The sequence below is a fragment of the Planococcus sp. TJ-201 genome (assembly GCF_058268495.1).
Genome location: NZ_JBZDOG010000008.1, coordinates 1 through 57,671 on the forward strand (window position 1 = coordinate 1; position 57,671 = coordinate 57,671).

Consider the following 57,671-nt stretch of genomic DNA (forward strand, 5'->3'; position numbering starts at 1 on the left):
TCATTCTCGCACAGGTAGATATTTCTACTTTTCTACTTTTGTTAGAATAAGCATCATTCTCGCACAGGTAGATATTTCTACTTTTCTACTTTTGCATATATAAAATAAATATTATTTTAAGGAAAATGGATTAAAACACTCATTTAGCAGTCTGAGAATATGCTATATCTTTTCAAAGTTTCTAACAAAAGTAGAAATATCTACTTTTGTTAGAATGAATATCATTCTCGCACAGGTAGATATTTCTACTTTTCTACTTTTGTTAGAATAAGCATCATTCTCGCATAGGTAGATATTTCTACTTTTCTACTTTTGTTAGAATGAATATTATTCTCGCACAGGTAGATATTTCTACTTTTCTACTTTTGTTAGAATGAATATCATTCTCGCACAGGTAGATATTTCTACTTTTCTACCTGTGTAGGGAACAACCTTCAAATATTACATTTATATTACATTTTATTTTTCATTCTCACAAACTTCTACCTGTGTTATTATCAGAACTATACAGAAGTAGAAGTTTGCTAGGTAGAAGTTTGTAGTAATAAAAAATTTTAGGAGGAATAGTAATGGCAGCTAAAACAATCGTTGTAGGAAATTTTAAAGGGGGAGTGGGTAAAACCAAGGTCTCGGTCATGGTAAGTTGGGAATACGCCACTATACATAATAAGAAGGTTCTTCTCGTCGATATGGATCCACAAGGGAATGCAAGCACTTTAATTGCTCGTTCAGCAGGAATTGAAGAAATTGATCAAACCATTTTCGATGGTTTTAAGAACAAAAATCTCCAAGATGTTGTTGTGAACGTTTCTGAAAATCTTGATTTGATTCCAGCAGCCGTATCATTTAAAAACTTTTCAAAGTTTCTATACCAAAACTATCAGAATGATTTAGATCAAATCACTTTATTGAAAACGCTTTTGGAGCCTCTAAAAGCAAACTACGACTACATTTTTATTGATGTGCCACCGACAATCAGTGACTACTCAGACAATGCTATGATGGCTTCTGATTATGTTCTTATAATATTGCAAGCCCAAGAGCTTTCATTGGAAGGTGCAGAAACCTATGTATCCTATTTGCAGTTTATGGCAGATGAATATGAAGCCGATATTCAGGTTCTAGGCGTATTGCCAGTTCTTTTGCGAGCTGGGGGACGTGTTGACATAAGTACTGTTGAACGGGCAACTGAACTTTTTGGTGAAGACAATGTCTTTAAGAATGTTATTAAACACTTAGAACGTTTAAAAGCTTGGGATATGACCGGAATAAAAAACGAAGATCACCATGACAGAAAAGCACATCAAACCTTTTTAGATGTCGTCGATGAAATAGAGGAAAAACTTGAGAGGCTAGAGGAGGAAAATGTGGATGTCTGAAATCTCAAAGAAAGGCCCATTAATTAAGAAAAAGACAAGAGCTAATACGCTTGATAGACCAAAACCAGTAGTAATAAATAGCCAAAACGATTTTAAATTCAATAATGCACCATCAACTCCAACCGAACCAGTGGACAAAGAATCAACCACTAAACAAAACATTATATCGGCTCCGTCAATTGAGAATAAGTCGATAATCCCTGTTCCCGAAACAATAGCAAAACGGCCCCGTAAAACAAAGTCCAGTGTTGGAAAAAATAATAACGTAAAATCCATTAAAGTTCCACATGATCTTCACATTCAAATTGGAGTACTTGGAAAGTTTATGGACGAAAATAAAACCTATGCTATTATTTCAGAACTAGTCGAGTATTATACAAAAAATGAGTTAACTGATCGACAGCAAAAGCAGTTTGAATACATGACAGGATTCTTTAATGAAAATGAAGAGTAATATTAATTAGCACAAAGAGTTATTCACACATTCTTTCTAACAAATATCTACCTAACAAAAGTAGAAATTTCCACTTTTGTTAGGTAGATATTTCTACTTATGTTAGATAATCTTTTCAATTGATTAATCTAAAGTATGCTAGCATGCTAGTATACTCGTATATATCTGCGGAATAGTAGAATATCTAAATTTGAACTATAAATGCTAAACGGTTTCAGAAGCAAATTTATTTTAGTACTCGAGATAAATTTTTTAATATCACTAAGTGATCTATTACTCCGGACTAAAATGAAAAAAATAGAATGAACTTCAAATAAGTTAAATATTTATAGAACAAACCAAAAGGGCTGAGAATCACTTCTCAGCCCTTTTTATATTTTCTTATATTAAGACTAAAATTTTTTCTTGCTTGGTAACAAACTTAATCTTCAAACATCTTATGGTTAAAAAACTCCGATAATGTCATTCCAAAACCATGGGATATCTTTTTAATCGTACTAATCCGTGGAAACTTAGATCTACCAGCCATGATTTCAGATATGGTTGATTGCTTAACGCCAGAGCGTTTAATCAATTCATTGGTTGTCCATCCTCTTTCAGTCAGTAACTGCTGGATACGAGTGGTTACGGCCTCATCAATTTGCATACAATACCTCATCTCATTCACATTCTAATCAATATCTCGAATTTTCAGACGCGACAGGATTCGCATGTCATTCAGAAATCTTTAATCCAAGATATTTTACCATCAAACGAGAAGTGCTAACAATGGTATTCGACCCTTTTACAGAAAAAAGATCAAAAGTGAAAAATGATCAGATGGTCATTGCTGTAGGTGTGTATCTGCCTAGCGCATGTATTTGAGAACTTGCTATTTAAATAAACATGATACTTTACACTCTCTTATCCGATGATTTCCCTTGCTAAGTTTGATAAACAGATTCTTCTGAAAAGCCTAGTATTAAGGCTTACCCATACTTTAGTATCAGTATACCGATTTTATTAACAGTATACTGTTGTAAAAATATCGGTATACTGTTAAGCTCTGACTAATCAACTAATCCCACAGAACTCAGTAGAAGGGAGGAGAGTAGATGCCTATATGGTTTGGCGACTGGATCAAGGAACAACGGACGGCACTCAGCATTTCTCAGTCCGAGTTATCTGACAGGACGGGCAAACAGATTCCGCAAAGTACGATCAGTATGTGGGAACAGCGGAAGAATGAAAATCCGTCCGCTCAAAACGTGCGGCTGGTGGTGGAGTCATTGGGAATTCCGATGCGAAATTTCCCTTGGGAATCTATCCTCTTTAAGGATAAGAACACGGAAGCGAGGGGTCACGAGATGGCAGAACGATTTTATCTATACGATTTAGCATCCGCATCCAGTTTAAAAACATTCGAAGGGAAAACGTATGTATTGAAGGGGGCAGTAGGTGTGGAGAAAGAATCCGGAGACGTTCGCCATATCACGGATCTCTATTATCGAACACGCTCCGTGATTTCAGACAAACGGCTGCTGGCCAAACGAAAGAATCAGCACGATGAACTAATGAAAATAGAGGGCATCAAAAAGATTAAGTAAATGAGTCAGTAGCACACCCTTAAGAACAGTAAGCAAGACCCCAACAACTTCATAGTACGTGTCCGTCGCAGATGGCAACCTGTGGTATGGATATACGACGAAATGGTTTGGCCAAAGTCGCCTAAAATTGGCTGTTGTTCCGTTGCCAGATTGTAGTTCTCGGTTACCTAAAAACCTTGTGCGCTGCAGCTATAGGCTGCAGAGAGTTAGCGAATGAACCTGCTATAAATTCGCCGAACATTACTGTTCTTAAGGGTGTGCTACTACCCACCAAATCGAAAGGCGGTTTTAGAAATGGCAGCAACAAAAGAGCAAAAAGAACTGAAGACCAATGCCGAACATCTCCTGGCCTATAACGGCAAAGATTATGACGATTGGTTAGAGGAGAAGCACCAGGAAGTGATTTCCGAAAATATTCCGTTGCTCATGAACCTCTTGAAGAAGGAACGGAAAGCCACAAGTCCGAACGCGGCTTCACAAAACTAAAAGACAACTGGCAAAGGAGGGGTTTAAATGGATGGATTAATTGAAACGGGTTTAAGTATATTGGAATGGGCGCAGCGATTAGGCTTAATTGCTGCAGCTATCGCTTTTTGTATCGGAGGGTTCACGTTGATGCTGGGCGGAGACCGTGGACGTGCGAAAGCCATCGGCTGGTTCATCGGTGCAGCCGTCGGACTGGTCATCGTGATGGGGGCTTATGGGCTTGCCGAAGGCATCGACAGCAACATCAAATTTTAATTAAAAAAAGGAAGAGCCGCTCCGGAATGAGTGGCTTTTTTCTATTTACCGACGAAAGGAGAACTGCTAGATGTTGAAGATATTATTTGTGGGCGCACCCGCGGACTCAATTCCCAATCATGAAAAGATAGAGTTTGGCCAGGCGGTAGCCTTAACACACGAATTGGAATTGATGTACCGCAATGAACAGCGGGAAGCCGAAGCGGAGTTTTTTGTGATTGGCAAAGACGGCCTGGACCTCTATAAAGGCGTGTTCCACTTCGGTTCCTATGCTTACCCGAACATTTATCATCAAATCAAAGACAAGGCCATGAAGATCCGCGTCGATAAAGAAAAGCAGGGTGACAAGCTCTTTTTGCTCGAACAGCTTGAAAAGCTGACACCGGAAGAATTTAAGAAAGAAGAAAAAATCGATCGGGCGTTGATCAACGTGGATAAAGACCGTATTTCCCGCTTGAAGAAGTGGCAGCGGATCACGGTGTATTCCCTGGCTGCCATTTTAGGAGCGGGACTGCTGTTCCTGGGGGTTTTATACTTTCTCCAGCAAGGACAGTACGAGGAAGCCCTAGAGGAAGGGCGCAGCATAGTCAGTCAGCAAGAAGAAACCATTGAAACCTATGAGTACGGTTTGTTAGGAGAAGAAGAGACGTTCTTGACATCCCTTGAGGCAAAAGAGGAATTAACCGAAAGCCAACGACGGATCTTGGCCACACTGTATTTAGAGAAGGGCGAATTTGAGAAAGCCGTTCAAATCATGGAGGATACGGTCTATGTGGAAACGCTCATCTTGAAGAATCCGCAATTGGACCAAGAGGAAAAGACCGAGAAAATCACTGAATTCAACCAACTGTACCCGACAAACGAAGCTCGATTCGATTTGGCTTACTTTGACGGAGATTATGAACTAATGATGAACCTTCCTTCTATTAATATGACAGTGGAACGTTCTGAAATGAAAACCTATGGACTCCTGAAGCTTGGCAAGCTCGAGGAAGCAAAAGTGGAACTGAATAATAATAATAGCGAAAAATTGAAACAGAAAATCGATTTGTACGAAGTGCTGACAGCCGAGATCACCACGCTTGAGACAAACTTAGCGGATGCAAAAAAAGCCGCAAAGAAGGATGACAAGGCGATAAAAGACATCAACACTGAACTGAAAAAGAAAAAAGACGAACTCGCTGCACTTTAACTGAAGAGGGGAGGCATATCGAGCATGCTCAATGACCGTTTCACCTATACCTTGAAGAAAGTTGGAGTTCCATTGCTGATACTGGCTATGTCGTTCGCACTCTTTTTTCTTACACTGAACTTCCTGGTGAATGTGGTAGTGGAAGTGTTCCGAAAAACACTCGGCACCGGCAATCTGCTCCAACCAGAACCGATCCACCTAACCGCCTCCATGATTTACAGCTTGCCTTACGTGGATACAGCATTTGTCGTTTATGGCGTACTGTTCCTGCCTTCATTTGGAGCGGCTGCAGTGATGGTCTTCAAATACCTCACGAACTATGGCCAACTCAAGAAAGAGCAGAAAGGCAGCGCCCGCTTCACGACGTTCAAGGAAATCCAACAGCAATACCGCGACGTTCCCGAAAAAGGGGAGACGTTTAACGGAAGCGGCGGGGTGCCGGTAGGCCGCTACAAAAAAAGACTCTTTATCGATGACAGTCCGGTCAACAACATGGTGATTGGGACGACACGAAGCGGGAAGGGCGAAACGTTTGTCTTTTCGGCCATCGATATCTACAGCCGTGCGGAGCAGCAAGCCAGCATGATCTTAAACGATCCGAAAGGGGAGCTGTACGCCGCCTCCAAAGAAACGCTAGAAGGGCTCGGCTATCATGTGGAAGTGTTGAATCTCATGAATCCGATTCAAAGCATGTCCTACAATCTACTGCAGCTCACGATTGATGCATTCATGGAAGGCAATTTTTCGTTATCTCAACAATACGCGCGCTCCGTGGCTTTCATGCTCTACCATGACCCAAAAGCAAAAGATCCATTCTGGGCGAACTCAGCGACGGATTTGTGTACCGCGCTGATCTTAGCTTTGTGCGAGCAATGCAAGCAGGAGCGGGAGAAAATCAATATGTATAACGTGGCACTGATGCTCTCGGATTTGGGCACACGGATGGTGGAGAATGAAGACGGGGAGGAAGTCAGCGCCCTGGATGATTTCTTTTCCAAGTTTCCGGAAAATCATCCGGCTAAAATGCAGTACGCCACCATCAACTTCTCCAGCGGGCAAACCCGAGCCAGCATCTTGGCCAACGCCAATGCCAAACTCGGTGTTTTTACGCTGGATGGCACGGCGAAACTGACGTCCCAAAATTCGTTCGACATGTCGAAGATCGGGTTTTCGCGCTGGATCAAGGGAAAGGCCGCACCCGATACCCGGATTCACGTGACATTTTCTACTAATCAAACAGCAACGATTCGAACGGATGCAGATGGCATGTTCACCCTGTTCCACAAGAACCCGTTGCAGGTTGGGGACTCCTTTACCATAATGGCTGGAAAAGAAGAGACCGTGGTGAACATCACCGGATTGATCGAGCGGGAGCGGAAAGATGGCCAGAAAATTTACGAGGGATTTCTGGAACATGAAGTGAACAATACGAGTTTTGAAATCATGGCCATCATGGAATTCGACAAGCCCACAGCGGTGTTCATGATCGTGCCCGATTACGATGCCACGTTAAATGTCATTGCTTCGCTCTACGTGAAGCAAGTCTATACCAACTTAGCCCGAATCGCTTCGAATTCAGAAGGGGGCAAGTGCCATAGGGAAGTCATCTTTATCTTGGACGAATTCGGGAATATGCCAGCGATTGAAGGCATGGCCAATATCGTGACCGTCTGTCTTGGCCGAAATATTCGTTTCAACCTGGTGATCCAGGCGTATGCCCAGCTGGAAAACCTGTATGGTGACGATTGGAAGACCATCGACGGGAACTGCGGGAACACGCTCTATCTATTAACTGCAGATGAATCAACGGCCGAATTAATTTCCAAGAAGCTGGGGGAGGAAACCATCCTCACCAAGTCCCGCTCCGGCCAGACGCTTTCCATGAGCAAATCCAAAACAGAAAGCGTGGATTCCAGGAGGCTGATGACGGCCACGGAAGTCATGGGACTGAAAGAAGGGGAGATGATCGTCATTCGCATCATCAAACGGCAAGATAAAGACCGGAACCGGATTAAGTCCTATCCGATTTTCTTGACTGGCAAAACCGCATTAAAATACCGCTGGGAATACCTGTCGGAGTACTACAATACCGATAAATCCATTAACGATATCGATATTCCGTGCGAACATTCCATGACGGACCTGAATCAGCTGCGTGCCTCGTTCGTTACCAATAACTTTGCCGATAACCTGCAGAAGGTCAATGAAGGCAAAGAAAGTGAACGGGTAGATCAAGCAGAACAAAAGTCGTTGCTAGAAAAACAAAAAATGGTTGAAGGTAGTGTTGCTGTGACCAAACAGAACAGCAGCTCTTTGAAGCACCAGAAACGAAAAGTTGAAATGAATAAAGAAGAAGAATTTAATGATTACGTGAATCAGCACTACAAAGTGGAGCAGCTCTTCAACAGCACCTTCCTTCGGAATGTGGATGCCGAAAATCCAGAACACTACCTGGAAATGGGCATCGTCGACTTTCGGGAATTCGTTTTGGCCAATAATCACCAAATCGAAGACAAGTTCTGTTCCGTCATTTTAACGAAGATAAACGGCGTCTTAGCAAAACTAAAAGAAGAACAGGAGGTTGTAACCGTATGAATGAAAAACTGGAGCTACTGGACCGCTATTTGCTGTCCCGTGAAAATCGGCTCGACGCAGGGGACGTGTTAACTGTTAAACTGGTAGATGGAATGTTGACGGTCTATAAAGAAGAGGATCTCGAAAGCGGACAGAAGAGGCATGTGACATTGGTTGAAAAGTTCGATGATCAATTGGACATGATGATCGAGGACTTACTTGTGAATCAAGTATAGGTAGCGATGCATTATCATAACTAATATATAGGAGTGTTTTCTATGAAAAAAATAGTGATTTTACTGGCTGTCATTCTGATATTAGCCGGTTGTGGGGAAAAAGAATACTTCAAGCAAATTTATCTTGAAGACGTTAAAGAATACATGGAAGAAGATAAGGCTGGCTTTATGCTGATTGTTACAGACAACGATGAACCCTTTCAGAGCTATGTAAAAGATATAGCAGAGAGCGAGGAAGTTGAAATCGTTATGTACAACGTTTACCAATCTGAAAAAGGAACCGAAGATCAGCGTCCAGTATTTCCTTACGATGAGGTTGAGCGATTTAGTGAGCTCTACTATATAGAGGATAATAAAGTGCAAGGAGCTCTTCCGGTAAAAGATTATGAGGATATGAAACTGACTGAAGAGGTTGAGCACTTCGTGAACCTTCATGAATAATGCTTTTTTCGGGTGATAAGGAGTGATGTTCCATGAAAGATACAGAAATTGTAGAAAAGATTGAAGAATTCAGCGAGTTTTTGAGCATTGGTACCGCAATAAGCGACATGGTTCGCTGGTTGGGGTGGGTGTTCGTCAAAGGGCTTGCTTTTATAGTAGATGGGCTCGAAAATGTGACAGACGATGTATTACTCGTTAAACAATTCTTTCAGAATCCAGAAATTGCGGCGTTCGTTGATACGATACGTCCTTTTTTGTACATTCTTTTAGCGTTCAGCCTGCTTTATACAGGTTATTTATTGATATTCCAGAAGAAATTTGATCGCGAAGGCATGGCCATGAACTTGTTTATTGCGCTGGCCATCATTGTGGCGCTGTCTCAAGGAATGGGTAAAGTCAACGATTTTACGGATGAGGCTATCAACGCTATCAATACGACCGAGTTATACGATGAGGGTGAAGGGTCTTTATCTGACAACATCATTTCACGGCAGCTCACGGATTTATTGGAGTTCGATAAAAAGGGCTGGGAAACAACCGAATTGGATCCTTCGAACACATTACCACTCTCTATGATCGGACACCTATCCGTTACGGAAAAGATGAACGTTGATCGAAAAGAGTTAGAACTAACGCCTGAAGGCAAAGATATTATTTCACATAAACTAACATGGTCCATTTCTGAAAAAGAATTGATAGAGCTGGAAAACAGCACATTGTTGCCTTGGACAAACGAATTCTATTATCGCTACGACATCAACTGGCTCACGCTACTGACCACGTTGACCGTCATGGCATTCACGCTATTCTCAATCGCATACAAACTGGCCAGGCTGTCTTTTGAATTAACGTTCAACTACATTCTGGCCTTACTTGTGGCTCCAACCGATATACACGATGGCCAAAAAACAAAGAAAATCATGCAATCCATCTTGAATACCTTTCTCGTCATCATCTTGATTTTTCTCTCAATGAAGATTTATATGATTGGTACGGCCTACGTCGCGGCAGAATTGGAAGGGTTAGCGTATTTGATTGCCTTAATCGCCTTTTCGGTCGCTGTTATAGACGGACCGAACATTGTGGAACGATTATTCGGCATTGATGCCGGTCTTAAAAACGGCTGGGGCGTCTTGGCTGGGGCTTATGCCAGCGGCAAGTTAATTTCTGGTGCCGGTGGAGCGGTAATGAACACCATGAACCGCTCCGGTGGTTCCAGTAGTTCTGACGGTTCCGAAAAAGACAATGGCCAGGACGAGAAACCGGCGGGTCGTCAGAATAAGAATGGAGCGGCTACTGAAAATGCCGTATCGCCAAATGATGGTGAAGCAAAAGAAAAAGCACAAACCGGACTGTCCGCCGGCGGAATTGCAGCTGATTCAGCCATTGTTGCTGGTAAGGTCGGCCAAAAAGGAAGCAATACAGGGACGGATAAAAATAAAGGCATCGAGAAAAACGGACAAGCTCCTTCACCGAATGAGGACATTGAGCTTTCAAAAGAAAATCCGAAGGGAAGTTCGAATTTGAGCGGAGCAGCTGGAAACAGCAATACCGCTACTGCAAACACCAATTCTGAAAAAGCCAGTTTGCCAGGCAATGAAAAAGGGCCCCAGGAGACTTCACAAGGCACGGGAGCAGCTGGAGGACATATCTCTTCACCTAACGTTTTAGAAGGCGACGATTCTAGCGCTTCTGGAGTCCATGCAAGATCGGTTGGTTTAAGTGGTTCTGCTCCTTCACCGAATGATGCTGATCGTACAAGTGGTGGGTTATCAGAGGGATTAGCTGCTACCAACATTCAGAACGAGCACATGGAACAACAACCGATGGGCCAAACAGTGGAAGAAGGCGAGAGCATCCATGAACAGGCGGGTGGCAATTCCCAAAATCGTGGCAGCTCAACAGGAAATTCCGGTCCTCGTGCTGCAGCCAGTTCGAATTCTGACATCACGGCGACACCATCTTCCATGGCAGGACAAAGCCAGAATGATGCTGCCAAGATTCCTTCTGGAGGTCCGCAAAGCACTACCAGCGTCAATCGCTCCGATGGTGATCAAGCCATCGATGAAGAGGTCACCGCGAATGAAACCCAAGGTACTGCAATACAGGGAGCCAGTAACGTGAGTACCAATATGAGTGGCACTTCTGGTATGGGCGCCGCTCCAGCCTCTAATACCAGCAACCCGGCTGCCCCTTCTTCCGCAGAAGGACAAAGCCGCCATGAAACCAGCAGTGCTCCTTCTGGGCGTCAGCAAAACACGACCACCATCACCCGCTCCGGCGGTGATCAAACGATGGATGAAGATGTTCGGGTTAACGAAACTCAAAGTACCACGACACAAGGTGCCAGAAACGTGACCTCGAATACGAGTGTTGCTTCTGGATCGGGTGGGTTCAAGTCCGAAGCACCTGCTGCGCCAGGCTCGTCATCTACATCAAGCACTGGATCCAGCCGAACGATCAATCAAGACAGTGGTTCCCGCGAAAGCATCGTGAATGAAACAACGGTCAATCGGAATCATCTGCAAGATACGCAACAAACGGACCAAACCAACGCGAACGATATCCGCAGATCGCGTACGCATCACTTAAATCAAGAAAGCTCAAACACGCTGGACCGCATCAAGAATTACCGGAGAGGGAGATAGCTGCTTGCAGCTGTCTCTTTTTTCGTTCCCAAAGGAGCTGAGATTAATGAGAATCTACCAAATCCCGAACGAAATCACGACTGAATTAAAAATCAACAAAGCGCTGTACCTGTTCGATTTGTTTTTGATCATCGGCTTGATTGTTTTCCGGATGATCGCTTTGCCATTCGTTCATTCATCGCTGGTCTGGCCGTTTACCGGATTCCTGGTTTTGTTTGGACTCTTTTTGATTATCCGGCCTACCACGAATCCACAAAAACGAATGAACCAAGCGATTCTGTATGCGATGGTCCGAAAAAAAGATACGTACAGCGCAATTGACTACGAGGAGGGCAACTAAAGATGGCTTTATTTGATGAAACGACGAAACGCACGAAATCCAAAAGCCGGACCGCCTTGCTCGACGAGCGGGACATTGCCGCTGAACGGAAAGCGCACAGCACAAAAAAGAAAGTCCTGTCATCATTTGCTGACATTTCGCCAATCGTCGACATCACCGATTCCGAGTTTTTTGAAATGCGAAACGGTGAATTCATGGAAATCATTCAAATCACCAGCAAGGACATCTATTCGCTGAACGAAACCGACAAAGACAACGACATCTATTCTCTTGCACACTTTTTTCAGGCGTATTTGCCTTCTGTCAAAGTCATCCCGCTCAATACACCAGTCAATTTGGAGATTCCCAAGAGGCATGTCATGCGGGACATCCGGCGAAACCAGAATCCGTATTACCTGCCGCACTTGGAAAAGAAATTGCGGGACTTGGAGTTTCTCGAGAACAACCGGACAGATCGCGAGTTTTTTCTGTTCATCTACGCAAACGATGAAAAGGCCCTGTTGGAGAACAAAGTCCATGCGCGAAAGCTGATGGCTAGAAGCAACCCGCTCCGTGAACTATCGCTGGAAAAGAAGTTGAGCATCCTGTATCAATTGGCCAACTTGAATTCCAAACCACTATCCGACGTCTAGGAGGACCTGACATGCTGAACTTTTTAAGCACCATATTGAAACCGAAGAATGACGACGAAGTGAAAGCGGAAAAGGGATACAACCCTTATCTGCTGTCGAAGATCCAACCACAAGGCGGCATCAAATTCGAGAGCGGCTACGTGAAGACAGGGGATGGCTATGTCTCCTGCATCCATGTCTACAAATACCAATCCCTGGTCGGTGACTTCTGGCTCGAAGAATTGATGCGGATTGACCATGCCGTCGTCACACTGGATGTTGCCACGGCGGATCGGAAAGAGATCATCGAATCCATCAACAAATCTATGGCGGAACAAAATACCCGCTACCAAACGGCCAAAGACAACGTGGACCGCATCGATGCCCGAGCCAGTTACGAAGAGCTCGATGGAGTCTATAAGCAGATTACCAAAGGCGAGATTATGAAACGAATTCATCTTCGGGCATACGTGAAGGCCAAGACGTTCGAAGAGCTGGAGCAGCGGGTGCGGCATGTGTTGGATGAACTGGAGAGTCTGAACTTCCGAGGCTCGGTCTTACTGAACGAGCAGGATTATCTGTGGTCTGGCATTTTTGCCAGTTACGATAACCAGTTGCAATTCATCAACAAACGAAGAGGCAAGGAGATTCAAGCACTGTCGGTTGCTGGTGGCTACCCGTTCCATTACACCAGCCTGACAGACGAGCATGGCACCTATTACGGCACCACCGAAACCAATGGCAGTGTCGTCTTTGACCTCTTCCACAAAGACAAAAACCGCAAGTCCTATAATGCGTTGATGATCGGGAAGATGGGTTCCGGAAAATCCACGCTGTTGAAAAAGACCGTGATGGACCAAGCGAGCAAAGGCAACAAAGTCCGCATCCTGGACGTGACCGGCGAATTCAGAAGTTTGGTGGAGGAGATGGGCGGCAAAGAAATTGCCTTGGACGGATCCCGGGGCATCATCAACCCGCTCCAGGTATTCAAGACGGTGACGAATGAAGAAGATGGCTCCACAAACGAAACGCAATCCTTTACGCAGCACCTGTCGAAAATGAGCGTCTTCTACAACTTTATCAACCCGCAGGCCAATGCAACCGAGAGTACCGAGTTTGAAATTCTGCTTCGCAAACTCTATGTCGAACGGAAATTGTGGTCTAGAGATCCGGAAGAAATCATTTCGGTTACCAAATTCAAAGCGGAGGAGTATCCGATATTCTCAGACCTCCTGTTTCTAGTAAGAAAGGAACTGTACAAAGACTTCGATCAGCAAATCCGGCATGAGAATCTAGCACAGGAGCGGGAGCTGCGCCTGTCGAATATCGAGTTGTCGTTGACGAACCTGGTCGACAACTATGGCAGCATCTTCGATGGCACGTCTTCCATCGAAAGTTTCGACGATGAAGGCATTGTCTCGTTCCCGCTGCGGAATCTGACCAACTTGAAATCGGAAATCTACCAGGCGCAGATCTTCAGCATTCTGAACATGCTATGGGACAGCATGATTTCAGAAGGGGCACCGCAGTTCAATGCGTATAACAAAGGAAAGCTGGCGTTTGAGGACGCATCGAAGTTCTTGGTCCTGATCGATGAAGGACATCACCTCATCAATACGCGTGAAGTTTCCCAGCCAGCGGTACTGTACCTGAACAAATTCATGCGGGAAGCCCGGAAGTATTTCGGCGGGCTTTTCTTTGCGTCGCATCTCATTTCCGACTTCGTTCCGGACGGTTCTAACAATGAGTATGCGGAAAACGTCAAAGCGCTGTTCGACTTAACGCAATACAAATTCATCGGCCAGCAGGATGCCCAATCCTTGTCTGCTATCCAGAATGTATTCAAAGGCCAGCTGACCGAATCGGAGACGCGGGTCATTCCGCACCTTGAAACTGGGAAGGTGGTACTCTCGATTTCTGGAGATAAAAACATTGTCTTTTCAGTCGATGTATCGAAACGAGAACTGGCGATGTTTGGTGGGGGTGCGTAAAATGCCGCAGCCACGTTCAAAGGCTCAACTGGCTAAGACCGCAATCAAGCTAGCCTTGCTGAAATACAACCCCATCGGCATGCAAGTCAAACTGATCATTGCCGGATCTGCTCTGGCAATTGGTATTCTACTAATCTTCACAGCCGGGCTCTTCTCCATGTTCTCCAGTTCCGACGACAGCTCTTCGGGCGTGGGGGTAAGTACGGGACCGGCATCGGTTTCCTCAGAAGTGGCCCAATACCGGGAGCCCATTTCGAATGAGCTGGCCAAGCACAACATGGAAGGCCAGACCGAATTATTGCTGGCGTTGATGATGCAGGAATCCGGAGGGAAAGGAAACGATCCGATGCAAGCCAGTGAATCGAAATGCGGGTCGATTGGCTGCATCACCAATCCCGATGAAAGCATTGCGTACGGCGTAAAGCATTTTGTCTCCGTCTTTGAAAGAGCTGGGGAAGACATGAAGCTGACGCTGCAGAGCTACAACTTCGGGAGCGGCTTCATCGATTATGTATTGAAGAATGGCGGTGCCTATACCAAAGAGCTGGCCATCTCCTTTTCACAATTGCAGTACCAGAAATTGAAGCACACCGGCATCTATACCTGTCACCGGCCGGAAGCCATTCAGCACAATGCGTGTTATGGAGACATCGGGTATGTGGACGCCGTCCTGAAGTATTTGCCGTCTGCCAGCATGGGGAATTCGGACATGATTGCTGGAGATTTTGCATCGCCTGTCAGCAATGCCATGCGCGTCACTTCCAACTACGGATGGCGGAACATTGGAGCAGGACCGGAACATCACGACGGCATCGACTTAGGCTGCAGTGAGGCTGATTCCATCCACTCGGTGAAAGATGGCACCATCGTCTATGCCGGCACGTATGGCGGATATGGGAATGTCGTCACCATTCAACACGCAACTAATTCCTTCTCTACCTATGCTCATCTAAGCCGTATCAGTGTTCAATTAAACCAAAAGGTCGAGGGTGGCAATCAAGTCGGAATGTGTGGCAATACCGGACGTTCCTTCGGCTCGCATCTACACTTTGAAATCAAAACCCAGATGTGGGGCGGCTATATGGATCCCGCTCCTTTCTTATTTAAGGAGGCGTAACGAATGCAATTTACAACAAAATCATTACTCATTGTCATCTCTTTTCTTCTAGCCATCTCATTGGCCGCTAATGTCTATAGTTTCAATTTAGATGAATCTGTAGACCGAGGAGCCATCGATACATCAAAGAAGACGGAAGCAGAATACAAAAGTGAGTTAGTAGAAAAAGAGAATACTACTGCATCACTCCAGGAAGAACTGGACGCAAAAGAAGTCGCCGCTCCAGCTGAGAGCGAAGAAGTGGAACTAACAAATTCAGAAGCCGGAACGGAACCGGATGAACTCGTCAATACCGCACAGCGGTTTGTCGAATATGCTTTTGAAACCGATTCGGAGACGTATATCGCACGCAAAAAACTGGCGCAGAACTACATGACCGAGAGTCTTTACGAAACCTTATACGCTTCAGATGGCATGGCTGGAGAGCAACAAGAAATAGCGGTGACCATCAACGAAGTCACGGTTTTTTCAGCTGCCCATGACGAACAGGAAGCCATCGTCTTTTACACCTACGAAGAAGAAATCCGTTCTTCCGGATACAAAGAGCAAAAGAAAAGGTACGTAAAACTATTCCTTACGGTAGAAGGAAATCAATTAAAAGTAGCGGCAATCGAACCGCTCGAAAATGACTACGGAGGGATCTAGATGGCCAAAAAGAAAAAGAAGAACCTGAAGCTGAACATGTCGACTCTCTACATCACGCTGGCCTTCCTGTTCATTCTGGGCTTCGGTTTTTTCGGAACTTCGAAGCTCTTTATGGCCGAAGACATTCCACTTAACCAAACCAAATTGAACGAAGAGTTTGATTTGCAGGCGAACGGGACGTTCACGGTAAAAGAATGGACCTACGACAAAGAAGAACAACTGATGGAAGTCACACTGGTCACGAACGGCATAGATGATTACCTGAACAAGCTCGACTTCTCTGCCGTCAGCCGGGAAAATCTCTCTACAGAACTGCCGACAGAAATCGTCTATGACGAAAGCGATATCTACATCATCCACATCAACGAAGTACCCAAAGACTTCAACCAGATGGCACTTCGGTTCAACAAAAGCGAAAAAAGTTACGACGAAATGTTTGCGGAAGTTGAAGGAGAAGAAGAGCAAGACAACGTCATTTCCACCATCTACACGGACGAGCGGGTGGTCAAAGAAGAACCGATACCTGACCGGAACTTTACGGAGTATGCACAGGAAATCACCGGCGAATTAATTACAGAAGCGGAGCAGGACATCGAATCCCTAGAAGACAAGAGCCGCATGGCAGACGATGTGATTGCGGATATTCGCAAAGAGATTGAGCAGCTGCAAGCGGACCTTCTGTATCAAACCGTTGATGAACAAGTCGAAACAAACAACGAGGTTTTCCAACTGGAGAAGCGTATTGAAGATTACGAGCGGGACAAGCAAACGATCAGCGACGATGCCCGAACAATTCGCGCAAAAGTGGAACGCTTGAAACAAAAACAATACGATTTGAACATTTAACGGTAATTTTACGTGTCTCCACGTGGAGACAAATGGGTGTTTTACGTGCCTCCACGTGGAGGCATATCGCACTTTTTCGTGATATCACCTCAAACCCAGGCTCCGCCTGGTCTAGCACGGAAAGTGATAGCAGATTTCCCTTATGCTCTTTCTCTTCCCACCACCCAGTTTCTCTTCCCACCACCCAGTTTTAGGCTATATCCGTATTCAGGTATGTACTTACCAAAGGAGGTGTTGACATGGATCTTATCATTCGGGATGTGGATCCCCACGCAGTCAAAAAAATTGATGAATGGGCCCAAAAAAAGAAGATGTCCCGTCAAGTTTACCTAAAAGAATTTATTGAAAAGGCAACGATGTTGGAAATGATTTCGAATGCGGACGATAGTTTTGAGAAGCAGCTCCAAGTCAATACGCTATTCATGGAGAAGACTGCCGACAGTCTCGATAACTTGGTCGGTGTTCTTCGGGAGTTGATGGCCGATGACGAGTAGGCCAGCTGTTGTCATCAAGTCAAAATTTATTGCCGGAAGCTATGGAGGCACATCGTTTAAGGATTACTTGAATTACATGGACCGGGCAGAAACGCACGACAAGGTAAATGCGTTTGAGAAGTATCAGGACTACATGAGCAATGAAGAGAAGTCGACTGGGCTCTTCACGTCTAGCAAGGATAGCCTTAACGATAAAGACAAGGAATATTTCAAGGAAGAATTCAGAAAGGCGCAGAAGAGCGGCAGCATCTTGTGGCAGGACGTCATCTCGTTTGATAACGATTGGTTGAAAGAGAGCGGTGTTTTGGAGAAGAAGAACATCGACACTAAACAAATTCAAGACGCAACCTGCTCCGCTGTCCAGGACATGTTGAAGAAAGAAGGGATGATCGATTCAGCCATCTGGACAGGCGCCATCCATTACAACACGGATAACATTCACGTCCACGTCGCCATCGTGCAGACGAAGGACTTCAAGGAGCGGGGCAAACGAAAACAGGGTTCCATTGATTCGATGAAATCGAAAGTGGCCAACAAGATAACGGACCGCTCCAAGCATAATGAAAAGCTCAATGAATTTATCCGAGAGCGCGTGATTGATTCAAAGCGAGATGATCCGCTCACTAGCTTAAAGAACCAAGTTATGAATCGCGAATTGGTCCGGCAGTTTAAGAAAATCAACAAGCAGCTGCCGGATGACAAACGGATGTGGCGCTACAACATGAACGCCATTCAAGAAGTCCGGCCGGAGATAGACAAGCTTACTACTCTATACATCGAAAAGAATTTCAAAGAAGAATTCAAAGACTTCCAGAAGCAGCTGGACAAAGAAGTGGACGTTCATAAACGGATGTATGGCAACTCGGCCAATTCAGAGCGGTACCGTGAAACGAAGATGACGGATTTGTATACACGCATGGGCAACACCATCCTCAAAGAAGTGAGCGAATACGATTGGAAACAAAAAGAGTCTATTAGAAAAAACGGCAAGAAGCCGAGCAAGTTTATTGTTCAGCGCGATCTCAACAAGGCCGTCTATTTGGTCAATCGTTTTGCCAAAGATGATTTGGAAACAAGCAAAAACCAAAAGGCTTTCGAAGAATTGCAGCAAGAGAAGGAATACGAAAGGTGATTATCCGTACTGAAAAATAGAAAGAAGGTAAAAGTATGGTAGCGCCCTATACACACAATAAAAAACAGTTCCGCTATCGAATTGATACGGACTCAGATCAATACCTTAAAGATTACGCAGCTGCACATAATTTGCCGTTGGAAAGTGCTTCACTGGCATTAGAACTGATCATTAGAGAGCACAAACAACTTACGTCTGAAAAAGCAAATATGAACTTAATGTCGCAAGCCATCTCTCATAATGTGACGACTTCTGTTCAAGAAATGATTGAAGCTGGCGTGGCAAAAGAAGTAAACAAGATTCGTTTAGGCACCAACAATATGGATCGCAACACACAGAAACTCATTGAACTGGTCCAGGGACTTCTGCAGCTCCAGAACATCGATCACATCATGACGACGGATATGAACGCGCCTCCGTTCTTGAAACAGGTGGATGAGTTGATTGAGTCACGGATCACCGAACAGAAGCAGCGGAAAGACAATCAATAGAAAAAAGGAGCGGATAAGGATGGCAGTATTCAGTCACAATTACACACTGGGTTTGATTAAGGAAGTCGGGGAAGAAGATGTATTGGTTTCGGTGAATGGAGAAGAGATTGAAATTGAATTGAAGAAATCGGATCGTGAAGTGCTGCTCAACATGGTGACAGAGAACGTCTTCTTAGTTCCAGTGGATTCGGACACAAATGAACTCATTTTAAACATGGAAGAGTCCGTCATACAGGAAGAGTTTCCAGAAATGGATTTAACAGAATTGATTGGAGCGGTTGAAGAATTCGATGAAGAATAAATCCTAAAGAAAATCTTTTTTCTAGTAATCAGAAGGAGTGATGAAGGTGGGTGATCGCGTGGACAGAGAAGAAGTTCGAAAAGCCAATGAGGTACACGTTCTGGATTATTTGCATGCAAAAGGCGAGAGCTTGGAGCGACAGGGACATTATTACCGACATCCGGAACATGATTCGCTGGTCATCAAAGAAAGTGGGCATTGGTACTGGAACAGCCGAAGCAAGGGCGGCTATGGTGCCATCAGCTTTGCCCGTGAGTATAACGACATGACATTCCAGGATGCAGTTCGGGATGTGAACGCGCAAGATTCTTCCCAGACTTTTTCTAGAGAATCAGAACGGCACACATCAAAAGAATTTGAATATCCGCTCCATCACGAAGTTGAAAATCAGGAGAATATTTCAACGTATTTAATCAATGAGCGGAAGCTGGATCCGAAAATTGTCTCCGCTCTGATACGCAATGATTTATTGGCTGAAGATAAATTAAAGAATGGCATTTTTAAATGGAGAGACTCCGAAGGGAAAATTGTAGGGGGCGACAAACAGGGAACCCTGAAGATGGATAACAAGCGCGGGACCTTCAAGCAAATCATGGCCAACAGCAAACCAGATGGCGGCTTCCGGGTAGACATTGGCTCGCCGAACAAGATTGCGATATTTGAAAGCCCAATCGACGCGCTCAGTTATTTCGAGCTGAAGCGGCCGGAAAATATCCGCTTGCTGTCCATGTCCGGGCTGAAAGACCAAACCGCAACCACTGGCATTCGAGACTTGATCAAGGATTGCAAGGAACGTGGAGCGGTTGTGGAACAAGTGATTTTTGCTGTCGATAAGGATACAGCCGGGGAACAGTTTGTGGATCGCTGGTCAAATTATCTAACTAATTTCAAAGTCGAGAAGCCGAAGAATAAAGACTGGAACATGGATTTAGTCGAAGCGAAAACATTCACAAAAGAGAAGGCAGTCGAAATAGAAAGGTGATGGTCTGAATGGCATTCAAAGGCAAAACGAAAACTCCGGAAGAAAAGATGAAAGAGATTGAAGAGCTGACATCCGGTATGGATCAGCAGATTGACTCCTATTTTGTTTCTGAGAAAGCGATGCGGGAACACCTGGCCTTCATGGCCAACTTCCATAACTACTCGCAGCGCAATATGACATTAATCGATAAGCAATTCATGGGAGCCCAAGCTGTGGGCTCCTTTAATTTTTGGAAAAGCAAGGGCGCGGCTGTTCAAAAAGGCGAGAAGGGTATCAAAATACTCGTCCCTACGCCGGTCCAGTTTTATAAGAAGAACGGCATTGATGTGCCGGTCTCTTCCGCCAGTAAACAGGATCGTGAACTGATTGATAAAAAGCAACTGGAGACAACCAAAAAAACGTTCTTTAAAATCGGACATGTTTTCGAATACACGCAGACCAATGCGCGTGAATTGAATTTGTCAGTCTCCGAGATATTCGGGAAATATCATCGTGATGGCAGTCTTGAAAGCAGCAAAGAAATGATGGCTGCATTAAATAAAATCGCCCACAAACTGGATTTCACTATCGTGGACGAATCGCCATTCGAACTCGGGACAGCCAAAGGGGCTGCTGCTCCAAATGAAAAAATCATTGCATTGAATCCCCGCAATATGGAATTCGAGAATGTTTCGGTGTTGATCCATGAACTGGCGCACGCGAAGATGCACACGCCGGAGAGAGCCAAGGAATTGTCGACAAACGAAAAGGAATTCCAGGCGGAAATGGTTTCCTATGTAGTGGCCAACCGGTACGGCATCGATACGGAAGAGTTTACGCTTTCCTATTTGGCCAACTGGACACAGGGTGCCGAATTAAAAGACAAAGAGCAGTTGCTGAAGGAGGTCCAGAACACGGCCAGCGAGTTTATCGACGAAATTGAATCGCACTTTGACCAATTGAAAGAGAAGGAGCTGCAGCAAAGTAAGGCGGATGATATCGCCTACAATCTCACGGACCAAGCATTGAAGGCCCACGCGTCTCATTCTGGAGAGGAATTGGATAACAAAAAGCCCGCTATGTTTATCCATGGCATCAGCAACGACTTCCAACCATTTGGGGAAGTGAACAACCTCGACTTCGATCACTACAAGCAAGAGCAGACAGCCTATACCGTAGCCATTCCACAAGACACCGGCCTTACGCTCGTCATCAGTTCCCAATATGAAAAAGGGAAATACATTCACCCGCTCCATCAATTAGATAAAGAGCAGTTGGTGAACAAGGAAACGTACACGACATTGGAAAACGGGTATCATGATGTCCTGCTGAAACAAGATGAGGATTACATTCAATCGTTCGCGGCTCGGTTGAGGACGGAAATCTATCAAGAAAAGGCTCCGGCAGCAGAAAAGAAAAAGCAGCATCCCAAAACAAATACAGTTGAAATCGAAAGGTGAGATCAAAAAAAAACAAGAAGGTAATTGTCAGAGCCACCAGCAGAAAAATGACTAATCAAATTGAAAGTTAAAAGTTGTATGAAAACAAACAAGAAGAGGAGGAGAGAGGGTAATATAATTATTGATGCTTTTTAGGAACAGGTAAGAGCACCAACATAGAATAAGCTGTAAGAAAAAGACTGAGCCTCTATGCTGTCCTTCTTCTTCGGTAGTTAATTCCCTGACTTTATAAAAGAACAACTATTTAGGTAGAAATGACGGGTACACCCAAAGTGGAAGTGTCACCTTTAGCCGATAAGTGAACGAACAATCTTAATGACAACTCTCATCCTCATCTGAATGAGGGTGTTTTTTATTTGTCGAAAAAGATTGGATGGCTTAATTCAGTGGTATATTAAGAACGTATGTTCTTATAAAATTAGGAGGTGATCAACATGAAGGGAAATAAACACCTGAAAGTGCAAGACGAAATCAAAGACCGGGGAGTGATCAAGTGGCAGGGAATGATGTTGACCGAACATGTTGAACTGATTCGTGCTTGGTACGAAGAGGACAAACACGATGCAAAACCAGACTTGGATGAATCTGACCTGCATCTATTGCATGAAGAGCTTGTATTGGCTGCGCAACGGAAGTGCCATGTGAAAATGAAATCGTGGAAAGAAAAGAAGTTCCATTACCACATCGGGGTCATTCAGGAATTAAATGAACATAGCCGTTCCATCATCTATCAAGATCCTTCAGACTTACACCGGCTCCCGATGGAAGAATTAGTGAGCGTCTGGTTAATTGAATGAAAAATGATTTTTTGAGCAGGTGCATAAATTGGAACGAGGTTCAGTCTTGCTCCGGTCCAAATAGTCCAATAAGAGGGGGTGCTATCGCTAATGTAGAAGAAGGGCCGCAGTTATTTAGATAACTACGGCTCTTTTGTTCGTAAAAGTGCACTTTTACGAACGCTTTTTATTATAAATAAGTTAATCTACAAATCTATTATTAAAATTTTAGAATGGTAAAATAAGTATATGAATTAATAAGTAAAAGCAAACAAACGAAAAGAGGGTTAAATTCAGCACCCCCGTACTTTTGAGAGGAAGAGGAAATATGAAGAAGATAAATACTGGAACTTCTTACATCTACATGATAATTGCCTCAATAGGCATGGTCATACTGGCTTTTGGACTTCTGGAATACCTAGTACTTACAGGAAATGCGAGTACATCCCATTTTTTATTAACTTTTGCTAGCTTTTTCATACTAGTCCACTACATATACCATCTAGAAAAAAAGACCGGTGTTAGTAATAAGGTAATTTGGGTGAAATCTGTTCTGCTGGCCTTCTCCTTACTTATTCTCATATATACCTTTCACTAGAAACTGAATGTAACTCAGTTAAAATATTAAAAAATATTGTTTAGACAAGAATGAAATATAAGGAGTTTGGGATGAAAAAAAATACAAGTACTATAATCGTGATTTTGGCATTGATCGGCTTTTTAGTTGCAACGTTTTTTCTTCAGTATGAATTTTTATTTCTAACTCGTATTGCTTCACTTATCTTCGCAATCGTTTATTTAGTAATTGAAGTAAAGCAAGAATATTTCTCAATACATAAGCCGTTATTTATTTTCTTTAGTCTCATCAGCATATTAGCTATAACGGTATGCATTATACTTGATGAGACTTCAGCGACTGATGGATTCCATGCTAGAAGTTTTATGCTTCTGGTATTTGTTTTCATTCTTCTGGTCGTTAGCTATAAAAATTTATACAACAAAAACGATGCTGCAAAGTAATTTCAATTCAATTTTAGTTTTATAAGTTCTTTGATTTGAATGTAACTTAATGGTTATTAAGTTACATTCAAATTAGATGAAAAAGTAGGGTAGGAACTTTTGTTGAACTATGGGAGGGGATAGTGAGGTGGTCTGGGTAAAATTTATTGGATTTTTTTTATTCGTAGTTCTTATAATTTCTCTCGTTAATCTAGTGTTAAGAAAAATATTTAAGATCAAGAGTGAAGGAAACGGGCTCTTTTCATTCAATTACGTAAATAAATTGCATCTGAAAATTGATTTATCTATCAATGTAATAGCAGCTATTGCCTACATAATTTGCTTTTATCTTTTAGTTTCTAAAGGATACTCGGTGAACGTTTTTTTAGTTTCGGTAATTATATTTACGATATTGGATCACTCGGTACAGACAGTTTTTGAATGGAAATACTCACAGAATCCGAAAAAAATCATCTTAACCATCAGTGAAATGTCTTTAATCGTAATAGCTTTAATCTTAACGATTCAATTTGATTTATTTAATTCCCTAATATCTTAAAAACGAGTGTAACTTAATTTGAATTAAGTTACATTCAAAAGGCCAGAAAAGGGAGTATCCCTTGCCTGGCCTTTATCATTATTCTGTATTACTTTTAAATTCTACTTTCTTCAGAGCGTACTTTTTTACTAGGATTCTTTATTCTCCAAAGGTAAAAAACTGTTAGTAAGATATAGAATGCTGTAGCAAAAATAATAAAGATTTTATCTCGGGGATAGGAAAAGACGCCATTCGTAAAGATTAGAAAGTAAATAATCCAAATAAGGATAATCTTAATCAGCTGATTCGTGAGATTAGATTTAAACATGTCATCGTCCCTTTCACTAGAAACCTTTTTATAATTTAATTGATAGTATATATACCATTTTTCTCCAGTAAAGGTTTCATTTTTTAAAATAGAAATTTTACATATTGTGAATGTAACTTAATAGCAAGTAAGTTACATTCGCTTCTGAGGTTTAGTGGTAACTCTAGCATGTAAATAATCGTCCGAGAAGTGGGGTGAGAATATGGTTGATGAGGAATTACAAAAAAAGATCACCACATTGGTGATTGAAGGGAAAATGGATACAGCTGAACGGCTATTGATCGACTACGTCGAGCAGAATCCCCATGATGTCGAGGGATGGAATCGATTGATCATGCTGGAAGCGTTAGCTCCACTTGAGGATTATGAACAGGCAGCTGACTTTGCCCGGGGTGCTTTGTACTACCACCAAAACAATTTGTTTTTCTTTATCTTAATTCTGTCTTTCACCCCGTGGTTCCAAGGAGACCTGGACGACGAACTGGCGGATCAAGCCGAAGAGGTACAAAGCGTGGCGGACCCGGAAATGGCATCCGTCATTTCGCTGCTGCTTGCCGATCACTATCGTGGTAAGGACAAGGACAGGTACGAATTCTTATTAAAACGGTCAATCGAATATTCCCCTTATATTGTTAGGAACTACACAGATTTAGGGGAGCATTATATGGGATATGGACGAAAAGATCTGGGGAAGACATTGATTAAAAAAGGCTTAGCCAATGTGAAGTTTGTCTACATAGAAGGTGAAGAGAACGGCCATGATGAATTGGATATTATCCGGTACATCAATGAAATGGTATCGGGCGTCTTTATCACAGAAGTTAATTATCGCGACTTGGAGAAGTTGCTGCGCCAGTAAGCTAAACGTATTTGAAATTTTTTCTCAGCTTGAATGTAACTTAAGTGTAAGTAAGTTACATTCAGAACTCACCTTCAATTAATCTCACCAAAACTCTCGACACAATTGAGGTTACTAGAAAAAATGATACATTCAAGGGATAGCTTGATAAGGCTTTAAAGCTGGAAGTTCACATATGGTTTGGCTATTGGAAGGGAAGAAGCTCAAATAGGGCTTCTTCTTTTTCGGTCGAGAAATTGTACTTTTGCGAACGGTTTTTAGCGAGGAATAATTTAGCGACTTCTAGTTATAAAACTCAAGAATGTTAAAATAAGTATTACAGAGACGAGACACATAAACGACAGTGAAGGTGAATAGTAGAATGACACATCCATATGAAAAATATGAAAATACCGAGCTGTGGAAAAAAGTAGATCAGGTAATAGATGAGTTAGTTGAAAATCAGGACATAGAAGAATTAACAAAGAGAGAATACATCGTCGGATATATCTGCAAGAAGCTCGCTGAAACAGAAGAAGCAAAATAATGCAGAATATTAAGGAAGTGAATGCAACTTAAGTGCAGTTAAGTTACATTCACATTCGGATTTTAATGTGTTTTCAACTAAAGTTTCGAAATGGAGGGGACAATAGTGAGATTAAGTGGGCAAGCTGTTGAAGAGAAATTAATGGCAACGAACTATATTGATACAGAGTTAAAGGAATTATATTATGACAACAGCAAGCACTTAGTGACAATGAAGTATATGGGCTCAAGAGATGATGAAGTAGAAGATAGAGAATATACCGTTCTGTTTAAGGAATGTTTTCCGCCATCTTCAATACCTGGTTGGAAGGGGCAGAGGGAGATATTCCACAATCGCCCAACGACGTGGCTTTCTATTTTCATGACATTTCGATTAAAGAAATTGTCGTGGAAGGTGTTCCTCTTTATCAAGTTAAAATGGTTATTCCCATGATGGATTGTCAGATTATCTGTAAATCGATTGAGATAGTTAGATGCGGAGTCTAAATGTAACTTAATTCACATTAAGTTACATTCGAAAGACTTTAAATTATAAAGATCGAATAAGCAAAATAGGATGGGAGGGAATCAGTATGAAGAAGGAAATGGAAGAACTTATTGTGAAATCTTTCTTCGAAAAAAACGTTCAGGAAAGAGTGCTCCACGAATTGTTTACACCAAAGAAAAGAGATCATGCTTTGAATCGGCTCTGTCATGAATATCAGAGGATGTTGAAGGGGAAATACATGATCGAAATTCCACCCCCTAACTCGGATCCGGATGACATTTATGAGCTACTAATGAAAAATGGAGCTGAAAAGAAGTGCTATTCCCTATCCTACAGCGGAAAGATAGATGGAAAAGAATTGCCCCTTCGAGAAGCTTTGGAACATGCTGTCGGCTATGGTTTTCCGTCCATCATTTCGTGTGTTCCCGGTGAATTAGCCTATTTTGAAGCCGAACAAGTCTATGGATCTCCACCCAGATACCTCTTGAAGCGACCTAAAATGAATTAAATTGATTGATGTGAATGTAACTTTATAGTAATTAAGTTACATTCAAAATCCATATTTCAGTGGGTGCCTCAGAAAACCCTTTGAAACAGATTTTATTAAAAAAAAGTTACATTCAAATGGCTGTGCTATAAGGTTTTAAAGCTCTAACTGCAAAAATATTCTAGGTTTACATATCAGTAGTTATCGGAAGGAAAGAAGTGATAAAATAGCTTCTTTCCTTCTTTTGTTTATTTAAATGAGCTTATATGAACGGTCAGCGGTTTAAGAGACACAAGTTAATGATTTGTAAAGAAAAACCCCCCCCCCAGGTTGCTTAGAAGTTTCAATTTTAAATAGCTTGACAAATGTTTTGAAGATTTGTATTATTACACCAATACTTAGGAGGGGTCATATGCTAGTCCAACAACTGACTTTTGCAATTTCACATTATCATATTAACTAGTCTTGCTATTGATATTTTTATATCTACATAGGAAGACTATTTCTGTTGAATCGTATAACTAAGCCGTTTGGGAGCTTATGTTTGTACGATTTTTTTATTTGTCTAAAAAAAGAAAAGAGGGAAAAACTGATGAGGAAAATGGATTACCAAAATGTAAAAGGAACACAAGATTACTTGCCTAATCAAGAAATGATCAAAAGAACCATTCGTAGAACCTTAGAAGATACTTTTATCGCTTACGGGTGCAATCCTTTAGAAACTCCTATCCTAAACTACACAGACTTAATGGCTTCTAAATATGCAGGTGGGGCAGAAATTTTACAGGAGATGTATCGCTTAACTGATCGGGGAGAACGTGATTTAGCGTTACGTTACGATCTGACGATTCCTTTCGCAAAAGTCGTAGCAATGAACCCAACGATTCCGATGCCGTTCAAACGTTATGAGATTGGCAAAGTATTTCGGGATGGTCCTATCAAAGTTGGTCGTTATCGTGAATTCACTCAATGTGATGTGGATATTGTCGGGGTGGAATCACAGGCTGCAGAAGCAGAACTAATGATGATGGCATTAGATGCTTTTAAGAATCTGGACATAAAGGTAGAGATTCAATTTAATAACCGGAAGCTTTTATACGGGGTATTGCAACAATTTCAAGTCCCTGAAGACGAAATGAATCGTGTCATTTTGGTTTTAGACAAGGTAGAAAAAGTCTCGGTGGAATCAATGATGAATGAATTATCTCAGTTCGAGCTGACGGCATCTAGTTTGGGCCAGATCAAAGCCTTTATTGAATCCAAAGGACAATTGACGATAGATAACTTCAAACGTTGGGACCAGGAGAATGTCTATTTACGAGAAGGATTAGAGGAGTTAGAGGAACTAACCTCTTACTTAGAGGAATTGGAGGTTCAAGAAATGTGTATTTTCAATCCGTTTTTGGCGAGAGGATTGGAGATTTATACGGGGACCATTTATGAAATCTTTTTAGCAGATAGAAAAATCCGATCGAGCATCGGAAGTGGTGGACGGTATGACAATGCGATTGGAGGCCTTTTAAATTCTGAAAAAACGTTTTCAACGGTAGGTATCTCATTCGGATTAGATGTTATTTTTTACGCATATGAACTGTTAGGGCGTGTAAATAAAGGTTCGGTAATCGACATCTATATAATTCCAATCGGAACAGTTAAGGAAGCACTTAAGCTAGCATCAGACTTACGATCTCAGGGCAACCGAGTAGAAGTGGAGTTATCAAACAAAAAGATAAATAAAGCTATGGATCGAGCAAATCGTGAAGGGATTGGTAATGTCATAGTATTGGGAGAAGATGAAATCAACAGCGGTTTCTATCACTTAAAAAATATGAAAACCGGTGAGACCCAAAAAGTTCTCTTATCGACTATGTCCAATCAAGCGTAATGATGGAAGACAAATTGATTAAAAGAGATGGTCTTGTTTCCGCAAACCTTTTTAAAGAGAAGGAGGACAAAACCCACAATTTTTAAATGATTTGCTGGCAAAGTCTCTAAATCCCCTTGGTTTACTTATCAACGGCTATCAGAGGGAAAGAAACGATGGATTCCTTAAGAACTAAACGGGGGAGGTGGCATATCGACAAGACCTCATCCTCCGTTTTGCAAAAGTAGTTGAGCAGAATAAAGAAGAGCTGGCTGATTAGAAAATCAAAACAGATTATGGTGGACAGGAGAGTTTATAATAGCAGAAACAATAGTACCCATGACATTTGATAGAATGGAACAATGCATCGAACTCTACATTGACGTTTTTAACAGCAATCCTTGGAATGAGAATTGGACCTATGATACAGCTAAAGAAAGACTTGAGGATTTACTGAAAGCCCCTAAATTTCTTGGTTTTCTGTTATACGCTAAAGGCGATTTGATTGGTTTCATTGCAGGAAACAGCAAAAAAACGTATAGAGGATCAACTTTTTATTTGGCTGAGCTCTGCATAAACAGGCAAATGCAAGGCAAAGGTTATGGTTCGAAATTGTTGCTTTGCTTAGAAGATGAACTTAAGAAAAGAGGTATTCAAAGTCTATATTTATTGACCGCAATTGGAGGGCTTGCGGAATCTTTTTATCTGAAAAATGATTATGCAATAAATGAGAATCCGATAATAATGCGGAAGAACCTATGATACAAATGAACGTAAGATCCGGAGTGACGTTGCCAATGCGGATCGTGAGGAAATAAGGGAAGTATCTTGATTTAAGGTGACCAAGTATAAAGACAGTTTACATATGAGGGATTATCGGAAGGGAAGAGACTTAATAGAAAGTCTCTTCTTTTTTTCGTTCATGTAAGTGTACTTTTACGAACGCTTTGAAAGAGGAATAGATTTAATTTTCTCTATTGTGTGAAGGAATATACAAGGTATAATTGAATTAACAAATATTACAAAAATTAGAATAAAGTATGGGTTTTTGAGTTTTAGACGCATTAAGGGGATGTGGGATTAATGAGTAATTACTGCAGTGTATAAAATGATAAACAGAAAGGAAGTGTAATAATTCGATTGGATTTAGAAAAAAGTATACCTATCTATACGGTATGGAGGGGAAGAAAAAATGGAGAACAAGGATGAGATGGTAAAAAATAAATTAGCACTCATTAGTTCGTTTATTATTTTATGTATTTGTATGTATTTGTTTTTTCCGTTTCCAAATAATGTGATGATAGAAGTGCGAACTACGTTTATGTCATTTCCAATTGAGAATCAAAACGGTTATATTTCACTTGGGATAATGGGGGCGGTTCTATTTGTAATCGCCTTAGTTTTACTTTTCATCGGCATGAAGAAATACCAATTTAGAGCACTACTCATAGTTGTCCTTGTATACACATTCTTACCGAATCTTCTAATCACGACATATCAAGAAACCTTAGCAACTGGCATTACAGCGATATCATACGATAATAATGGTAAATGCAATTTTGAGTCGATAGACCAAAAAATGACTGGTGAATGCAATCTGGTATTACATAATCGAAGTAATGAGGCTATGTCATTTGAATTAGAATTTATAGATTCATTTTTTATGGAAGACAAAGTACGAATGGAATCTCTTATGAATTTAGCGGGTCCGTATCGGATCACGATAGAAGCTAACCAAAAAAAAGCTATTCAGCTAAACGAATTACTCGATTTATCAGATGTTCCAAAACATATCGATGCAGGGGAATCATCTGATATTCATTTTAAACTAATTGACAAAGAGAAAACACGCACTTTCTAGTAGATGATTGTAAAAATGTAACCTGCATTCTAAAGAATTCTGGTTTATATATCAGCACTTATCGGAAGTATTAACTGTTTTACTAATAAAAAGATAAAGAGAAGTGCTAATTGAACAGCACTTCTCTTTATCTTTACTTGGTCTAAAGCGAAAGGTTTTCGTTTAAAGAGGGAGGCCACTCCTTATTCGGCCAAACCATCTTTCATCGTTATAATATGGTCGGCATATGACAGCATCTCCTCGTCATGCGTTACCATCAACGTAGTGATACTCAAAGTTTTCGTTAAATTGCGGATCAGCTCCATGACGTCTTTGGACCGTTTTGAATCCAGACTGGCTGTTGGTTCGTCCGCAAAAAGCATTTGAGGCTTGTGGATGATGGCCCGGGCAATCGCTACCCGTTGTCTTTCACCACCAGATAATGATGCGGGGTAGGCAGATTTCCGATGTTCCATGCCAATTAGTTTCAGGATATCAGCAATCTCTTTTTTTTGCTGCGCTTTTTTTAATGTTGTTTCCGATACTTCGAGCATCAGAGTCAGCTGTTCTTCCACAGTAAGAAAAGGGACGAGATGCGCTGACTGAAAGACAAAGCCAAAGTCACGAGCCCTGATTTTTCGAATTTGTTCCTGGTTCATACCAGTCAAATTCTGTCCATTGAACAAGATTTGACCGTCTGAAGCCGGCTGGAGCCCAGCGGCGATTGTCAGCAGCGTGCTTTTGCCGGATCCGGAAGCGCCTACAAGTGCGGTAATTTCGCCTTGTTGGAGCGTCAGGTCAATTCCTTTTAGTATTTCTTCTGTCACTTCACCCGTTGTAAATGTTTTTCTCAGTTCATTGATCGTGAAAATGGTCATGCTACACCTCTCCTTGTTGAATCGCTTGCAGCGGTTCGACTTTTTTGATTTGGATGCCTGAAAGAGTGGCGCCGACAAAACCGATGACAAGAAAAACGATGGACAGTTGGACAGTTGTGGCTGCCGTTAAGCTGAACGGCATGCCGTCCGGTGCGATAAAATTGAAACTCTGGCTGAGCGCAATCGACAACGCTAGTGCAATCACGGTGATAAAGAGCATCTGCGTCCACATCATTTTAAATAACGTACTCGTTTTCACGCCAATTGCTTTCAGAATTCCATACAATCCGATTTTTTGCACGTTCATCATGTAGAAGAAAATGGCGAACAACAATCCGCTGATTACAACGAGAAACCAGACAATCATGTGGAGGGACAGCTGTTCTGCACTGTAACTTGGAATTGTACTGAGAAACTCGCTGTTCGAAAACGATTGCAGTCCTTCAATGACTGGGGTTTCACCTTCATCTGGAATAAAAAGCAATTGCATTTCATTTACACGATACATCTCTTTGTAGTTTTCCAAGTTGATAAAAGCGACAGGGGCATGGCTGTACTTTTGCTGATCGACAAAGCCCTTCACGACAAATTCGCCGCTGAATTGATTGTTGGTCAATGTATCCCCGACTTTTAACCCTTCATCTTCCAAAGAACGGTCCAGGATAACTTCGCCTGCTTTGACGTTTTCAAACAACTCCGAGTCCGTTGAAGTGACAAACGCCACACTGCGCTGTTTGTCTTCTTCGTCATTCAAAAATCCCATTTGAATGGACAGCGCAGCAGCCCCTTCTTGTTCCTTTAAGACCGCTTCTTGGGTACTGGGTTCGATCAGCGAAAGGTTATACGTTTCTTCTGCGTCTTTATCCATATAGAATTGGCCTTCCGGCAAATCTTTGATCAATGCTGCATTGTCCTGGGACAACCCGTTCGCGAGACCCGAAATGATGAATGTCAGAAAACTGACGAGAAACACGATTGAGCCCAGAATCATAAATTTCACTTTGCTTTTTTTAATTTCTTTCCATGCAATGTTCATCTGTAAGCCTCCAATTTCTTTAATACCCTCATTCTAAGGGGCTTAGATGAACGGAAGATGAACGAGCCGTTACATTTCGAAAGAAAAATCAAAAACGAAACCAGTTCATGATTGGAAAACGATAGAAATGATAGACAAAAGAAGCCAACCGCGCATTATTTCCGCGCGGTTGGCTTCTGCTTAATTTTCTTGTTCTGTTTGTATCCAGAATGTCGTAAAGAAAAACAGGATGAAACTGATCAGCAAGATGGAACCGCCGATAATGTAAACCAGCAAAGTTACCATGTCAGGCAAAGAAAAGGGCTTTAAAAACTCAAGCCACATGCCGCTGGTTAACCCGATTGTTCCAATAAGTGCCGTGTACGTATGAAGCGCTGCCAGTTTCGGGACACGGATGTAGAAGAGGCGATAATAAACTCCCCAAGAAAATAAGCTGAGCCAACCCACCACTAAAATATGTGCGTGAATCGGACGCAGATGATAAGAACCGGCACCTGCCATGTGTGCACCCATGGCAGCACCGATCAAACCAAAAACGGCAGCTGCCCGAATCAGCCATAAACTCCAAGTTACTTGTCGTTTCATCATTCATCTCTCCTAACTGAAAACTTTTAATAGGCTTTCAGTTTAGAAGGGTTGCATGAACATAAGGTGAACAGCCCATTACAAAAGAGGAAGTTTCACCTGTACGGTGGTACCAATTTTAGGCGTGCTTTTAATTTCAATTGTCCCCTTATGCAATTCGACAATTTCCTTTACAATGGCCAATCCCAAACCCGATCCTTTCAGTGAACGCACCCGTGCCTGATCCGCCCGATAAAACCGATCAAATGAACGGGCAGTTTCCTCTGCTGTCATCCCGATGCCTTCATCTCGTACTTCTAATACCATTTCAGTCGCCGTAGAACTTAAATGAAGTGAAATCGCGCCTCCTGGCTCACTGTATTTGATTGCATTAGTCAATAGATTTTCCCAAACCGTTTGAAGAAGGACGGCATTTCCTTTTACGTTAACAGATTCTAATTGAGCAGAGATTCCCAGTCCTTTTTCATCAAAGGCGTAGCGTAAATGGGACAGGATGTTCCTTACTTGTTGATCAACAGCGATATCTTCAATTAAATCTATTTCGCCTTTATCAAATGAAGCTAATGTGAGTAATTGATTGGTTAGTAGCGACAAACGCGTCGTTTCTTCTTGGATGATGGCAGCGTATTGTTTTTTTTCTTCTGGGCTACTCTCGTTCTTTTGAAGAAGTGACAAATAGCTTTGAATCGTATGCAGGGGCGATTGGATATCATGGGACACGTTATGAACAAACTCTTTTCGTTTTAAAGTCGATTGTTTAATTCGATTGCGCATGGTGATAAATTGATCAGCGAGACGGCCAATTTCATCTTTTCTATCAATGGCGAGTGGAACGTCAAAGGTTTCCGAGCCCATTTTCTCTGTCGCTTCTGTTAATTCGGTGATCGGTTGGATTAATAGGCGTGCCACTAGCAGCATTCCCATAAAACTCAATAAAACGATGCCAATTGCCAATCCACCAAATAATAAATGAAGTTCCTGGAAAAGGAGTTGAATATCTGGACGCATGAAGAGTGCCTGGTTATCACCATTAAGTTCCAAAGGTACACCTACGGTATTTTTCAGCTCATTGGCAAAAAAACCAGTAACAAACGTTTCCCGAGGGAAATCCCGTATGCCGTTAAATACGTCTCCCTGAAGAACTTGCTGAATGTCCGTCTCATCAATTGTTTCATCACGGAACTCCCCGCCATAGCGATTCACCGTGCTGCCATCTGTAACATAGAGCTGGTAACCCACATCGCCCAACATCTGAAATGTTTCTTCGATTTGATCGGATGGTAAATCTTCAGTGAACTCGGCAATCGAAGTAGCGATAGCCAAATTTTTATTATTATTATCTGTTTTCAAGTATTGGTCATAATAAGTGTTCATCGCAAAAAAGGAGATGAGACTGCTGATGAGCATCGTCGCAAAAGTGAACCAAATGAATTTGACGTAAAGGCTCATGGATTCACCTCGAGTTTATAGCCTACGCCCCGTACCGTGTTAATCTGGACATCAGGTGCGAAACGTGCCAAACGCCCACGCAACCGTTTGATGTGGACATTTACAGTCTGTTCATCCCCTTGGAAATCAATGCCCCAAATTCGTTCAATTATCAGATCCCGACTCAAGACTTGTCTGGGTTTAGAGGCGAGCAGCGTGAGCAATTCGAACTCCTTCAGGGGGACGAGGAGTATTCCTTGATCCGATCGGACTTCATAGCTTTTAAAATCAATAGTCAACGAACCAATGGACAATACATCTTCTGCAGGATGATCGTATCTCCGCAAAATGGCCTTGACCCGGTATAGCAATTCCTTTGCTTCAAAAGGCTTAACCAAATAATCGTCAGAACCGGCTAAGAATCCGCGCTCTTTATCTTCGATATGATGACGAGCTGTAAGCAAGATAACGGGAAGATCATAGTCTTTTCGCAATATTTTTGTAAGTTCAAATCCATCAATACCTGGCATCATAACATCAACTACCGCTAAATCCATCGTCTTAGAATTTAAGCACGTTAAAGCTTGTTCCCCCGATTCGGCTTCAATTACTTCATAACCATTTTGGCGAAGTTCGGCTGAAACAAAATTTAACATATATAAATCGTCATCTACTGCGAGTATCCGTATCATGTATATCCTCCTTAGACGCATGCAATAAGTAGACTATAAAGCTTACCAAACGTAGAGGCAATCAATGCGTAGAAAAGAAGTTAGCCCAATAGCATTTCAAGCGAAGTATATTCTATAAACCTGCTAACACAAGCTAGTATTTACTTTACTCTAAATATCAAATATTCCTCTTTTTTATAGGAAATATTTGTTGATGCTAAAAATAACGTCCTTTTTGAAAAAAATGAAGCAAAGCGATGTTATTTGAATGTAGCCCACTTCAAGTGATAGACACTTTTCTTTTATCTACAAAAAACAAAACTCCTTTTTTTTTTTTCAACTTTACCTTTATAGTTAAAGTTAACTTTAACTATAAAGGAGAGTTTAGTATGCATACGATCAAAGAAGTGGAAACTATGTACGGACTTCCTGCTTCAACTTTACGGTTTTATGAGAAGGAAGGAATTCTTCCCGAAATTCAACGGGATGGTGGTGGGCGAAGACAGTATTCCGAAGAAGAGCTGGAGTGGCTGCAATTAGTAATTGCCTTAAAAGATACCGGGATGTCGATGGAAGAAATCAAACGATATGTTGAATTGTTAAAGCAAGGGGACGAAACCTTGGAGAAAAGAAGAAGCATTCTTTTGGCTCATAAAGAAACGGTTGAAAAAAAGATGGTTCAAACACTGACTCACCTGGAGAAGATAAATAGAAAAATGGCAATATACGATGTGATAGTTCGGGGGAAGGGCAGTAAAGATTTTCTTATCTGAAACTTTATAGTTGACTTAAAGTTAGCTTTAACTTGTATGCTACTAATATACAAATTAAAGGAGTGATGGATGTGAGTCAAATCGATAAAGTTTGGTTAATTACAGGTTGTTCAACAGGTTTCGGCAGAGAACTTGCAATACATGCAATCAATTCAGGTTTTAAAGTAGTTGTAACGGCGAGAAAACCAGAAACGTTGATTGAGTTAAAAGAATTGAATGAAGAGAATGTGTTAGTGCTGCCGCTTGATGTAACAGATAAGGAGCAAGTAAATAAAGCGGTTCAAAAAAGTATCGAAACTTTCGGCAAGATTGATGTACTGATAAACAATGCGGGAATTGGTTATTTTAGTTCTGTTGAGGAAAGTCTGGAAGAAGAGACACGCAACATGTTCGAAGTTAACTTCTGGGGCTTGATGAATATGACAAATGCGGTTCTTCCAGCAATGAGAAGTCAACAATCAGGCCATATCATTAACTTTTCATCAATTGGTGGTCTAGCCTCGTTCCCTTCAATGGGATATTATCACGCAACAAAATATGCCGTAGAAGGAATTTCTGAAAGTCTAGCACAAGAGCTGGCATCTTTTAATATCAAGGTATCGTTAATTGAACCTAGTGGATTCCGTACTGATTGGGCAGGCCGTTCTTCAGTAAAAACAAAAACTAAAATCTATGAAGAGACTGTCGGCAAGATTATTCAAGGGGCGGAAGCCGCAAGCGGCAATGAACCTGGAAACCCTGCAAAGGCTGCAGAAGCAATCATTGCAATTGTTGAGTCACCCAATCCACCTCTTCGACTTTTACTAGGGAAAATGGCTTATCAAGTAGCTACTCACAAATATACAAATCTGTTGAGTAACATTGAAGAATGGAAAAAAACCACTGTATCTGCAGATTACGAATAACGTTCAAAACCCCCGATCAAGTTATTGATCGGGGGTTAAAATTATTCAATACTAATGAGAAGTAAGCCATGGCACAACACTTATACATCATATCTCTTCACACGTGATTATTGACCTCTTCCTAATTTACATATGACCCCTTGTCGGAAGTATTGACTGTTTTACTAATAAAAAGATAAAGAGAATGGTTTTCGTTTAAAGAATGAAGCCACTCCTTTTTTCAAACAGACTCAAATCATAAGCTTTATTTGAAGGATTACGCATAAAGCTTATTCGCATATAAACCGTTGCTACTACTTTATAAGGAGCTCTATGTTTAAAACCTACTTGAATCTATCAACTAAAGGCGAGAAAATAATTAAGTGACTCAAATTTAAATTGTCTTATGCTCATTTTCCAGAAGCAAAATATAAATCTAAATTTAAAAGCACATAAATAAAAATTGAATTACAATATAGCTAGTAGAGATTATAGAACTGAATAAGGAAAGAGAAAGCAAGACGATTACAGAATTATTGTGTGATAGAAACATGATAGCAATAGTCAGCTTTTTCAGCTCTACGATCACTCAAAGGAAATCGGATCTAGGGGGAAAAAAAATGTGGAACTCATCAGAGAAAGGAATAAGATACAAGTATTTAAAATTGACAATTTCTTCACTATTTATTTTTTCATTGTTAATTTCAGGTATTTACTATTATATGAGTACTCAACAGCAGCAACAAATAACCAAATATACTGAGTTGGCTGAAAAACAGAGTACACTCAAAGAACTTTCACAGTCCTTGAATCAGCTATTTTTTCGAGCAAGGGGATTCTATTCTTTTCAAAATGAGAATGAACTTGAGCTTGCTTATGTTGAACTCGAAAATTTAAAAAATACAATTGATCGAATCAATGACTTGTCTTTAAATCCAGAGGAAGAAAGTTCAATTAGTAGTTTAAGTGACTTTATTGTCTCTTATGAAGAAGAAGTGTTTCCTAATTCAATTGCAGCCGTGCGTGCAGATGATTACAATAGGTTGCGTGAACTTTCAAGAAATGGCACCAATACGACAGTTAATGAATTTGTTACCTATGCAAATGAGTACGAAACAACTTCTGAAAATACCTTGCAACAATTGAATGAAGATATTTTGAAACAGTCAGAGAGATTTGCATTTACACTGGTAATTTTATTTATTCTTTTGTTTATTATTATTGCCCTCATTATATTACGGGCTTTAAACGACATTGTAAAACCGATAGAGAAAATGCGGAAATCAATAGAAGGATTTGTCAAAGGCGAACAAGTGTCATATAAGCCGCTTCAGCGGTCAGATGAATTAGGTGTTCTATCTATGACTTTTTACAGTATGATAAACACCATTAAAAAAACACAGGAAGAGCTTACTAGTCAAAACCATGCTTTAATGAAAAATAAAAATGATTTACAAGAAAAACAAACGAAACTTGAAGAATCTCTCGAAGAAACTGGAGAAACAAAAGATCGCCTGATGCGATTCAACGACTTAAACCATATCCTGTCTTTTACACTTGATAAACAAAAACTAGCAGATGCGACGCTCCAGTTCTTTCATAACACTTATAAGATTGATAAAGGTTTGATTTGGATTCCTAAATCTGGAGAGTTTGCTTTAGAAGGATTTACTGAAAGCATGTTTACGCAATTTCAGGAAGTTCAAATTCCTTATCTTATGGAGCGTTTAAGAACTCGTGAGTCATTTACAACCAAACGAGAATCAATTTATGAAAAAGGCATTACTGTAGATACAGTCTATATTTATGATTTATATGCCACAGTTAAAAATGAAAATACAGATTACGTGGTAATCATTAGTTTGTCCCGAGTTGGTAGGCCTTTCTCAAGAGAAGAAGAACAAGACATTACTGGTCTACTGAATCGAATTCACTTAGCAATTGACCGGATTCAACTATATGATGTAGCTGTACACGAACGAACACTGAATGAACGCATAATCAATAACATCAATGAAGGAATTCAATTTATCTCGAAGAATGGTGATATGGTCCAGCACAATGAAACTATGTGTTCGATGTTGAATTGCGGAAATGTACCACTTGACTCTGTTGTCAGTCCAGAACAGTGGATTCAATCTATGTCTGAACAGACAACGATGCCAGAGCTAATGGAGAAATTTTTGCGGAAATGTATTGATGAGAATGATATTTCATCCAATACATTCCAATATACCGTGAAAGAACCATATGAACGAGTAATTGACGTATACAGCACCTCAGTAGTAGTTGATAAAGAGAAAACTGGGACCATCTTTGTCCATCGTGATGTGACGAGAGAGCATGAAGTTGACAAGATGAAATCTGAACTTGTCAGCACAGTTAGCCATGAATTGAGAACCCCTCTATCGAGTGTTCTTGGATTTACCGAGTTGCTGCTAAACAAACAGCTGAAACCAGAAAAGCAAGAGCGTTATTTGAAAACAATTTATAAAGAAGCGAAGCGATTAACAAACTTAATTAATGACTTTTTAGATCTTCAGCGCATGGAGTCAGGAAACCAAATATATCGCATGGCAAAAATTTCAATGAGTGAATTAATCATTGAAACGACTGAGAAGTTTCGTACACAAAGTCTGCATACCATTATCTTTATTGACAACGCTTCAGATGTCATGATCGAAGGAGATAGAGAACGTCTCACACAGGTGCTAACAAACTTGATAGGAAATGCTATTAAGTTTTCGCCAATGGGCGGAAATGTAACTATTTCGCTACAAAACGATTTAAATAATTTACATGTTTCCGTAAGAGATGAAGGGATTGGTATACCAGCTGAGGATATTCCAAAATTATTTTCGAAATTCCAACGAATTGACAATAGTTCGCGGAGAAAAATCGGTGGAACTGGGTTGGGACTCGCCATATGTCAAGAAATAATCCTTAAACATGACGGGAAGATTTGGATAGAGTCTCAAGAAGGACATGGTTCGGTTCTTCATTTTGAACTGTCCCTCTTATCTGAAACACAAACTTACACAAACCAAGAAGAGGTTGGAGAGAATCCGCCTGTAATGATTGTGGAAGATGATATGAGTCTTGCACTTCTACTATCGGAAGAATTAAAGCAGAGTGGATTTAAGGTGATTTTTCACACTTGTCCCAAAGAAGCATTTAATGAGGCTAAACGTACACCACTAGTTGGAGCCGTTGTCGATATCATGCTCGGAGAAGACTTGAGTGGTTGGGATCTTGTCGATATGATGAAAGAAGACATTTTAACAAAAGATATTCCCATTGTGATTTCCTCTGCCTTAGATCCAGTGGCAAATTTGAATAAAATAACAAAAATTAACCATTACTTAACAAAACCTTACGCGCCAACTGACTTATCTAAAGTGATGAAAAACCTGTTAGATGATAAGAAACATGATGGAGTGATTTTTTACCCTTTAAAAGGGACTGAATAGAAAGAATTTGAATAAGAAGTCGATATTTCTGTTTTCTTCTGACATGTTCTCATTAGAGAAAAACTATTAATAGATAAGTAAAAACGAACAGCTCTTTAAAAAAGGGCTGTTCGTTATTTATTACGAGACTACTATTTTTTCTACAAGTGTTAGCAGCTCGATGGGGCTGAATGGCTTAGACACGAAATAATCTGCTCCTTTTAATATTGCTTGTTCGCGATCAGCATCCTGTGCTTTAGCTGTCAACATTAAGACACGTGTAGAATTTTGATCTTTTCTTATTTCTTCTAAAACTTCGAGACCAGTCAAATAAGGCATCATATAATCCAATATAATCAAGTCATAGTCATTGTTTCTTATTTTTTGTAATGCTTCTTTTCCATCTTCTGCTTCGTCAATTTCAAATTCATCCTCAAGTGTATCAACAATTAGGATACGCAAAATGTCCTCGTCATCCGCCACTAATATTTTTTTCATATAGATACCTCCAATTCATGTTGAAATTCCTTTGCGTTTCATATCTCCCCAATTTGATTTTTTCTGAAAGGCCGCAAAAATACCTTGAACTCTCCATAGGACCATGAGCGGTCGGTACCAAAAGGCCTCCGTTAAAGCCCAGAAATAAAGCTTCATTAGATGCGATACCTTGGGGTATTTATGGAGTGTCAGTTCTTCTAATAATACAGCCAATGCCGAGATGAGTGAACCATAAAATATCGTTACTAGAAACAGAACCCCAACGATATTCGGATCAACAATAGAGAAGAAAAAACCACCAAAGATAAGGAAATAACCAAAAAATTCGAATACGGCGCCCAATAGTTCAATAAATAGAAAATATGGCATTGAAAACATTCCAATGGCTCCGTACTTGGGGTTCAGCATCATTTTTCTGTGCGACCAGAGAGTTTCAAATAATCCACGCTGCCAGCGAATTCGCTGGGACCTTAAAACGCCAAGTGTTTCCGGTGCCTCTGTCCAACAAACAGGATCAGGAATATATTCGATACGTTGCTTGGACTTTTCTTCTTTTAAAAGTCGATGTAACCTTACAACTAATTCCATATCTTCTCCAACCGTATCCTTGTTGTAACCTCCCGTTTGGATTACACGCTCCTTGTTAAAAACACCAAAAGCACCTGACACAATTAATAAAATATTTAAATGACTCAGTGCCATCCGTCCAATTAAAAATGCTCGAAAGTACTCAACAACTTGCATAATCACGAGGGGATTGCGAGGCAGCCCTATTTCTTCTACTTTACTCCTAGAAATAGTTGAACCATTAGCTATTCGGACAGACCCTCCTGTTACGATGATTTGACCATCAGACTCGATTATTGGCTTCATAGTCTTCAAAAGGCCATCATTTTCCAAAATTGAATCTCCATCAATCGCACAAAAGTACGGATAAGAAGCTAAATTGACTCCTGCATTCAGTGCGTCAGCTTTTCCTCCATTTGCTTTTTTTATTAAACGAATATAAGGAAAGATGGTGGACTGATAAATGGCTTCGACTTCTGCCGTTTCTATATGGGTTCGGACGGCAAATGGAATACGAACCATGGTAAATGCCTCAATCATACGTTGAGCTGTTTCATCTTTTGAACCGTCATCAATAACAATTACTTCTTTTTCTGGGTATTCGAGTGCTAGTAGTGATCGGACCGTGCTGACAATACCAACTTCTTCGTTATAAGCCGGAACCAAAATAGAAACGGGATACGTATTTTGGTTTCTCAGGAAGTCTTCTGTTGATTCTCTTCGATCAAGTTTATCCTCTTTTTTTACTTTGCGAAACGCCAGTAAAAAAAGACCCAAATAGCTTAAGCTTGAAAAAAGCATATAAGCGATAATAATATAAGAAGAAATCTCAAAAAATAAATTCATCAGTCTTCACTTCCTAATAACGATGATCTCCATTGGTTTGCCATATCTCTGGCAAATTGATCTGGATGATTCGACGAAAGGTGAGTAATCAAAATATCCCCATCTGAAAATTGAGTTAGAGCTTCAGCAGATGAATAGCGGACCCACCAATGAGAATCACCGAGTAGTTCACTCAGTACTTCTTTATATCGAGATAATTGAAGTTTGCCGGCAATTCGAGAGGCAAACATTCTTTCTTGCCATGATATAGAGCGAAAAAATGGCATTAATAAACCGGGATCAGTTATAAACTGTAAATATAAAATAGATTTTAGTGCTTGAATCCGTATTTCACTGTCTTCACTTTTTAATTCACTCTCAACTTGTGGAAGAAATACAGATAATCCTGCTATACCGATATAAGAAATGGCAGCGCGTTTTAGAGTTTCATTTCCACCTTTGTTTTCTAAAGCGCTCTCTATTTCTTTAAGCATTGTCTGTTCTTTAAGACGTTTGAACACATCAATGTATAGACGGGGAGAGGCATCTGAATAAGTTGTCAGAATGGAAATTGTTACCACTTCATTTAAAGAGGCAAGAGTACGAATAAGCTGTTGAGTTTCTTGATCCAATCGCGACATTTTGTGAAGTCTTTCTTTTAATAAAGGTGTCAGAGACTCCATCTGGAAATCTTCTACAAAATACATAGTATTCATGCGAATGGCCCAGCTTTTCCATAAGAGTTGTTCGGTATATCTCTTCGTTAAAAAATCTTCCGATAGTTTTGTGATCAAAGTGGAGCTGTCAGTGCTTTTACTAAATGATACATAGTCATTTAGTAAACGTTCTAACACAACTTCTCGTTGTGATATGCTACGAATTTCATGGACAAAGTCTTCTTCAGATGAGTTCACCATATATGAACTAAATGAATCAGTTAATGCATCATACTGTTCATTGATCGTCCGTTCTTTAATAGCTAAATTTCTTTTGCGCCATGCCAAAATCAATAAAAGAGATAGTTGGCCAAGAAATAGACCTGCATTTAACATCCAAAAAAAAGAAATATTCAATTGAACATCCTCATAGTAAGCCTTTGAACGCGAGCTACAATTTCTTGTGCATAAAAAGGTTTAACAATATAATCATCAGCGCCACTCTTTAAAGCTAAAACCACATCTGATTCATTGTTGCGTGATGTCAGCATGGAAATGACAATACTTTCATGAGGGTAGTTGTTTCTGACATGATGTAAAACTTCCAAACCATCCATTTTGGGCATAATGCCATCGAGCAGGATCATATAGTTCTCACCAGGTTTATACCATTGGGATTCTACAAAACTTGCACCATCTGAATATTCCGTAATATAGATGTCAAAATCTTTTGGTTTCCAATTAGAGAACTGCTTTGCAACTAGCTTTCTTACTAGTGAATCGTCATCAATAATAATGATATTAAGGTGGCGTCTTATCTCATTATTAGCATGCTTGTATATAACGGATTGATTTCGACCACTTTTTTTTGCTTGATACAAAGCCTGATCAGCCTTGTTTACCAAATTATCTTCTTTTAAACGGTATTCACCGATTCCAGCCGAAAAAGTAACATGAAATGGATCGAAGGTGTCAATAGTAAAAGTAACTTCAGTCAAAGCTGCACGAATTCTTTCAATTAAAATTATAGAGAAATCAGCTCTTGTATCTGGAAGAACTAATGCAAATTCTTCGCCACCATATCTAAAGAAATGATCTGAACCGCGTTTCATCTCTAGCAGTAGTTTACTGAACGTTCGTAGAACTTCATCACCTGCAGAGTGTCCATACTTATCATTCACATTTTTAAAGTGGTCTAAATCAAGCAACACTAGCGTGAAAGGCTTTTTTGTTCTTTCTGCTAAAGATGTCATTTGATCTAAAACATTATTAAAGTATTTTCGATTGCCGGCTCCAGTTAGTTCATCATAAAGTATTCCTTGCGAAATTGCTTTTTGATTTCTTAACCGATTCGTTACATAGGGAATAAAGAAAGGTATGTTTAAAGGTTTAGCAAGAAAATCGGTTGCTCCAATTTCCATCGTACGAATTTGATTTTCAATTCGATCATCTGCACTAATGACGGCAATCGGAAGATAACTATTTTTAGCTACATCTGAAATTCGAGAAACTAAATCAAATCCTTCAACATCCGGTAAATGTAAATCTATAATAATCATTTGCGGTTGCAAGGTGTAGAAAAATTCCATTCCTTTTTTTCCGTTAAGCGCAATAACTACAGGGATGCCTTGCTCCTCCAGTGTTTCTTTTATCGAAGATGCAAGCCCCATATCCGCATCAATAACCAAGACAAATGCCTCTTTTAATGTAACACTCTGCTCTGACCTTTCTGATATATCTGTGCTGGGAGCCTCTGATATAAAAAACGTCTTCAATTCAGAAATGAAGATTTCCAGCGAATCTTTGGGCAGTAAAGTAGTACTATTTTCTGTAAAAAAATCTAGTTGAGTACCGCAAAACTTCGACAATTCCATCATTCCAATTGTTCCTGCGGTTCCTTTCATTGTATGTAAGAAACGATAAATTTCATATTCTGGAATTAACTCTTGCTCTTCCCATTTAGAGAAATCTTGATTCATTCGATTAGCAAGCATTACTTTATAGTTTGTTGTTGACAATATCATTCACCTTCTTTAATAAGTATTTAGATGATGCTATTATACTATAAGTTTTTTCGGATGCGCACTGATAAGCCAAAATCTGTAAAGATATATTATTTTGGTAATTTTTATACTGTTAAATCCAAAAGGATATTCTAGCTATTTATGATGCGCCTGAGAGAAAAACTAAATGAATTTTTAAAATATTTTTTAAGTAAATATTTATTTTTCTAGAGTAAAACATAGCCTCTCTTGAAATTTTCATCCATTTATATACGGACTTAAATGAAGATTTTAGGATAGAAGGTAGAGAATCTTTATTTTTAAATTTAAAACTGAAAAAGACGAAGCAATCTTAGCTGAGAAAATATTTCCTAGACTAGCTTTTTTTTCGCTTTTTAATTTGAATATTATGAATATATATAGAGGTGTTTTTTCTTTATTAACTTACAACTACTTTGATTTAGGAGTAAGTTTCTGAATCTGCCAAGACTGCACATACAATAATGGGAAATAGTATGGTCAATTTCCCAGTTTAGGGGTATAAAACTTTGTAAGATTACTATTCTAAGTGCTATGAAGTGATAATATAGAGGATTTATCCTGAAGGCCGGAAAAAACTCATGTTAGTAAACCTGTTGAGTGAAATAGAAATGACTTATGATATTCCTATACAAATTAGTTCGAAATGGGAACAAGAAAATAAAGAAGTAATTACCCTTTATCGAAAAGTTTCTACTGATAAATATCTTTAGCATTTATTTAGCCATTGGTAAAATTATGCTTTTACGAAGGGTTTTATATACATAACTTAATGTTGGAGTATTTTGGGACAATATAACTTTTATATTAATTTGATGAATAGCATTTTAAAGAACGACGAATATTTTAAAGACAGCTGGACCTTCTACTGTAGAAGGTCCAGCTGTCTTTAGGAAATTTATGTATTTACTAATGGGTGCGCAATAATTTCTTGTGTATTATCATGTATTAAACGAACTTTCCAAGCATAGAAGACAAGAACTGCAAATTAAATCGCATTTTCAAACACAATGCGACTTGTTTCTCTTACATTCTCTTCGCCTAGTCTCTTGGCTAAAATCTGGCAATCTAATGCTAAAGCTACACGAGAATACACTATCTGGCCAAAACTATTAAACCGCAAGTTTAAACAAGATGAATCTGATAAGGTATTCGTGACCGATATCACCTACCTGCTAAATCAATCAGGACAAATAACGTATCTCTCCGCCGTGAAAGATGGCGCTACCCGTGAAATCGTCGCCTATGAAGTCACAAAAACGCTTACGATGAAGACTGTTTACTTCACATTAAAGAAACTGATGGAATCGTTGGATGGAAATCTTCACCAGAAGCGATGATTCATTCCGATCAAGGCTTCTGCTATACTAATTCCGAATACTAGCAACGCGTGAAGGAAATGGAATTGACCTAGTCGATGTCCTACTGGAGCAATTGTATTGAATCGTTTTTTGTCACTTTAAAGATGATGTTGATTTCAAACAAGCAACTATCCTTACCGAATTAAAGAAGCTATTGGATAAGTACATGGGGGATTACAACGGAACATGCAATTAATGGAATCTAAAAAAGATGACTCCGGTATTGTGCGGTAGTCATCTGATCACAGTCTAGCTGCAGGGTGCTTTTATTAAACTGTCCATTAAACAGGGCTCAGTTCAATTTCAATATACCGAGCTGCTTTTGTTTTATTTAGGATAGTTGCTTATTTAATCGCCACATTATGCTGAACCTGGTCCTGATTGGTCCACACGATTGTTGTGCCTGGGGCAACAGTGATGGTTTCTTCCCCAAATTCATAATCGGCAATATCTACGGCAACTTCATCCGTTTGTTCTGCGCCTTCTTCCACAATGACAGTCATTTTCATGACCGGATGGGGCTCGCAAAAGATTGAAAACTCACCCGCTTCATTAAACACGAAACTGGTCATCTCATTATTGGACAATAAAGCAGAGGCAGCACCGCTTTCAGCTTCAGGTGCACTTTCTTCCACAGGCTCCTCTTCTGTTTCTTCTTCTGTTTCTTCTTCCGTTTCCTCTGAAGTTGTTTCTTCTTCAGTACTTGTTTCTTCCTCAGCAGTGCTTTCCTGTTCTGCAACTTCTTCTTCAGTATTCTCATTGGCTGTCGACTGCTCTTCTCCACAAGCTGCCAGCGACAGAATTCCAGCGGCAAGTACTAATCCAAACTTTTTGTTGACCATTGATTTTCTCCTCCTTTTTTTATCCTTTCTAATAGAACGTATGCAGCGTTAAATTAGATTACTTTCTATAAATCATTCTTTTAAAAGAAACGGAAACGGTTCTTATCTACCTACTCACGATAAATAAAAGAAATACAGTAGGGGAATGCTGGATTATTTTTCTTGAAAATTGGAAAAAATATTTTAATTCTAAATAAAGTGATCTAAGTGAATTGTTTCTACGTTATGACTGTATAACAAAAAGAAAAAGGGAGCGATTACTTATGAAATTAAACAAATGTCTTTTAGCACTTCCACTATCATTAGCCTTATTGGTACCAACGGCGGCATTGGCAGACAGCCATGGCCATTCAACTCCAGCAAGCGAAACGGCGATGGAGTCAAGCACGGCGACACCGGCAGCGGAATTACGCATTGCCCTTGATACGGTATTAACGGAACACGCATTTTTAGCGGTTGAAACCATGCGCAAAGGCGCAGATGGAGCGGAAGATTTTGATCAAGCTTCTGCAGCGCTGCTGGCAAACTCTGATGACCTGGCCGCAGCCGTGACTTCAGTCTACGGTGAAGAAGGCGGAGCAGCATTCCTTGAAGTTTGGAATTCTCATATCGGCTATTTCGTGGATTATGTCGTGGCCACTGGTGAAGACAACCAAGAAGCGAAAGACCAGGCGTTAGCTGCTTTAGAAGAATACAAAGTTGAACAATCGGCATTCTTCGATACAGCAACAGAAGGACTTCTGCCAGCAGCAGCGGTTCAAGAAGGACTGGATGTGCACGTGGATCAGCTGATTTCAGCTTTTGATGCGTATGTAGCAGGCGACTTTGAAAAAGCTTACACAGACGAACGCGAATCGATTCACCACATGAGCATGTTCGCAGAAAGCTTGTCTATTGCGATCACTACGCAATTCCCAGAGAAGTTCGAAAACACGAACCCGGATACACCAGCAGTAGATTTGCGCGCATCATTGAATGCGATCTTTACTGAACACGCTGGACTTGCCGCAATGGCGATGCAAGACGGTGCTGACGGCGCAGAAAGCTTTGACCAGGCATCGGCTGCACTTTTAGCCAATGCGGATGATTTGTCTGCAGCAGTTGGATCTGTCTACGGCGAAGAAGCTGGAGCACAATTCTCTGAAATCTGGAACTCTCACATCGGCTACTTCGTTGATTATGTCGTGGCAACTGGTGAAGAAAATACAGAAGCACAGGACCAAGCAAAAGCTGATTTGGATAGCTACATCGTGGAACAAGCAGCATTGCTTGACGCAGCAACAGAAGGACGCGTTCCTGCGGATGCATTAGAAGAAGGATTGACAGCACACGTAGACCAATTGCTAGTAGCATTTGATTCGTACGTAGCTGGTGATTATGAAACAGCATACAGCTCGATCCGTGAAGCTTATGCACATATGACAATGCCTGCAGCTGGATTATCAGCGGCAATCGTTGACCAATTCCCAGAAGAATTCGGTGCAACAGAAATGCCATCTGAAATGCCTGCAACAGGTATGGGCGGCACAGCAGATACAGGATCGTTCCCATTCATGTGGGTACTGGCTGGCTTAATGCTTGCAGCTCTTACGACTGTAGTAGCTGTTCGCACACGCAAACAGTAAGATTTGTGGACGCTAATGAAAAGCTAGCCTTAATCGGCTAGCTTTTTGTTATTAATAGAAAAAGTAGGGTCAATTGGTATTTCCATTTCTTTTGGCTACGAAACTAAGTACGATGAAAAATGTGAAATTGAAGAGATTTTCAAAAAAGCAGATAGAAACATGTATAACAACAAAATTTTGAAAATCGTAAAAAAAGAACAACGATAATTATTCAATGATACCCACAAGTTTAATAAACAAAAAAGTTTATATTGATCAATAGATGACTATTAGAGGTAGAAAAGGAGTAGGGAAAATTTCTTCTTTCTTCTTTCTTTTTCTCCTTTCCTCCCCACTCTCTTTTATGGTTTAAGTATTTCGCTTTTAAAATATCAGCTATTGTTAACAATAACCGTGCAAGAGTTCCTTTTACCTTCTGATTACAAAATCAATTTTATAGTTTAGTCTTTCAATACATAAGACCACTCCCGCATAACTATTTTTTAAAATCAAGTGGAGTAAGAAGCTAAATAGATACCCCCTAATTGAAGATATTTTGAGAATGTATACAATCGAAAGGTTACTTTTAAAAAAGTATACATTGCTCAACCTTTACTTTCTTTCTTTATAGGTATAGGATTGCAGTAAGTTTGAACTACAAAAAATTACTAAATGAAAAAATTTATGAGCTGGACTTTGAATTCAAGCAAAAGTTCAACTATAAAAAGGTAATCTCAATGTTTCTTCAAAGTGATAACTTTCACTAATATACTGAAGTGCATGCTTGATGCGTTTGCGAACTCGTCCTTCGTCTTTGTACATATACTAGTTTGCGCTATAGAAGAACAGTAACTGTCGTCGTCAATGAGTATAAACGATGAACATGGTGTATCTAAAATTGATTATCAAGAGGCATATCTACATAAATTATTCACGTTTTTAATTTACTGAATTTTTAAAATTATTTAAGTGAGAAAAGTTACAGCTATAAAATTCTAATCGAAATAGAATAGAAAAAATAAGGGGAAGTTGTCCATTATTGATCTTTACGGCAGTTGAAGATTCATTGGCATACACAGCAAAGAAAATCAGTAGATTTATTAATACTGAAGTGAAGGAAACATCGGGAATATGGAGTTTTACCATAAAGAGAAAAGTTAATTTGAAGAACAGTACATCGGGATATTGCTGTTCATTAGATATGGTTGCCTCCTTTTATGAACTTCAAGAGAAGGAACCTTCAGTAAATATGGCAAAAGTTTTTCTACTGGGTGAGGAAGTTTCCATTTTTACTGAAGCATTCCGGCAAAACACACTCTTATTTACCCCTACCTACTTGCAGGAAATGACCATTGGACATGGAATCTGACGCATAGATATTGAATCTTTTGAACCTGTGTACCACTTTGTTAAGCGCTTGTTACGAGCGCTTAGTATTCTGAAAAAACAAGTTCAAGTAATCTCAAGAACTTCTGGATTGGCTTAATGAACTATATAAAAATACTTTTAAAATATTGGAGATATCCTTATCGTGGGAAATTCTAAAAGAACGTCACTTTGAACTGGAGGTAACTATAGTTGTGGGAAAGGATGATTTTAACTTTCTAAAAGTTTATTCAAAATGATGGAATTCCATTAGATTCTTCGAAGAAAAGCAAACAAAAGGAGAAAACAGATAATGGCATACAAGCGGTTAATTCCTGAGAAGTCCGTCTCTTATTTTTTTCTGAAGTCAAAGGATGAGTACATCGAAGATGGATTAATTTCTGTTACGTTATTTGCTAGATTGACACGTCAAATCACTTCGTTCACTGGAAGGAAGATTCAGATTCAAGTTGAAACATTCTGGGTTCAAATCAACGATATTCGAATGGCCTACTTAACAGAAAAAGTGAAGGAATTGCCAAATTGTATAGAAAAATACGAGATATCAGAACCGGTTTTTCAGCATTTACTTAAGCTATCTGAAAGTTGTCCAAATGAACTGCAAATTCTCATCCCAGTTTACCTGAAAGCTAATCGAGAAATGTTTCTTACTTGCCAAGAATTGGATGATGCCTGGAAAGCGTCTGAAAAAGAACGACGATAAGAAGCTACAAATCGAAACGATGATATTTAAAAGCTTATTTCATCCATACTCGATACAAGGAGGAATACATTATGAGTAAAAATCAGCCTGTAAAAGCTACAGACCGTTCTAAATGTGAGGGTTGTAAGTACCGGGAATATCTTTCCGGATACAAATTATATAAGGAATTCAAGAAAAAGTGTGAAGTTAATGCAGATGAGGAAAACCCTGATGTCTTCCAGTAAATATTTGGCCAGTTTCAAAGATGATGACGTCTACACGATGCTTTACCTATACCATAACAAGGGCAAATCGTTGGAAACATTAGAACGCCAATTTTCTATTGGAGAAGACGCGCTTTTAGGTTTTTTGGAAGGACGTTATCGAACTGATTGCTACAAGAGTTTCAAAATCGTCAATAAAATGCTTCGAGATAGAAAGTAGTGTTTAAATTACCAATATAGATAATTAAAATAAGTGCTGATAAAGTTAGTTAGTGAACTAAACCTCAAGAAAGTCCAAGATTAACTATTTACATTCTAGAGAAAATGCTATGGTTATTTCAAGTTATCCAGTTGCTCTTAAGGTTTTCCTTAAAGATAAGGAGGAATTAAAATGGGTTTTTTTAAAAAGTCTCGTTGCGTTATGATCCAGTCTTTGCTTCATGCAATTTAGCCTGTATGAAACAATTGGAGAGTCTATTGCAACTTAAGGAACGTCATTGTTATATCGATGTTAAATGCTATCCCGTTTATATCATGAAATGCCCTCAATCTTCTTCGGGTTCAATTAAGCAATGGATAATTGATGAAGAGTTTACTTGCGATTCATCTAAAGAAGACTATTCCTATCATTGAAAAAGGGTTACTCAGAAAAACGAGAAGGAATGGGAAATCGGGTATCTCCTTTCTATACGAATTGAAGAAGATTAGCGTAAGCATCCAGCTAACATATGAGGAATTATTAGAAGTCCCGACATCAAATAAAAGAGTCCGGCAAAGGGAGCACTTTGGAAGTGCCGGTATGCCAGGCTCTTTTAGGTTGGAAAAAACCTGTTCTTCATTTCAGTTAGCTTAATCGCTCTTCAGCCATCTTATAAATCTTTTCTGTATCGCGTTTCCGAATGGCTGCAATTTAAATTACTTGGATGGTTCCCTCGGCTTCTCTGAAAATAATCCGCAGACCCATCTTCTTATTTTTAGATTATTGCATAGCGCCAAACTACCAAGAAGGGATTGACCGGCTTCTATTTCTCTCAATTTGATTCGGTACAGCGTTTTAATAAAGAAAATCTTTTGACTGCATCAAGTTGTTCATAATCTTCCTTTGAATACTGTGTCCATTCAGGTTTATACAATGGTTATTCCCATCCGTCTTCTTCATCAACAACAGGGAAATTAGTTTTTATCGCACCACGAACTTCCACATCTAAAAAAGTAGATCCATTTTTTGTAAGCAGCCATTTTTCAGCCATTAAATCAGCTAGCTGATCGTAAAGTTCTTCTATTTCTTTGTTCAAGGACTCATATTGTTTTTGGGTAACCATCACACCGACAATCTTTTCACGATTGAAGACATACACGCCAGAATTTTCTTGATTGGCCTTCTGAAAAGCTTCCATTAATGACCGTTTGACATTCTAAATTGAAGTTGTGGGGACATCAAGTATTATCATCGCCTGAATTGAAACATTTCTAGAATAAGACAATGAGTATTTAAGAAATTGCGTGGAAGACAATCAGCACACAAAGTCATAGAACTAATTAAAGGGGTTGAAAGCGGTACGTACCTCTCCCGGCTTGTTTGGCTTCATACATGGCAAGATCGGCAAGTTTCAATAGGGAAGAAGGCGTTTCGCCTGCCAAAGGAACGAAAACCATTCCCATGCTCGCATTGACGTTTAATTCATGCTCCATAATTTTCCATGAAGTACCGATGGAGATTTGGAGATTCTGTGCCATCTCTTCTGCTTGTTCTTTTGTTTTAACGCTAGGCAACAGCAGTACAAATTCATCTCCACCCAGACGCCCTGCAACATCTCGCTCGCCAAGATTCTGGCTCAATCGCTTGCCAAACTCCTCAATGACGGCATCACCCACTTCATGTCCCAGTTGATCATTGATTTCTTTAAAGTGGTCAATGTCGAGTAAGGCCACAGCTAATGCTCCATTATTTTCCTGCAGAGCAGCGATTTCTTCGGAAAGTCGTTGTTTGACGAATCGTCGATTGGGCAAGCCGGTCAGCGAGTCGTGATAGGCATAGTAGTGCAGTTTGATTTCTTGTTCTTTTTGCAGCGAGATATCCCGTGTAATCGTCAGCATATGAATAAACTGATCGTGTTCATTAAATATTGGCGTACCTTGTAATTCTGACCAGAGCCAGCCTTTTGTCTTATGTTCAATCCGCAGTTCAATTACATAGTTTTTCGCTTCTTTGACTGCTTGTGAATAAATGTCCTTCACAAGTGAAATATCTTCAGAATGGACGTTATGAAAAGGGGGATTTTCAAGATATTCTTCGGGATCAAAGCCATAAACGCCTTTAATAGAAGGGGAAACATATAAAATTTCTCCTTGATAATCCATTAACACAATGACATCATGGGCATTTTCTGCAATAATTCGAAAACGGTTTTCACTTTCAGCGTACTGGTTGAGCAATTGATTGATTTCTCTCATGTCTTTTAAAATTGCATATATTCCTACCACTTGATTTTTCACCTCGATAGGTACAAGGTGCATAGCAACACCAATTGAAAGTTTTGCTTTGTTGGTGATTTTTATTTGACACTTTTGAGAAATTCCAGTCAATGCTGGGTGATAATGATTCTGTAGTAATTCTCTATCGGTTGGAGAAATGAGTGTATAGAATTCCATGCCAATCAAAGCTTCTACCGGATAGCCAATCAATTCTTCTACAGTCGGGTTTCCTGATAAAATTTTTCCATTTGTATCCAAGCAAAAAATAGAATCTGCATTGTTTTCATACAACGATCGGTACCGTGACCTGCTTTCCTCAATTCGTTTCCAGGCCTCTTTGCTTTCCATCTTTGCGACTCGTTCGGGAGTCTTATCTTTTACAATCCCGATGATATGAGTGCAATTTCCACCTTCATCAAAGAGTGGAGTTAAAGTAGATTCAGAGTAATGGCATTCACCAGTCGATGAAGTATAAGAATCTTCAAAGATGACTTCTTCTTTTGTAGTCAGTACCTCTCCGTATTTGTTGGTCAATAAATCTGCCAGTGGCTTGTCATGCACTTCCAAAAAAGTTTTTCCTATATCCGCTAGTGTCAGGTTTGTTTTATCGAGTATGATTTGGTTAAAATATGCGTATCTCAGAACTAAGTCATTTTCGTTATATACAATAAAGACCATATCTTTTATAGCAGTGAATAAAACTTTGTCAAAGGGAAGTGCTTTAATTGTCTCCACAGTTGCATGTCCTTTCTCCATTGACTCCTGTTTTGAGATACATCAGCAATCAATTATCAGGTAGATTTTTACCCGGTGGTTTGCTTAGTGAAAAAACCACTTGGTTTTGTAGATATTTAGTCTCAAAATCACTTGGTTTCATGGGTTTATCATACAAGTATCCTTGAAAAACAACACAGTCATTTGCCTGAAGAAATTCTACTTCTTCGGGGCGTTCGACACCTTCAGCAACTAATTCACATTCAATGCTCTTCGCTAGATGAATCAGCGATTTGAGTACTGCTTCCGATTTGCGGTCTTGCCCAATTTTCTGTACAAAAGAGCGGTCTATTTTGATTTTCGTAATAGGGAAGTGGGTCAAATATGAAATCATAGAGAATCCCGTTCCAAAGTCATCAATTGCAATGGAGATTCCTTTAGACTTGCACAGCAACAAATGTTCTAAAGTTCGATCTGAATAAGTTAATTCTGCTTGCTCAGTGATTTCAACCTCAACAAGTTGAGGTTCAATTTGGTATTGTTCAATCAAAGTGAAAAAATGATCAAAGAATATAGGGTTAGCCAGAAGTGATGGCGTCATGTTGATGGCGGTACGCGGACTCTTGCCCAGACGTTGGGTCCAATCGTTCATTTGGATAAACACGTGTTCAATTAAGTAAAGCGTTAAAGGAACAATCATGCCAGTTGCTTCAGCCACTTCAATAAATTCCAACGGGGAGATTTCTCCAAGTTCTGAATGATTCCAGCGAGCCAATACTTCAACTCCTGCAACATCACCTGAATTTCCATAAATTTGTGGTTGAATCAAATAATAAATTCCAGCGTTTTTCAAGGCTGCGGACAAACTTTCTTCAATCGTAGACCTTCGAGAGCGCTGGATATGCATGATAGGACGGAAAAACATGTACGAAGAGCCGTGGATTTTTTTAGCTTCGTACATTGCTGTTTCTGCATAGGAAACAACATCACTGAATAAAGGGGAATCGTAAGGGTAACAAGAAATTCCAACACTGACACTGATAAATAGTGTATGGAGATGATTGATGGTAAAAGGCTGTTCGAATAAACTTGTAATTTTTTTGGCGAAAATATCCAAATTTTCACCATTTTCTGCTTCATAGATAATGGTGAATTCGTCCCCGTCTAACCGAAAAACTTCACATCGGTCATTTATGAAGACCCTTAATTTTTCGGCAATTAGTTTTAACACAATATCTCCGGCTTCGTGACTATACATCGAATTGACGATTTTGAGTTTATCAATATTCAGGTAAAAAACGGTGAATTTCTTCTTTTGTTCTGTTAATGAGTGCGCCTTGGCCGTCAACAGTCTCCGGTTTGGCAGGTTTGTCAAATAATCGTAGTGAGCTGATGTCGACAATTGTTCCTCAATCTTCTTCAACTTACTGACATCTTGGAAATACAAGGCAATTCCTCCCTTCTTCAAGGGACAGACTTTAACTTCGAACCAGACGTGCAGAGGAGAATAATACTCCACAAATTCAACGATGATTTGTTCTTCTAAAGCCCGTTCGTAAGCTTGATGGAAAGGAGACCCAATCACTTCGGGAAAGAAATCGAGTAGCCCGATTCCAATGATATTTTCGCGTTTTACTTCAAGTAACTGTTCGGCAACTTCGTTTATGTAGTTGAATTGAAGTTGATTATTCAGCAAGGCAAAGCCTTCGTTCATGCTTTCTAACACGCTTTTGGCAGTAATGGGTTCAATGTCGTGATGGTTAATAGGTTTATGCCAGATGAGCGCCCCATATGAACCTGGTGAGAATAGCTGGATCCTTTGGACTTTAACAGACATCCACTCAGTCTCACCATTTTTTAAAACGAATGGGTATAGTTGGTTGTGTTCAGTCAACGTGTCATTAATGACGCTTTTAATAGCTCGAACCTCTTTGTGTTTATCCTGTTCGGCTAATTGTTGAAAGTAATCAGTACCGACTTCGCAAAAAGTCATTCCCACCCCATTTTCCTCGCAAAAATTGCTCCACGCTTGATTAACTCGTACGATTGCTCCGCTGTCATCTATCGCAATCAAATACTCATCCATTGTGTTCATCCACGCTTGGATTTGTTCAGCTTTCATTATCTATCTCCTCCTCGTGAGCTTTCATATCTTCTAATAGCCAAAATTCAAGATTTGATGGCAACTTTTCAGAGAAAATCGCATGACGTGAAAATAATCAAAGATTATATGAAGCTAAATTTCGACTGCCAGAATTCCAATGCTGCTAAAGAAATCATCTGTCTCTCCAGATACACTTGTAGCGGTTTGAAGAAGTGGCTTCTACTTCAAAATACTCATTCACATGCTTCCTAAAAAAGATGGAGAATTCTTTTTAAAGGTACAAAAGTCATTTTTTGATAAGGGGAAAGTCGATAATTGAAAGATAGATCCTTCAATATGTTTTCCATCAAAAAGCCAGTACCAAATCGTGTTTCCGAATGGAATGGATGCTTCCTTCTCGTGAAAGCAACATGATTGCAATCGCTTTACTAATAAAAATACTTAACACATCCCAGTTTAGTTAAAATATAGAAAACACATACTAAAATGTTAATATAATCATCTTCCGTTAATACAAATAAGTAATGATAAAACATACTTTGTCTTGTAAAAAGACCAGAAAAAATGTCTATATACCTATTATCAAGTCTATTTAACTAATTCGTAAATAAGCATTTAAGCTCAATTAATTCGATATAATATCGTTCTCTTCAGGCTTTAAAAAAGCTTTTTCTACTTATGCCTTTATTAAAAAGAAGTATTTATAGCATAAAAATAAAAAAATGATTATATTTAAGGACTTTAGTTGATGTTACACACTGATTAAGTAAGTTTAAATAACCAGATAAGTTTATGTATTCAAATAATAATAAATTTAGATTCTATTTTTTGGAAGACCTATCCCTTTAGACAAACGAAAAGTTTCTTGATTACATGGTTATAGAAGGAATTATAAAAGCGTATAAGTTTGATATATGAACACTTACTTATTAGTAAGCAAGAATCCTAATCTTCTTTCCGCCTGAAGAGTGTCCTTTTATGAAAGGTATGAATTATGACTTTAAAATAGTTAATAAGTGATGCACCTTCAATTTAAAATCGTTCTATGTAAAATAAGAAGAAAAATTTGTCTACTTATTAATGCTGACTTTATTATTCAACGGACATCCTACTCTCTTATTCATCTAATCGACGACGAAGTATTAGAGTTGAGACAGCTAAGGAACATCATAACCATCTACTTAAAATCTTTAAAAAACCAGCAGAAAGTCAGCGGTCGTCACATTAGTCGAGACAAGAGTAAAAGCCGAAATTTGTACATTCAACCAACATCGAAAACGATCAGGTTATTACGCACGGAGAAAGGAGGGAGAGGTAATGAGAAAAAAGATTCCATTACTGATTACCGGGTTAATTCTTCTTCTAATAATTGGAGGCTTTCCAACAGTTCAATAGTTCAAAATGGAAAGTGATCCTCCTGAGTTAGTGCTGATACATAAAGGGAGAGTTCTGAACCAGTCAGTTGGAGTCGTTTGCTAGTGTAACTGTTAAGAGGTATCTAAAGAGAAAGACCCCCGTTTAATCTCTGATTAAGTCAGTTTCCAAACTTCAAGGTCAATGAATTACGACAAGAAGCTTTGGTTGAATTTAAGTTTTATAAAAACTAAATTTTATAAAAAGTGAAAATATTTTAGTGAGTATTAT

Annotated in this window: 56 protein-coding genes; 42 read left to right on the top strand and 14 right to left on the bottom strand. The window is 40.0% G+C overall.

All coding sequences use genetic code 11. The annotated features are described in order from the left end of the window. The first annotated feature begins 569 nt into the window (after positions 1–569). Together AC4EG4_RS16425 and AC4EG4_RS16430 are read left to right on the top strand one after the other, a co-directional pair. Positions 570–1,379, top strand: coding sequence for an AAA family ATPase (locus AC4EG4_RS16425; protein WP_490988400.1), 810 nt, complete (start codon positions 570–572; stop codon positions 1,377–1,379). Then, positions 1,372–1,833, top strand: a complete 462-nt coding sequence (locus AC4EG4_RS16430; protein WP_490988401.1) for an SH2 domain-containing protein — start codon at positions 1,372–1,374, stop codon at positions 1,831–1,833. The genes AC4EG4_RS16425 and AC4EG4_RS16430 overlap by 8 nt, the downstream gene beginning before the upstream one ends. A gap of 421 nt (positions 1,834–2,254) precedes the next feature. On the opposite strand, the gene AC4EG4_RS16435 is transcribed toward AC4EG4_RS16430, so the two are convergent. Beyond that, entirely contained in the window at positions 2,255–2,479 is a 225-nt protein-coding gene (locus tag AC4EG4_RS16435; RefSeq protein WP_490988402.1) for a helix-turn-helix domain-containing protein, read from the bottom strand. A gap of 448 nt (positions 2,480–2,927) precedes the next feature. Here AC4EG4_RS16435 and AC4EG4_RS16440 point away from each other — a divergent pair, with 448 nt between their 5' ends. The 31 genes from AC4EG4_RS16440 (at position 2,928) to AC4EG4_RS16590 (ending at position 30,364) form a co-directional block, all read left to right on the top strand. Further along, on the top strand, positions 2,928–3,419 hold the full coding sequence (locus tag AC4EG4_RS16440; RefSeq protein ID WP_490988403.1) for a helix-turn-helix domain-containing protein: 492 nt from the start codon (positions 2,928–2,930) through the stop codon (positions 3,417–3,419). A 294-nt stretch (positions 3,420–3,713) separates the two neighbouring features. After that, a complete protein-coding gene (locus AC4EG4_RS16445) occupies positions 3,714–3,905 on the top strand; it encodes a hypothetical protein (RefSeq protein WP_490988404.1) in 192 nt (63 codons plus the stop codon). A gap of 27 nt (positions 3,906–3,932) precedes the next feature. Further along, a complete protein-coding gene (locus AC4EG4_RS16450; RefSeq protein WP_490988405.1) occupies positions 3,933–4,160 on the top strand; it encodes a hypothetical protein in 228 nt (75 codons plus the stop codon). 70 nt (positions 4,161–4,230) lie between these two features. Beyond that, complete coding sequence (locus tag AC4EG4_RS16455; protein WP_490988406.1) at positions 4,231–5,352, top strand: hypothetical protein; 1,122 nt, start codon at positions 4,231–4,233, stop codon at positions 5,350–5,352. A 24-nt stretch (positions 5,353–5,376) separates the two neighbouring features. Beyond that, entirely contained in the window at positions 5,377–7,947 is a 2,571-nt protein-coding gene (locus tag AC4EG4_RS16460) for a VirD4-like conjugal transfer protein, CD1115 family (protein ID WP_490988407.1), read from the top strand. Next, complete coding sequence (locus tag AC4EG4_RS16465) at positions 7,944–8,162, top strand: hypothetical protein (protein ID WP_490988408.1); 219 nt, start codon at positions 7,944–7,946, stop codon at positions 8,160–8,162. The genes AC4EG4_RS16460 and AC4EG4_RS16465 overlap by 4 nt, the downstream gene beginning before the upstream one ends. A 42-nt stretch (positions 8,163–8,204) precedes the next feature. After that, on the top strand, positions 8,205–8,603 hold the full coding sequence (locus tag AC4EG4_RS16470) for a hypothetical protein (protein ID WP_490988409.1): 399 nt from the start codon (positions 8,205–8,207) through the stop codon (positions 8,601–8,603). Positions 8,604–8,635: 32 nt separating this feature from the next. Then, entirely contained in the window at positions 8,636–11,251 is a 2,616-nt protein-coding gene (locus AC4EG4_RS16475) for a pLS20_p028 family conjugation system transmembrane protein (protein ID WP_490988410.1), read from the top strand. Between the two features lie 46 nt (positions 11,252–11,297). Next, positions 11,298–11,591, top strand: a complete 294-nt coding sequence (locus AC4EG4_RS16480) for a DUF5592 family protein (RefSeq protein ID WP_490988411.1) — start codon at positions 11,298–11,300, stop codon at positions 11,589–11,591. A 2-nt stretch (positions 11,592–11,593) separates the two neighbouring features. Beyond that, a complete protein-coding gene (locus AC4EG4_RS16485; protein WP_490988412.1) occupies positions 11,594–12,223 on the top strand; it encodes a TraC-like domain-containing protein in 630 nt (209 codons plus the stop codon). An 11-nt stretch (positions 12,224–12,234) separates the two neighbouring features. Then, the gene (locus tag AC4EG4_RS16490) at positions 12,235–14,193 is read left to right on the top strand and encodes a VirB4 family type IV secretion system protein (protein WP_490988413.1); all 1,959 of its coding nucleotides are present in this window, start codon (positions 12,235–12,237) and stop codon (positions 14,191–14,193) included. A gap of 1 nt (position 14,194) precedes the next feature. Continuing rightward, entirely contained in the window at positions 14,195–15,310 is a 1,116-nt protein-coding gene (locus tag AC4EG4_RS16495) for a lysozyme family protein (protein ID WP_490988414.1), read from the top strand. Between the two features lie 3 nt (positions 15,311–15,313). Further along, positions 15,314–15,955, top strand: a complete 642-nt coding sequence (locus tag AC4EG4_RS16500) for a YddI family membrane protein (RefSeq protein ID WP_490988415.1) — start codon at positions 15,314–15,316, stop codon at positions 15,953–15,955. Further along, positions 15,956–16,801: a hypothetical protein gene (locus AC4EG4_RS16505; RefSeq protein WP_490988416.1), complete on the top strand. Its 846-nt coding sequence runs from the start codon at positions 15,956–15,958 to the stop codon at positions 16,799–16,801. It begins immediately after the preceding gene. 239 nt (positions 16,802–17,040) lie between these two features. Then, positions 17,041–17,295 (top strand): hypothetical protein, encoded by a 255-nt coding sequence (locus tag AC4EG4_RS16510; protein ID WP_490988417.1) that lies wholly within the window; start codon positions 17,041–17,043, stop codon positions 17,293–17,295. Further along, the gene (mobP2, locus tag AC4EG4_RS16515) at positions 17,285–18,427 is read left to right on the top strand and encodes a MobP2 family relaxase (protein WP_490988418.1); all 1,143 of its coding nucleotides are present in this window, start codon (positions 17,285–17,287) and stop codon (positions 18,425–18,427) included. Before AC4EG4_RS16510 ends, mobP2 begins: the two co-directional genes overlap by 11 nt. A gap of 35 nt (positions 18,428–18,462) precedes the next feature. Next, complete coding sequence (locus AC4EG4_RS16520) at positions 18,463–18,918, top strand: hypothetical protein (RefSeq protein ID WP_490988419.1); 456 nt, start codon at positions 18,463–18,465, stop codon at positions 18,916–18,918. A gap of 19 nt (positions 18,919–18,937) precedes the next feature. After that, entirely contained in the window at positions 18,938–19,219 is a 282-nt protein-coding gene (locus tag AC4EG4_RS16525; RefSeq protein ID WP_490988420.1) for a hypothetical protein, read from the top strand. Between the two features lie 46 nt (positions 19,220–19,265). After that, positions 19,266–20,201, top strand: a complete 936-nt coding sequence (locus tag AC4EG4_RS16530) for a DUF3991 domain-containing protein (RefSeq protein WP_490988421.1) — start codon at positions 19,266–19,268, stop codon at positions 20,199–20,201. An 8-nt stretch (positions 20,202–20,209) separates the two neighbouring features. Next, positions 20,210–21,640 carry an ArdC-like ssDNA-binding domain-containing protein gene (locus tag AC4EG4_RS16535; RefSeq protein ID WP_490988422.1) on the top strand — a complete coding sequence of 477 codons (1,431 nt, stop codon included), beginning with the start codon at positions 20,210–20,212 and terminating at the stop codon, positions 21,638–21,640. Positions 21,641–22,074: 434 nt separating this feature from the next. Then, positions 22,075–22,437 carry a YolD-like family protein gene (locus AC4EG4_RS16540; protein ID WP_490988423.1) on the top strand — a complete coding sequence of 121 codons (363 nt, stop codon included), beginning with the start codon at positions 22,075–22,077 and terminating at the stop codon, positions 22,435–22,437. Between the two features lie 648 nt (positions 22,438–23,085). After that, positions 23,086–23,436: a hypothetical protein gene (locus tag AC4EG4_RS16545; RefSeq protein WP_490988424.1), complete on the top strand. Its 351-nt coding sequence runs from the start codon at positions 23,086–23,088 to the stop codon at positions 23,434–23,436. Between the two features lie 109 nt (positions 23,437–23,545). Further along, positions 23,546–23,974, top strand: coding sequence for a DUF4181 domain-containing protein (locus tag AC4EG4_RS16550; RefSeq protein ID WP_490988425.1), 429 nt, complete (start codon positions 23,546–23,548; stop codon positions 23,972–23,974). A gap of 509 nt (positions 23,975–24,483) precedes the next feature. After that, positions 24,484–25,140 carry a tetratricopeptide repeat protein gene (locus AC4EG4_RS16555; protein WP_490988426.1) on the top strand — a complete coding sequence of 219 codons (657 nt, stop codon included), beginning with the start codon at positions 24,484–24,486 and terminating at the stop codon, positions 25,138–25,140. Between the two features lie 361 nt (positions 25,141–25,501). Beyond that, entirely contained in the window at positions 25,502–25,666 is a 165-nt protein-coding gene (locus AC4EG4_RS16560) for a hypothetical protein (protein ID WP_490988427.1), read from the top strand. A gap of 105 nt (positions 25,667–25,771) precedes the next feature. Then, positions 25,772–26,098: a hypothetical protein gene (locus AC4EG4_RS16565; protein WP_490988502.1), complete on the top strand. Its 327-nt coding sequence runs from the start codon at positions 25,772–25,774 to the stop codon at positions 26,096–26,098. Further along, a complete protein-coding gene (locus tag AC4EG4_RS16570; protein WP_490988499.1) occupies positions 26,053–26,151 on the top strand; it encodes a hypothetical protein in 99 nt (32 codons plus the stop codon). Before AC4EG4_RS16565 ends, AC4EG4_RS16570 begins: the two co-directional genes overlap by 46 nt. Positions 26,152–26,237: 86 nt before the next feature. Next, a complete protein-coding gene (locus tag AC4EG4_RS16575) occupies positions 26,238–26,660 on the top strand; it encodes a hypothetical protein (protein ID WP_490988428.1) in 423 nt (140 codons plus the stop codon). A 571-nt stretch (positions 26,661–27,231) separates the two neighbouring features. Then, entirely contained in the window at positions 27,232–28,524 is a 1,293-nt protein-coding gene (locus AC4EG4_RS16580; RefSeq protein ID WP_490988429.1) for a histidine--tRNA ligase, read from the top strand. A 318-nt stretch (positions 28,525–28,842) separates the two neighbouring features. After that, complete coding sequence (locus AC4EG4_RS16585; protein WP_490988430.1) at positions 28,843–29,265, top strand: GNAT family N-acetyltransferase; 423 nt, start codon at positions 28,843–28,845, stop codon at positions 29,263–29,265. Positions 29,266–29,695: 430 nt separating this feature from the next. Continuing rightward, the gene (locus AC4EG4_RS16590; RefSeq protein WP_490988431.1) at positions 29,696–30,364 is read left to right on the top strand and encodes a hypothetical protein; all 669 of its coding nucleotides are present in this window, start codon (positions 29,696–29,698) and stop codon (positions 30,362–30,364) included. Between the two features lie 182 nt (positions 30,365–30,546). Here AC4EG4_RS16590 and AC4EG4_RS16595 read toward each other — a convergent pair whose 3' ends face one another. From AC4EG4_RS16595 to AC4EG4_RS16615, 5 genes are all read right to left on the bottom strand, one after another. Further along, positions 30,547–31,221, bottom strand: coding sequence for an ABC transporter ATP-binding protein (locus AC4EG4_RS16595; protein ID WP_490988432.1), 675 nt, complete (start codon positions 31,219–31,221; stop codon positions 30,547–30,549). Between the two features lies 1 nt (position 31,222). Then, entirely contained in the window at positions 31,223–32,257 is a 1,035-nt protein-coding gene (locus AC4EG4_RS16600; RefSeq protein WP_490988433.1) for an ABC transporter permease, read from the bottom strand. A gap of 180 nt (positions 32,258–32,437) precedes the next feature. After that, complete coding sequence (locus AC4EG4_RS16605; RefSeq protein ID WP_490988434.1) at positions 32,438–32,842, bottom strand: hypothetical protein; 405 nt, start codon at positions 32,840–32,842, stop codon at positions 32,438–32,440. A gap of 78 nt (positions 32,843–32,920) precedes the next feature. Next, a complete protein-coding gene (locus tag AC4EG4_RS16610) occupies positions 32,921–34,291 on the bottom strand; it encodes a sensor histidine kinase (protein WP_490988435.1) in 1,371 nt (456 codons plus the stop codon). Then, positions 34,288–34,962, bottom strand: a complete 675-nt coding sequence (locus AC4EG4_RS16615; RefSeq protein ID WP_490988436.1) for a response regulator transcription factor — start codon at positions 34,960–34,962, stop codon at positions 34,288–34,290. Before AC4EG4_RS16615 ends, AC4EG4_RS16610 begins: the two co-directional genes overlap by 4 nt. A gap of 368 nt (positions 34,963–35,330) precedes the next feature. Between AC4EG4_RS16615 and AC4EG4_RS16620 the strand changes: the two genes are divergently transcribed. From AC4EG4_RS16620 to AC4EG4_RS16630, 3 genes are all read left to right on the top strand, one after another. Continuing rightward, the gene (locus AC4EG4_RS16620) at positions 35,331–35,714 is read left to right on the top strand and encodes a MerR family transcriptional regulator (RefSeq protein WP_490988437.1); all 384 of its coding nucleotides are present in this window, start codon (positions 35,331–35,333) and stop codon (positions 35,712–35,714) included. Positions 35,715–35,785: 71 nt separating this feature from the next. Further along, positions 35,786–36,619 carry an oxidoreductase gene (locus AC4EG4_RS16625; protein ID WP_490988438.1) on the top strand — a complete coding sequence of 278 codons (834 nt, stop codon included), beginning with the start codon at positions 35,786–35,788 and terminating at the stop codon, positions 36,617–36,619. A gap of 599 nt (positions 36,620–37,218) precedes the next feature. Beyond that, on the top strand, positions 37,219–40,068 hold the full coding sequence (locus AC4EG4_RS16630) for an ATP-binding protein (RefSeq protein ID WP_490988439.1): 2,850 nt from the start codon (positions 37,219–37,221) through the stop codon (positions 40,066–40,068). 120 nt (positions 40,069–40,188) lie between these two features. Here the strand turns inward: AC4EG4_RS16630 and AC4EG4_RS16635 are convergent, their stop codons facing one another. Genes AC4EG4_RS16635 through AC4EG4_RS16650 form a run of 4 tightly spaced genes read right to left on the bottom strand, consistent with a single transcriptional unit; the run spans position 40,189 to position 44,611 of the window. Next, a complete protein-coding gene (locus AC4EG4_RS16635) occupies positions 40,189–40,545 on the bottom strand; it encodes a response regulator transcription factor (protein WP_490980196.1) in 357 nt (118 codons plus the stop codon). 15 nt (positions 40,546–40,560) lie between these two features. After that, positions 40,561–41,958 (bottom strand): glycosyltransferase family 2 protein, encoded by a 1,398-nt coding sequence (locus tag AC4EG4_RS16640; protein WP_490988440.1) that lies wholly within the window; start codon positions 41,956–41,958, stop codon positions 40,561–40,563. Beyond that, positions 41,958–43,010 (bottom strand): HEAT repeat domain-containing protein, encoded by a 1,053-nt coding sequence (locus AC4EG4_RS16645; RefSeq protein WP_490980194.1) that lies wholly within the window; start codon positions 43,008–43,010, stop codon positions 41,958–41,960. Before AC4EG4_RS16645 ends, AC4EG4_RS16640 begins: the two co-directional genes overlap by 1 nt. Beyond that, positions 43,007–44,611, bottom strand: a complete 1,605-nt coding sequence (locus AC4EG4_RS16650; RefSeq protein WP_490988441.1) for a diguanylate cyclase — start codon at positions 44,609–44,611, stop codon at positions 43,007–43,009. The genes AC4EG4_RS16645 and AC4EG4_RS16650 overlap by 4 nt, the downstream gene beginning before the upstream one ends. Positions 44,612–45,789: 1,178 nt before the next feature. On the opposite strand from AC4EG4_RS16650, the gene AC4EG4_RS16655 reads away from it, so the two are divergent. Then, on the top strand, positions 45,790–45,975 hold the full coding sequence (locus AC4EG4_RS16655; RefSeq protein WP_490988442.1) for a hypothetical protein: 186 nt from the start codon (positions 45,790–45,792) through the stop codon (positions 45,973–45,975). 365 nt (positions 45,976–46,340) lie between these two features. Here AC4EG4_RS16655 and AC4EG4_RS16660 read toward each other — a convergent pair whose 3' ends face one another. Beyond that, entirely contained in the window at positions 46,341–46,838 is a 498-nt protein-coding gene (locus AC4EG4_RS16660; protein ID WP_490988443.1) for a plastocyanin/azurin family copper-binding protein, read from the bottom strand. A 263-nt stretch (positions 46,839–47,101) separates the two neighbouring features. Between AC4EG4_RS16660 and AC4EG4_RS16665 the strand changes: the two genes are divergently transcribed. The 5 genes from AC4EG4_RS16665 (at position 47,102) to AC4EG4_RS16685 (ending at position 50,954) form a co-directional block, all read left to right on the top strand. Next, on the top strand, positions 47,102–48,463 hold the full coding sequence (locus AC4EG4_RS16665; RefSeq protein ID WP_490977009.1) for a copper amine oxidase: 1,362 nt from the start codon (positions 47,102–47,104) through the stop codon (positions 48,461–48,463). A 1,018-nt stretch (positions 48,464–49,481) separates the two neighbouring features. Further along, complete coding sequence (locus AC4EG4_RS16670; protein WP_490988444.1) at positions 49,482–49,811, top strand: hypothetical protein; 330 nt, start codon at positions 49,482–49,484, stop codon at positions 49,809–49,811. Positions 49,812–50,120: 309 nt separating this feature from the next. Further along, the gene (locus tag AC4EG4_RS16675) at positions 50,121–50,531 is read left to right on the top strand and encodes a hypothetical protein (protein WP_490980189.1); all 411 of its coding nucleotides are present in this window, start codon (positions 50,121–50,123) and stop codon (positions 50,529–50,531) included. A gap of 71 nt (positions 50,532–50,602) precedes the next feature. Then, positions 50,603–50,755: a hypothetical protein gene (locus tag AC4EG4_RS16680; protein ID WP_490980188.1), complete on the top strand. Its 153-nt coding sequence runs from the start codon at positions 50,603–50,605 to the stop codon at positions 50,753–50,755. Further along, complete coding sequence (locus AC4EG4_RS16685; RefSeq protein WP_490980187.1) at positions 50,742–50,954, top strand: hypothetical protein; 213 nt, start codon at positions 50,742–50,744, stop codon at positions 50,952–50,954. The genes AC4EG4_RS16680 and AC4EG4_RS16685 overlap by 14 nt, the downstream gene beginning before the upstream one ends. Positions 50,955–51,870: 916 nt before the next feature. On the opposite strand, the gene AC4EG4_RS16690 is transcribed toward AC4EG4_RS16685, so the two are convergent. The 3 genes from AC4EG4_RS16690 to AC4EG4_RS16700 form a co-directional block, all read right to left on the bottom strand. Further along, complete coding sequence (locus AC4EG4_RS16690; RefSeq protein WP_490988445.1) at positions 51,871–52,131, bottom strand: hypothetical protein; 261 nt, start codon at positions 52,129–52,131, stop codon at positions 51,871–51,873. 142 nt (positions 52,132–52,273) lie between these two features. Then, entirely contained in the window at positions 52,274–53,965 is a 1,692-nt protein-coding gene (locus tag AC4EG4_RS16695) for a sensor domain-containing protein (RefSeq protein ID WP_490988446.1), read from the bottom strand. Positions 53,966–53,993: 28 nt separating this feature from the next. Next, positions 53,994–56,045, bottom strand: a complete 2,052-nt coding sequence (locus AC4EG4_RS16700) for a sensor domain-containing protein (protein WP_490988447.1) — start codon at positions 56,043–56,045, stop codon at positions 53,994–53,996. Positions 56,046–57,671: the final 1,626 nt, after the last annotated feature.

What these genes read in the sequence shown, in the direction of transcription:
- AC4EG4_RS16685 (WP_490980187.1), top strand. Translation starts at nt 50,742, where the DNA reads ATGTCTTCCAGTAAATATTTGGCCAGTTTCAAAGATGATGACGTCTAC.
- AC4EG4_RS16550 (WP_490988425.1), top strand. Translation starts at nt 23,546, where the DNA reads ATGGGAGGGGATAGTGAGGTGGTCTGGGTAAAATTTATTGGATTTTTT.
- AC4EG4_RS16675 (WP_490980189.1), top strand. Translation starts at nt 50,121, where the DNA reads ATGGCATACAAGCGGTTAATTCCTGAGAAGTCCGTCTCTTATTTTTTT.
- AC4EG4_RS16540 (WP_490988423.1), top strand. Translation starts at nt 22,075, where the DNA reads ATGAAGGGAAATAAACACCTGAAAGTGCAAGACGAAATCAAAGACCGG.
- AC4EG4_RS16620 (WP_490988437.1), top strand. Translation starts at nt 35,331, where the DNA reads ATGCATACGATCAAAGAAGTGGAAACTATGTACGGACTTCCTGCTTCA.
- AC4EG4_RS16585 (WP_490988430.1), top strand. Translation starts at nt 28,843, where the DNA reads ATGACATTTGATAGAATGGAACAATGCATCGAACTCTACATTGACGTT.
- AC4EG4_RS16575 (WP_490988428.1), top strand. Translation starts at nt 26,238, where the DNA reads ATGAAGAAGGAAATGGAAGAACTTATTGTGAAATCTTTCTTCGAAAAA.
- AC4EG4_RS16450 (WP_490988405.1), top strand. Translation starts at nt 3,933, where the DNA reads ATGGATGGATTAATTGAAACGGGTTTAAGTATATTGGAATGGGCGCAG.
- AC4EG4_RS16485 (WP_490988412.1), top strand. Translation starts at nt 11,594, where the DNA reads ATGGCTTTATTTGATGAAACGACGAAACGCACGAAATCCAAAAGCCGG.
- AC4EG4_RS16680 (WP_490980188.1), top strand. Translation starts at nt 50,603, where the DNA reads ATGAGTAAAAATCAGCCTGTAAAAGCTACAGACCGTTCTAAATGTGAG.
- AC4EG4_RS16665 (WP_490977009.1), top strand. Translation starts at nt 47,102, where the DNA reads ATGAAATTAAACAAATGTCTTTTAGCACTTCCACTATCATTAGCCTTA.
- AC4EG4_RS16545 (WP_490988424.1), top strand. Translation starts at nt 23,086, where the DNA reads ATGAAAAAAAATACAAGTACTATAATCGTGATTTTGGCATTGATCGGC.
- AC4EG4_RS16465 (WP_490988408.1), top strand. Translation starts at nt 7,944, where the DNA reads ATGAATGAAAAACTGGAGCTACTGGACCGCTATTTGCTGTCCCGTGAA.
- AC4EG4_RS16460 (WP_490988407.1), top strand. Translation starts at nt 5,377, where the DNA reads ATGCTCAATGACCGTTTCACCTATACCTTGAAGAAAGTTGGAGTTCCA.
- AC4EG4_RS16535 (WP_490988422.1), top strand. Translation starts at nt 20,210, where the DNA reads ATGGCATTCAAAGGCAAAACGAAAACTCCGGAAGAAAAGATGAAAGAG.
- AC4EG4_RS16580 (WP_490988429.1), top strand. Translation starts at nt 27,232, where the DNA reads ATGAGGAAAATGGATTACCAAAATGTAAAAGGAACACAAGATTACTTG.
- AC4EG4_RS16700 (WP_490988447.1), bottom strand. Translation starts at nt 56,045, where the DNA reads ATGAAAGCTGAACAAATCCAAGCGTGGATGAACACAATGGATGAGTAT.
- AC4EG4_RS16480 (WP_490988411.1), top strand. Translation starts at nt 11,298, where the DNA reads ATGAGAATCTACCAAATCCCGAACGAAATCACGACTGAATTAAAAATC.
- AC4EG4_RS16440 (WP_490988403.1), top strand. Translation starts at nt 2,928, where the DNA reads ATGCCTATATGGTTTGGCGACTGGATCAAGGAACAACGGACGGCACTC.
- AC4EG4_RS16525 (WP_490988420.1), top strand. Translation starts at nt 18,938, where the DNA reads ATGGCAGTATTCAGTCACAATTACACACTGGGTTTGATTAAGGAAGTC.
- AC4EG4_RS16690 (WP_490988445.1), bottom strand. Translation starts at nt 52,131, where the DNA reads ATGGAAGCTTTTCAGAAGGCCAATCAAGAAAATTCTGGCGTGTATGTC.
- AC4EG4_RS16520 (WP_490988419.1), top strand. Translation starts at nt 18,463, where the DNA reads ATGGTAGCGCCCTATACACACAATAAAAAACAGTTCCGCTATCGAATT.
- AC4EG4_RS16560 (WP_490988427.1), top strand. Translation starts at nt 25,502, where the DNA reads ATGACACATCCATATGAAAAATATGAAAATACCGAGCTGTGGAAAAAA.
- AC4EG4_RS16640 (WP_490988440.1), bottom strand. Translation starts at nt 41,958, where the DNA reads ATGAATTTATTTTTTGAGATTTCTTCTTATATTATTATCGCTTATATG.
- AC4EG4_RS16630 (WP_490988439.1), top strand. Translation starts at nt 37,219, where the DNA reads ATGTGGAACTCATCAGAGAAAGGAATAAGATACAAGTATTTAAAATTG.
- AC4EG4_RS16490 (WP_490988413.1), top strand. Translation starts at nt 12,235, where the DNA reads ATGCTGAACTTTTTAAGCACCATATTGAAACCGAAGAATGACGACGAA.
- AC4EG4_RS16595 (WP_490988432.1), bottom strand. Translation starts at nt 31,221, where the DNA reads ATGACCATTTTCACGATCAATGAACTGAGAAAAACATTTACAACGGGT.
- AC4EG4_RS16615 (WP_490988436.1), bottom strand. Translation starts at nt 34,962, where the DNA reads ATGATACGGATACTCGCAGTAGATGACGATTTATATATGTTAAATTTT.
- AC4EG4_RS16605 (WP_490988434.1), bottom strand. Translation starts at nt 32,842, where the DNA reads ATGAAACGACAAGTAACTTGGAGTTTATGGCTGATTCGGGCAGCTGCC.
- AC4EG4_RS16510 (WP_490988417.1), top strand. Translation starts at nt 17,041, where the DNA reads ATGGATCTTATCATTCGGGATGTGGATCCCCACGCAGTCAAAAAAATT.
- AC4EG4_RS16445 (WP_490988404.1), top strand. Translation starts at nt 3,714, where the DNA reads ATGGCAGCAACAAAAGAGCAAAAAGAACTGAAGACCAATGCCGAACAT.
- AC4EG4_RS16695 (WP_490988446.1), bottom strand. Translation starts at nt 53,965, where the DNA reads ATGGAGAAAGGACATGCAACTGTGGAGACAATTAAAGCACTTCCCTTT.
- AC4EG4_RS16430 (WP_490988401.1), top strand. Translation starts at nt 1,372, where the DNA reads ATGTCTGAAATCTCAAAGAAAGGCCCATTAATTAAGAAAAAGACAAGA.
- AC4EG4_RS16590 (WP_490988431.1), top strand. Translation starts at nt 29,696, where the DNA reads ATGGAGAACAAGGATGAGATGGTAAAAAATAAATTAGCACTCATTAGT.
- AC4EG4_RS16435 (WP_490988402.1), bottom strand. Translation starts at nt 2,479, where the DNA reads ATGCAAATTGATGAGGCCGTAACCACTCGTATCCAGCAGTTACTGACT.
- AC4EG4_RS16635 (WP_490980196.1), bottom strand. Translation starts at nt 40,545, where the DNA reads ATGAAAAAAATATTAGTGGCGGATGACGAGGACATTTTGCGTATCCTA.
- AC4EG4_RS16455 (WP_490988406.1), top strand. Translation starts at nt 4,231, where the DNA reads ATGTTGAAGATATTATTTGTGGGCGCACCCGCGGACTCAATTCCCAAT.
- AC4EG4_RS16470 (WP_490988409.1), top strand. Translation starts at nt 8,205, where the DNA reads ATGAAAAAAATAGTGATTTTACTGGCTGTCATTCTGATATTAGCCGGT.
- AC4EG4_RS16500 (WP_490988415.1), top strand. Translation starts at nt 15,314, where the DNA reads ATGCAATTTACAACAAAATCATTACTCATTGTCATCTCTTTTCTTCTA.
- AC4EG4_RS16610 (WP_490988435.1), bottom strand. Translation starts at nt 34,291, where the DNA reads ATGAGCCTTTACGTCAAATTCATTTGGTTCACTTTTGCGACGATGCTC.
- AC4EG4_RS16600 (WP_490988433.1), bottom strand. Translation starts at nt 32,257, where the DNA reads ATGAACATTGCATGGAAAGAAATTAAAAAAAGCAAAGTGAAATTTATG.
- AC4EG4_RS16475 (WP_490988410.1), top strand. Translation starts at nt 8,636, where the DNA reads ATGAAAGATACAGAAATTGTAGAAAAGATTGAAGAATTCAGCGAGTTT.
- AC4EG4_RS16660 (WP_490988443.1), bottom strand. Translation starts at nt 46,838, where the DNA reads ATGGTCAACAAAAAGTTTGGATTAGTACTTGCCGCTGGAATTCTGTCG.
- AC4EG4_RS16425 (WP_490988400.1), top strand. Translation starts at nt 570, where the DNA reads ATGGCAGCTAAAACAATCGTTGTAGGAAATTTTAAAGGGGGAGTGGGT.
- mobP2 (WP_490988418.1), top strand. Translation starts at nt 17,285, where the DNA reads ATGACGAGTAGGCCAGCTGTTGTCATCAAGTCAAAATTTATTGCCGGA.
- AC4EG4_RS16495 (WP_490988414.1), top strand. Translation starts at nt 14,195, where the DNA reads ATGCCGCAGCCACGTTCAAAGGCTCAACTGGCTAAGACCGCAATCAAG.
- AC4EG4_RS16505 (WP_490988416.1), top strand. Translation starts at nt 15,956, where the DNA reads ATGGCCAAAAAGAAAAAGAAGAACCTGAAGCTGAACATGTCGACTCTC.
- AC4EG4_RS16555 (WP_490988426.1), top strand. Translation starts at nt 24,484, where the DNA reads ATGGTTGATGAGGAATTACAAAAAAAGATCACCACATTGGTGATTGAA.